Annotated in this window: 49 protein-coding genes and 4 pseudogenes (2 of these 53 cut by a window edge); 34 read left to right on the top strand and 19 right to left on the bottom strand. The window is 72.3% G+C overall.

Going from position 1 to position 57,671, the window contains the following annotated elements:
- The 7 genes in view from RKD20_RS05790 to RKD20_RS05760 are tightly spaced (at most 7 nt apart) and all read left to right on the top strand, a layout consistent with a single transcriptional unit that may run on beyond the window.
- Positions 1-317, top strand: partial view of an NAD-dependent epimerase/dehydratase family protein gene (locus tag RKD20_RS05790; RefSeq protein ID WP_424876722.1) — the final stretch only. 718 nt of this gene lie to the left of the window's left edge; only the last 317 of its 1,035 coding nucleotides appear in the window; its start codon lies beyond the left edge, outside the window; it ends in the stop codon at positions 315-317.
- Positions 305-1,588, top strand: a complete 1,284-nt coding sequence (locus tag RKD20_RS05785) for a DUF4910 domain-containing protein (RefSeq protein WP_424876721.1) — start codon at positions 305-307, stop codon at positions 1,586-1,588. Before RKD20_RS05790 ends, RKD20_RS05785 begins: the two co-directional genes overlap by 13 nt.
- A complete protein-coding gene (locus RKD20_RS05780; RefSeq protein WP_424876720.1) occupies positions 1,585-2,892 on the top strand; it encodes a hypothetical protein in 1,308 nt (435 codons plus the stop codon). The genes RKD20_RS05785 and RKD20_RS05780 overlap by 4 nt, the downstream gene beginning before the upstream one ends.
- On the top strand, positions 2,889-3,836 hold the full coding sequence (locus tag RKD20_RS05775) for a glycosyltransferase family 2 protein (RefSeq protein ID WP_424876719.1): 948 nt from the start codon (positions 2,889-2,891) through the stop codon (positions 3,834-3,836). Before RKD20_RS05780 ends, RKD20_RS05775 begins: the two co-directional genes overlap by 4 nt.
- Positions 3,833-5,065, top strand: coding sequence for a polysaccharide pyruvyl transferase family protein (locus RKD20_RS05770; protein WP_424876718.1), 1,233 nt, complete (start codon positions 3,833-3,835; stop codon positions 5,063-5,065). Before RKD20_RS05775 ends, RKD20_RS05770 begins: the two co-directional genes overlap by 4 nt.
- A complete protein-coding gene (gene rfbC / locus RKD20_RS05765) occupies positions 5,062-5,613 on the top strand; it encodes a dTDP-4-dehydrorhamnose 3,5-epimerase (protein WP_424876717.1) in 552 nt (183 codons plus the stop codon). Before RKD20_RS05770 ends, rfbC begins: the two co-directional genes overlap by 4 nt.
- A gap of 7 nt (positions 5,614-5,620) precedes the next feature.
- Entirely contained in the window at positions 5,621-6,946 is a 1,326-nt protein-coding gene (locus RKD20_RS05760) for a glutamate-1-semialdehyde 2,1-aminomutase (RefSeq protein WP_424876716.1), read from the top strand.
- 7 nt (positions 6,947-6,953) lie between these two features.
- Here the strand turns inward: RKD20_RS05760 and RKD20_RS05755 are convergent, their stop codons facing one another.
- The 4 genes and pseudogenes from RKD20_RS05755 to RKD20_RS05740 form a co-directional block, all read right to left on the bottom strand.
- Positions 6,954-7,628 (bottom strand): phosphatase PAP2 family protein, encoded by a 675-nt coding sequence (locus tag RKD20_RS05755; RefSeq protein ID WP_424876715.1) that lies wholly within the window; start codon positions 7,626-7,628, stop codon positions 6,954-6,956.
- Positions 7,629-7,753: 125 nt separating this feature from the next.
- Positions 7,754-8,353: an acyltransferase gene (locus RKD20_RS05750; protein ID WP_424876714.1), complete on the bottom strand. Its 600-nt coding sequence runs from the start codon at positions 8,351-8,353 to the stop codon at positions 7,754-7,756.
- An 87-nt stretch (positions 8,354-8,440) separates the two neighbouring features.
- Positions 8,441-9,458 (bottom strand): annotated as a pseudogene (locus RKD20_RS05745) (zinc-dependent alcohol dehydrogenase).
- Positions 9,459-9,484: 26 nt separating this feature from the next.
- Positions 9,485-10,300, bottom strand: a complete 816-nt coding sequence (locus RKD20_RS05740; RefSeq protein ID WP_424876713.1) for an IclR family transcriptional regulator — start codon at positions 10,298-10,300, stop codon at positions 9,485-9,487.
- Positions 10,301-10,351: 51 nt separating this feature from the next.
- On the opposite strand from RKD20_RS05740, the gene RKD20_RS05735 reads away from it, so the two are divergent.
- The 10 genes from RKD20_RS05735 (at position 10,352) to RKD20_RS05690 (ending at position 20,151) form a co-directional block, all read left to right on the top strand.
- Entirely contained in the window at positions 10,352-12,064 is a 1,713-nt protein-coding gene (locus RKD20_RS05735) for an IlvD/Edd family dehydratase (RefSeq protein ID WP_424876712.1), read from the top strand.
- Positions 12,065-12,177: 113 nt separating this feature from the next.
- The gene (locus RKD20_RS05730; RefSeq protein ID WP_424876711.1) at positions 12,178-12,300 is read left to right on the top strand and encodes a putative leader peptide; all 123 of its coding nucleotides are present in this window, start codon (positions 12,178-12,180) and stop codon (positions 12,298-12,300) included.
- 100 nt (positions 12,301-12,400) lie between these two features.
- The gene (locus tag RKD20_RS05725) at positions 12,401-13,267 is read left to right on the top strand and encodes a glutathione S-transferase C-terminal domain-containing protein (protein WP_424876710.1); all 867 of its coding nucleotides are present in this window, start codon (positions 12,401-12,403) and stop codon (positions 13,265-13,267) included.
- A gap of 441 nt (positions 13,268-13,708) precedes the next feature.
- Complete coding sequence (locus tag RKD20_RS05720; protein ID WP_424876709.1) at positions 13,709-14,692, top strand: amino acid ABC transporter permease; 984 nt, start codon at positions 13,709-13,711, stop codon at positions 14,690-14,692.
- On the top strand, positions 14,689-15,453 hold the full coding sequence (locus RKD20_RS05715) for an amino acid ABC transporter ATP-binding protein (RefSeq protein WP_424876708.1): 765 nt from the start codon (positions 14,689-14,691) through the stop codon (positions 15,451-15,453). The genes RKD20_RS05720 and RKD20_RS05715 overlap by 4 nt, the downstream gene beginning before the upstream one ends.
- 38 nt (positions 15,454-15,491) lie before the next feature.
- On the top strand, positions 15,492-16,514 hold the full coding sequence (locus RKD20_RS05710; RefSeq protein WP_424876707.1) for a transporter substrate-binding domain-containing protein: 1,023 nt from the start codon (positions 15,492-15,494) through the stop codon (positions 16,512-16,514).
- Positions 16,515-16,572: 58 nt separating this feature from the next.
- Entirely contained in the window at positions 16,573-17,328 is a 756-nt protein-coding gene (locus tag RKD20_RS05705) for a GNAT family N-acetyltransferase (protein ID WP_424876706.1), read from the top strand.
- Positions 17,325-17,471 (top strand): putative leader peptide, encoded by a 147-nt coding sequence (locus tag RKD20_RS05700; RefSeq protein ID WP_020116748.1) that lies wholly within the window; start codon positions 17,325-17,327, stop codon positions 17,469-17,471. The genes RKD20_RS05705 and RKD20_RS05700 overlap by 4 nt, the downstream gene beginning before the upstream one ends.
- A gap of 81 nt (positions 17,472-17,552) precedes the next feature.
- A complete protein-coding gene (locus RKD20_RS05695) occupies positions 17,553-18,749 on the top strand; it encodes an LLM class flavin-dependent oxidoreductase (protein WP_424876705.1) in 1,197 nt (398 codons plus the stop codon).
- A 22-nt stretch (positions 18,750-18,771) separates the two neighbouring features.
- Positions 18,772-20,151, top strand: coding sequence for an NtaA/DmoA family FMN-dependent monooxygenase (locus RKD20_RS05690; protein ID WP_424876704.1), 1,380 nt, complete (start codon positions 18,772-18,774; stop codon positions 20,149-20,151).
- A 7-nt stretch (positions 20,152-20,158) separates the two neighbouring features.
- Here RKD20_RS05690 and RKD20_RS05685 read toward each other — a convergent pair whose 3' ends face one another.
- Positions 20,159-20,527, bottom strand: coding sequence for a hypothetical protein (locus RKD20_RS05685; RefSeq protein ID WP_424876703.1), 369 nt, complete (start codon positions 20,525-20,527; stop codon positions 20,159-20,161).
- A gap of 96 nt (positions 20,528-20,623) precedes the next feature.
- Here RKD20_RS05685 and RKD20_RS05680 point away from each other — a divergent pair, with 96 nt between their 5' ends.
- Together RKD20_RS05680 and RKD20_RS05675 are read left to right on the top strand one after the other, a co-directional pair.
- Positions 20,624-21,604: a helix-turn-helix transcriptional regulator gene (locus RKD20_RS05680; protein WP_424876702.1), complete on the top strand. Its 981-nt coding sequence runs from the start codon at positions 20,624-20,626 to the stop codon at positions 21,602-21,604.
- Positions 21,601-21,777 carry a hypothetical protein gene (locus RKD20_RS05675; RefSeq protein ID WP_424876701.1) on the top strand — a complete coding sequence of 59 codons (177 nt, stop codon included), beginning with the start codon at positions 21,601-21,603 and terminating at the stop codon, positions 21,775-21,777. The genes RKD20_RS05680 and RKD20_RS05675 overlap by 4 nt, the downstream gene beginning before the upstream one ends.
- A gap of 66 nt (positions 21,778-21,843) precedes the next feature.
- Here the strand turns inward: RKD20_RS05675 and RKD20_RS05670 are convergent, their stop codons facing one another.
- Positions 21,844-22,929 carry a M12 family metallopeptidase gene (locus RKD20_RS05670; protein ID WP_424876700.1) on the bottom strand — a complete coding sequence of 362 codons (1,086 nt, stop codon included), beginning with the start codon at positions 22,927-22,929 and terminating at the stop codon, positions 21,844-21,846.
- 95 nt (positions 22,930-23,024) lie between these two features.
- On the opposite strand from RKD20_RS05670, the gene RKD20_RS05665 reads away from it, so the two are divergent.
- Entirely contained in the window at positions 23,025-24,911 is a 1,887-nt protein-coding gene (locus tag RKD20_RS05665) for a LuxR C-terminal-related transcriptional regulator (RefSeq protein ID WP_424876699.1), read from the top strand.
- A 93-nt stretch (positions 24,912-25,004) separates the two neighbouring features.
- Here RKD20_RS05665 and RKD20_RS05660 read toward each other — a convergent pair whose 3' ends face one another.
- Positions 25,005-27,572 (bottom strand): CHAT domain-containing protein, encoded by a 2,568-nt coding sequence (locus RKD20_RS05660; RefSeq protein ID WP_424883152.1) that lies wholly within the window; start codon positions 27,570-27,572, stop codon positions 25,005-25,007.
- Between the two features lie 148 nt (positions 27,573-27,720).
- Here RKD20_RS05660 and RKD20_RS05655 point away from each other — a divergent pair, with 148 nt between their 5' ends.
- Genes RKD20_RS05655 through RKD20_RS05645 form a run of 3 tightly spaced genes read left to right on the top strand, consistent with a single transcriptional unit; the run spans position 27,721 to position 30,274 of the window.
- Positions 27,721-29,148, top strand: a complete 1,428-nt coding sequence (locus RKD20_RS05655) for a S8/S53 family peptidase (RefSeq protein WP_424876698.1) — start codon at positions 27,721-27,723, stop codon at positions 29,146-29,148.
- A 59-nt stretch (positions 29,149-29,207) separates the two neighbouring features.
- Complete coding sequence (locus RKD20_RS05650; protein ID WP_424876697.1) at positions 29,208-29,783, top strand: RNA polymerase sigma factor; 576 nt, start codon at positions 29,208-29,210, stop codon at positions 29,781-29,783.
- Positions 29,784-29,788: 5 nt separating this feature from the next.
- A complete protein-coding gene (locus RKD20_RS05645) occupies positions 29,789-30,274 on the top strand; it encodes a hypothetical protein (protein WP_424883151.1) in 486 nt (161 codons plus the stop codon).
- An 18-nt stretch (positions 30,275-30,292) separates the two neighbouring features.
- On the opposite strand, the gene RKD20_RS05640 is transcribed toward RKD20_RS05645, so the two are convergent.
- The gene (locus tag RKD20_RS05640; protein WP_424876696.1) at positions 30,293-31,066 is read right to left on the bottom strand and encodes an N-formylglutamate amidohydrolase; all 774 of its coding nucleotides are present in this window, start codon (positions 31,064-31,066) and stop codon (positions 30,293-30,295) included.
- A gap of 796 nt (positions 31,067-31,862) precedes the next feature.
- A complete protein-coding gene (locus tag RKD20_RS05635; protein WP_424876695.1) occupies positions 31,863-34,082 on the bottom strand; it encodes an NADP-dependent isocitrate dehydrogenase in 2,220 nt (739 codons plus the stop codon).
- A 206-nt stretch (positions 34,083-34,288) separates the two neighbouring features.
- Between RKD20_RS05635 and RKD20_RS05630 the strand changes: the two genes are divergently transcribed.
- Positions 34,289-35,842, top strand: coding sequence for a M1 family metallopeptidase (locus RKD20_RS05630; protein ID WP_424876694.1), 1,554 nt, complete (start codon positions 34,289-34,291; stop codon positions 35,840-35,842).
- Between the two features lie 175 nt (positions 35,843-36,017).
- On the opposite strand, the gene RKD20_RS05625 is transcribed toward RKD20_RS05630, so the two are convergent.
- The 3 genes from RKD20_RS05625 to RKD20_RS05615 form a co-directional block, all read right to left on the bottom strand.
- Complete coding sequence (locus RKD20_RS05625; RefSeq protein WP_424883150.1) at positions 36,018-37,103, bottom strand: mechanosensitive ion channel family protein; 1,086 nt, start codon at positions 37,101-37,103, stop codon at positions 36,018-36,020.
- 161 nt (positions 37,104-37,264) lie between these two features.
- Positions 37,265-38,788, bottom strand: coding sequence for an amino acid permease (locus RKD20_RS05620; RefSeq protein ID WP_424876693.1), 1,524 nt, complete (start codon positions 38,786-38,788; stop codon positions 37,265-37,267).
- A 39-nt stretch (positions 38,789-38,827) separates the two neighbouring features.
- The gene (locus RKD20_RS05615; protein WP_424876692.1) at positions 38,828-39,823 is read right to left on the bottom strand and encodes a hypothetical protein; all 996 of its coding nucleotides are present in this window, start codon (positions 39,821-39,823) and stop codon (positions 38,828-38,830) included.
- A 287-nt stretch (positions 39,824-40,110) separates the two neighbouring features.
- Here RKD20_RS05615 and RKD20_RS05610 point away from each other — a divergent pair, with 287 nt between their 5' ends.
- The 3 genes from RKD20_RS05610 (at position 40,111) to RKD20_RS05600 (ending at position 44,926) form a co-directional block, all read left to right on the top strand.
- Positions 40,111-41,550 (top strand): FGGY family carbohydrate kinase, encoded by a 1,440-nt coding sequence (locus tag RKD20_RS05610; RefSeq protein ID WP_424876691.1) that lies wholly within the window; start codon positions 40,111-40,113, stop codon positions 41,548-41,550.
- 115 nt (positions 41,551-41,665) lie between these two features.
- A complete protein-coding gene (locus RKD20_RS05605) occupies positions 41,666-43,087 on the top strand; it encodes an FAD-dependent oxidoreductase (RefSeq protein ID WP_424876690.1) in 1,422 nt (473 codons plus the stop codon).
- A 594-nt stretch (positions 43,088-43,681) separates the two neighbouring features.
- Entirely contained in the window at positions 43,682-44,926 is a 1,245-nt protein-coding gene (locus tag RKD20_RS05600; RefSeq protein WP_424876689.1) for an NAD(P)/FAD-dependent oxidoreductase, read from the top strand.
- A 16-nt stretch (positions 44,927-44,942) separates the two neighbouring features.
- On the opposite strand, the gene RKD20_RS05595 is transcribed toward RKD20_RS05600, so the two are convergent.
- On the bottom strand, positions 44,943-45,917 hold the full coding sequence (locus RKD20_RS05595; protein ID WP_424876688.1) for a lysylphosphatidylglycerol synthase transmembrane domain-containing protein: 975 nt from the start codon (positions 45,915-45,917) through the stop codon (positions 44,943-44,945).
- Positions 45,918-46,067: 150 nt separating this feature from the next.
- Here RKD20_RS05595 and RKD20_RS05590 point away from each other — a divergent pair, with 150 nt between their 5' ends.
- Positions 46,068-47,972: an ABC transporter ATP-binding protein gene (locus RKD20_RS05590; RefSeq protein WP_424883149.1), complete on the top strand. Its 1,905-nt coding sequence runs from the start codon at positions 46,068-46,070 to the stop codon at positions 47,970-47,972.
- Positions 47,973-47,997: 25 nt separating this feature from the next.
- Here the strand turns inward: RKD20_RS05590 and RKD20_RS05585 are convergent, their stop codons facing one another.
- The 5 genes and pseudogenes from RKD20_RS05585 to RKD20_RS05565 all read right to left on the bottom strand — a co-directional run.
- Positions 47,998-48,429 (bottom strand): PP2C family protein-serine/threonine phosphatase, encoded by a 432-nt coding sequence (locus RKD20_RS05585; protein WP_424876687.1) that lies wholly within the window; start codon positions 48,427-48,429, stop codon positions 47,998-48,000.
- A 144-nt stretch (positions 48,430-48,573) separates the two neighbouring features.
- Positions 48,574-49,146: a hypothetical protein gene (locus tag RKD20_RS05580; RefSeq protein ID WP_424876686.1), complete on the bottom strand. Its 573-nt coding sequence runs from the start codon at positions 49,144-49,146 to the stop codon at positions 48,574-48,576.
- A 310-nt stretch (positions 49,147-49,456) separates the two neighbouring features.
- Positions 49,457-50,095: a hypothetical protein gene (locus RKD20_RS05575; RefSeq protein WP_424876685.1), complete on the bottom strand. Its 639-nt coding sequence runs from the start codon at positions 50,093-50,095 to the stop codon at positions 49,457-49,459.
- Positions 50,092-50,802, bottom strand: a complete 711-nt coding sequence (locus tag RKD20_RS05570; RefSeq protein ID WP_424876684.1) for a YqjF family protein — start codon at positions 50,800-50,802, stop codon at positions 50,092-50,094. Before RKD20_RS05570 ends, RKD20_RS05575 begins: the two co-directional genes overlap by 4 nt.
- Before the next feature lie 370 nt (positions 50,803-51,172).
- Positions 51,173-51,337, bottom strand: a pseudogene (locus tag RKD20_RS05565) (MFS transporter); the annotation flags it as partial.
- 2 nt (positions 51,338-51,339) lie between these two features.
- On the opposite strand from RKD20_RS05565, the pseudogene RKD20_RS05560 reads away from it, so the two are divergent.
- A pseudogene (locus RKD20_RS05560) lies at positions 51,340-52,689 on the top strand (aldehyde dehydrogenase family protein); the annotation flags it as partial.
- A gap of 124 nt (positions 52,690-52,813) precedes the next feature.
- Positions 52,814-53,344: a hypothetical protein gene (locus RKD20_RS05555; protein WP_424876683.1), complete on the top strand. Its 531-nt coding sequence runs from the start codon at positions 52,814-52,816 to the stop codon at positions 53,342-53,344.
- A gap of 296 nt (positions 53,345-53,640) precedes the next feature.
- Here the strand turns inward: RKD20_RS05555 and RKD20_RS05550 are convergent, their stop codons facing one another.
- The gene (locus tag RKD20_RS05550) at positions 53,641-54,309 is read right to left on the bottom strand and encodes a TetR/AcrR family transcriptional regulator (protein ID WP_424876682.1); all 669 of its coding nucleotides are present in this window, start codon (positions 54,307-54,309) and stop codon (positions 53,641-53,643) included.
- A 475-nt stretch (positions 54,310-54,784) separates the two neighbouring features.
- Between RKD20_RS05550 and RKD20_RS05545 the strand changes: the two are divergent.
- The 4 genes and pseudogenes from RKD20_RS05545 to RKD20_RS05530 all read left to right on the top strand — a co-directional run.
- Positions 54,785-55,903, top strand: a pseudogene (locus RKD20_RS05545) (ATP-binding SpoIIE family protein phosphatase); the annotation flags it as partial.
- Between the two features lie 304 nt (positions 55,904-56,207).
- Entirely contained in the window at positions 56,208-57,392 is a 1,185-nt protein-coding gene (locus tag RKD20_RS05540) for a cytochrome P450 (RefSeq protein ID WP_424876681.1), read from the top strand.
- A gap of 41 nt (positions 57,393-57,433) precedes the next feature.
- Positions 57,434-57,631 carry a ferredoxin gene (locus tag RKD20_RS05535; RefSeq protein WP_020116872.1) on the top strand — a complete coding sequence of 66 codons (198 nt, stop codon included), beginning with the start codon at positions 57,434-57,436 and terminating at the stop codon, positions 57,629-57,631.
- Positions 57,628-57,671 carry the start of an NAD(P)/FAD-dependent oxidoreductase gene (locus tag RKD20_RS05530; protein WP_424876680.1) on the top strand. It continues 1,114 nt past the right edge of the window, so only the first 44 of its 1,158 coding nucleotides appear in the window; it begins with the start codon at positions 57,628-57,630; its stop codon lies beyond the right edge, outside the window. The genes RKD20_RS05535 and RKD20_RS05530 overlap by 4 nt, the downstream gene beginning before the upstream one ends.

Raw genomic sequence — 57,671 nt, 5'->3', positions numbered from 1 at the left:
GCGAGATCAACAACGTCACGGTCGCCGAGATCGCCGAGCAGGTCGCCGAGGCGGTGCCCGGCTCCAAGGTGAGGATCACCGGGGAGAACGGGGCCGACCCGCGCTCGTACCGGGTGGACTTCTCCCGGTTCCGCGCCGCGATCCCCGGCTTCGACATCGAGTGGACGGTCAAGCGCGGCGCCCTCGAACTCGCCGACGCCTACCAGAAGTTCGGGCTGACCAAGGAGGAGTTCGACCAGCGCTTCACCCGCCTGGCCGTGCTGCGCGCGGCGTCCGACGCCGGCACCGTCGACGACACCCTGCGGTGGCGCCGATGACCGATATCGGCGAGGAAATGCATGCCCTGGTGGAGCGGCTGTACCCGCTGTGCCGGAGCATCACCGGCGACGGTGTCCGGGCCACCCTGGACATCGTCGGCGAGTACATCCCGCTCCAGGTGCACGAGGTGCCGACCGGGACGCAGGTCCTCGACTGGACGGTGCCGCAGGAGTGGAACATCCGCGACGCGTACATCGCGGACGGCACCGGCCGGCGGGTCGTCGACTTCGCCGCGTCCAGCCTGCACGTGCTCGGCTACAGCGTGCCCGTGTCGGCGACGATGCCGCTGTCCGAGCTGCGCGACCACCTGCACACCCTGCCGGACCAGCCGAGCTGGGTGCCGTACCGCACCAGTTACTACAAGCCCGAGTGGGGCTTCTGCCTGGCGCAGGAGACCCTGGACGCAATGCCGGACGGCGACTACGAGGTCCGCATCGACTCCACGCTTGCCGACGGCCACCTCACCTACGCCGAGCACGTGGTCCCAGGACAGGTCGCGGACGAGGTGATCGTCTCCTGCCATGTCTGCCACCCGGCACTGGCCAACGACAACATGGCCGGTGTCGCGGTGGCGACGTACCTGGCCCGGGAGCTGGCGCGGCAGACGCCGTACTACACCTACCGGTTCATCTTCGCGCCCGGCACCATCGGGGCGATCACCTGGCTGGCCCGCAACGCGGAGCGGGTGGAGCGGGTCAAGCACGGTCTCGTACTGGCCTGCGCCGGCGACCGGGGCCAACTGACGTACAAGCAGAGCAGGCGCGGCGACGCGGAAATCGACCGGGTGATCCAGCACGTGCTGGCCGCCTCCGAACGCCCGCACCAGATCAACGAGTTCACCCCGTACGGCTACGACGAGCGGCAGTACTGCTCGCCCGGGTTCAACCTCGGCGTCGGCTCACTCACCCGGACCCCGTACGCGGGCTATCCCGAGTACCACACCTCGGCGGACAACCTGGACTTCGTCTCCCCGGAGGCGATGGCGGACACCCTCGCCGTCTGCCGCGAGGCGTTCGCCGTCCTGGACCGCAACCGGCGGTACCTCAACCTCAGCCCCTACGGCGAACCGCAGTTGGGCCGCCGTGGGCTGTACGACGCGCTCGGCGGCCGCAGCGACACCAAGCAGGCCCAGATGGCCATGCTCTGGGTGCTCAACCTCTCCGACGGCGAGCACAGTCTGCTGGACGTCGCCGAGCGGTCCGGGCTGCCCTTCGACACCGTCGCCGACGCGGCCGGCGCACTGTACGAGGCTGGACTGATCAAGACATGACGTCGATGCCCGTCGAGGGGGAGAACCCGCCGACAGCGGCGCCACGGGCCGGATCCGCCAAGCGGGCCCTCCTCGGCCGGCTGTCCTGGGGACTGGCCGACCAGGCGGCCTCCAGCATCAGCAACTTCGCGGTGGGCATCTACGTGGCCCGCTCGCTGGGGGTGACCGCGTTCGGTGTGTTCAGCCTGGCCTGGGTCACCTACGGCGTGGTGCTGAACGTCTCGCGAGGTCTGTCCACCGACCCCCTCGTGGTGCGCTTCAGCGGGGTGCCGGAAGCGTCCTGGCGGGGGGCGGTGGCACGGTCGACGGGTACCGCGCTCGGCGTCGGTACCTCCCTGGGCGCGCTGTCCCTGGTGGTCGGGCTGGCTCTCGGCGGTCGGCTGGGGGCCGCCTTCGCCTGCCTGGGAGTCATGCTGCCGGGACTGCTGCTGCAGGACGCCTGGCGCTTCGCGTTCTTCGCCGCGGGCAACGGACGGAAGGCCTTCGTCAACGACGTCGTGTGGTGCGTGGCGCTCGTTCCGGCGATGGTGGCGGCGGCACATGCGGCCACCGTGGGCGCCTTCGTGCTGGCCTGGGGTGCGTCCGCCGCGGTGGCCGCCGCCTACGGCTGCCTCCAGTCCGGCATCCGGCCCCGCATGACCGAGGCCCGCGGATGGCTGCGCGAGCAGCGCGACCTCGGCTACCGGTATTTGGTTGAGAACGTCAGCCTCAGCGGCGCCAGCCAACTGAGGGCCTACGGGCTCGGTGCGATCGTCGGGCTCGGCGCGGTGGGCGCGGTACGGGGCGCCGAGCTCCTGATGGGCCCCTTCCTCGCCGTGCTGATGGGACTGTCGCTGGTCACCGTCCCGGAGGCGGCACGGGTGCTGCGGCAGTCCCCGCACCGCCTGGCCAAGTTCTGTCTTCTGCTGGGCGGCGGACAGGCCGTCGCCGCCCTGCTGTGGGGCGGCTCCTTGCTGCTGCTGCCGAACCGGCTCGGCGACCTCCTGCTCGGCAACGTCTGGCACTCCTCCTCGCATCTCATCGTGCCGATCACCTTCAGCGTCGCGGGTGCCGGCCTCGGCACCGGCGCGGCGGCCGGGCTGCGCGCCCTCGGCGCCGCCCGGCGCAGCCTGCGCTGCCAGCTGTTCGCCTCCGCCTTCTATGTCAGCGGCGGGCTCGGCGGGGCGGCCCTGGCCGGCACGGTCGGCTCGGCCTGGGGCGTCGCCGCCGCGACCGTCAGCGGCTCGGCCCTGTGGTGGCTGCAGCTGCGGTCCGCCCTGCACGAGCGCCTCCACGACTCCGTTCCCGAAGTGAGGACCTCATGACCGACCGACCCAGACTGAGCATCGGCCTGCCCGTGTACAACGGCGAGGAGTACCTGGCCGAGTCGCTCGACGCCCTGCTCGGCCAGACCTACGAGGACTTCGAGCTGGTCATCTCCGACAACGCCTCGACCGACGGCACCGAGGACATCTGCCGCAAGTACCTCGCGCAGGACTCGCGCATCCGGTACCTCCGGCTGCCCCGGAACATCGGCGCCACCCCGAACCACAACCGGGTGCTCGACGAAGCCCGCGGCGAGCTGTTCAAGTGGGCCTCCCACGACGACCTCTACGGCCGCGACCTGCTGCGGCGCTGCGTCGAGGCACTGGACGAGCGGCCGGACGTGATCCTCGCGCACACCGACCAGGCGGTCATCGACGGCGACGGTCAGGTGAAGGTCCCCTACGAGTACACGCTCGCCACCGACTCGCAGCACGCACCGGACCGCTTCCGCAGTCTGCTGTTCGAGCCCGGTGGCGACGACTTCTACGGGGTCATGCGGACCGACGTGCTGCGCCGGGTGGAACCGATGGACAGCTACCACCACGCGGACCGCACGTACGTCGCCGAGATCACCCTGCACGGGCGCTTCCACCAGGTGCCGGAACTCCTGTACTTCCGCCGCGACCACCCCACCCGCGCCGAGCGGGCGAACCCGTCCAAACGCTCCCGGTGCGTCAACCTGGACCCACGCCGGGCGGGCCTGCTGCACCCGACGCCCCGGCTGCTCGCCGAGTACGTCTGGGGCTTCGCCTCGGCGATCCGGCGGGCCCCGTTGTCCGCGGCCGACCGGCGTGAGTGCTACCGCCATCTGGCCGCGTGGATGACCAGCCGGGTCCGGCCGGGCGCCGGTGAGCGGGTCGAGGACCGCGCCCCGGTCGACCCGGCCCAACTGACCGTCTCCGTCGACGCCCTCGTCGCCGGCCGTGAGGGGAAGCGGGCATGACACCGACGGACGAGACCCCGGCGCGCGTCGGGGTGTTCGGCCTGCTCGGCTCCGGCAACCTCGGCAACGACGGGTCGCTCGAAGCTGTCCTCCAATATCTCCGGGCCGAGCATCCGGAGGCGGTCGTCGACGCCCTGTGCGGCGGGCCCGAGGCCGTCACGGCCCGGTTCGGGATCCCCGCGACACGGCTGCACTGGTACCGCGGGGAGTACCGGACCGCGTCCCGCGCGGCGGCGATCGCGAGCAAGGGCGTGGGCAAACTCGTCGACGTCTTCCGCACCGCCGCCTGGGTGCGCCGGCACGACGTGGTCATCGTGCCGGGCATGGGCGTCCTTGAGGCCACCCTGCCGCTGCGACCGTGGGGCTTCCCGTACTCGCTGTTCCTGCTCTGCGCGAGCGGACGGCTGCTGGGCACCAGGGTCGCGCTGGTCAGCGTCGGCGCCGCCGGGATCAGCAGCCGGCCGACCCGGGCCCTGGTGCGCTGGTCGGCACGGCTCGCCGCGTACCGGTCCTACCGGGACGAGCAGTCCCGCGACGCGATGCGCGCGATGGGCGTGGACACCTCGCGCGACGAGATCTACCCCGACCTCGCGTTCGCCCTGCCGGCGCCGCAGACCGGCGCGCCCGCCGGCACACCGGGTCCCGTCTGCCTCGGCGTCATGGACTTCCACGGCGGCAACGACGACCGCGCCCGGGCCGAGGAGATATACCGGCGCTACCTCGACGGGACGATCACCTTCGTCCGCGCGCTCGTCGAGGAGGGCAGACCGGTCCGGCTCCTCACCGGCGACCAGTGCGATCTGTCGGTGGTCGCCGCGATCCTCGACGCCGTGGACTCACCGCTGGTCACCGCGGCCGAACCGGCCTCACTGGCCGACCTGATGAACGAGATGGCGGCCGCCGACACCGTGGTGGCCGTCCGCTACCACAACCTGATCTGCGCGCTGAAGACCGGAACACCCGTGCTCGCCCTGTGCTACGCGGCGAAGAGCAACGCGCTCATGGACCGGATGGGCCTCGGCGCGTACTGCCACCCGGCACGCGAGGTCGACGCCGACCGGCTGCTCGAACAGTTCCGGGACCTGGAGAAGCACGCGGTGGAGGTACGGCGGACCCTCACCGAACGGAATCGGGTCGCCGCAGAGCAACTCGCCCAGCAGTTCACCGCCTTGACGACGACCCTGTTCCCGGCGCACTCCCACGCCCACGCCCCGCGGAAGGCTCCATGAAAGCGACCGAAGTCCCCGAGATCGCCGGCGCGTTCCTCTTCGAGCCGACGCCGTACGCCGACGAACGCGGCTTCTTCTGCCGCACCTTCGACGTCGACGTGGTCCGCTCCGTGGGCCTCGACCCGCACGCCTTCGTCCAGGACAGCGTCTCCCGCTCGGTCCGGGGCGTGCTGCGCGGCCTGCACCTGCGCTCCGGCGCCGGCGAGGCCAAGCTGGTGCGGTGCTCGTACGGGCAGATCTTCGACGTCGTCGTGGACCTGAGGCCGGACTCGCCGACGTACCGGAACCGGGCCTTCTTCGAGCTGTCAGGTGAGACGCAGAAGACCGTATACATCCCGGCGGGATGCGCCCACGGCTTCCAGGCTCTTACCGAAATCGCAGACACCTCTTACCGTATCGACCGAGAGCACGATCCTTCCGAGGACGTGACGATCGCCTTCGACGACCCGGAACTCGCCATTCCCTGGCCGCTGCCGGTCACATCGATGTCCCAGCGGGACCGGGAGGCACCGAGCCTCGCCGAGGTCCTCAAGCACACGGAAAGGTGAAGTCGGCTTGCACAGCGAAGACTTCCAACTGCCCCGGTCGCGTGCGGCCAACGAACGGCTCCACGCCCTGATCCCCGGCGGCGCCCACACCTACGCGAAGGGCGACGACCAGTACCCCGAGGACCTGGCCCCGGTCATCAGCCACGGCCGCGGTGCCCACGTGTGGGACGTCGACGGCAACCGGTACATCGAGTACGGGTCCGGCCTGCGGTCGGTGAGCCTCGGCCACGCGCACCCACGCGTGAACGAGGCGGTGCGACGGGAAATCGACCGTGGCGGCAACTTCGTCCGGCCGTCCATCGTGGAGGCCGAAGCCGCGGAACGATTCCTCGCCACGGTGCCGACCGCCGAGATGGTGAAGTTCGCGAAGAACGGTTCCGACGCCACCACCGCCGCGGTACGCCTCGCCCGCGCCGCCACCGGGCGCCCGCGGGTGGCCCTCTGCGCCGACCATCCGTTCTTCTCCACCGACGACTGGTTCATCGGCACCACACCGATGTCCGCCGGCATTCCGTCGGCGACCAACGAGCTCACCGTGGCGTTCCCCTACGGGGATCTGGCCGCCACGGAGGAACTGCTCGCCCGGTACCAGGACGAGGTCGCCTGTCTGATCCTCGAACCCGCCACTCACACCGAGCCGCCGCCCGGGTACCTCGCCGGCCTGCGCGAGCTGGCCGACCGGCACGGCTGCGTCCTGATCTTCGACGAGATGATCACCGGCTTCCGCTGGTCCGAGGCGGGCGCCCAGGGGCTGTACGGCGTGGTCCCCGACCTCTCCACGTTCGGCAAGGCGCTGGGCAACGGATTCGCCGTCTCCGCACTGGCCGGGCGGCGCGAGCTGATGGAGCGGGGCGGGCTGCGCCACTCCGGCGAACGGGTGTTCCTGCTGTCCACCACGCACGGCGCCGAGACGCATTCCCTGGCCGCCGCGATGGCCGTGCAGACCGTCTACACCGAGGAGGGCGTCACCGCGCGGCTGCACGCCCTCGGCGAGCGGCTGGCCGCCGGTGTCCGCGACGCGGCGGCCGGCATGGGCGTGGGCGAGCACGTCGTCGTCCGGGGCCGGGCCAGCAACCTGGTCTTCGCCACCCTCGACGAGAACGGGCAGTCGTCGCAGGAGTACCGCACCCTGTTCCTGCGCCGGCTCCTCGCGGGCGGGGTGCTGGCCCCGTCGTTCGTGGTGAGCAGCGCGCTCAGCGACGCCGACATCGATCACACCGTCGACGTGGTGGCCCAGGCCTGTGCGGTGTACCGGAAGGCACTGGACGCCGCCGACCCCACGCCCTGGGTGGGCGGACGACCGGTGAAGCCCGTGTTCCGTCGCCTGGCGTGAGGAGACGTCAGTCGCGCGCCCGCGGACCGGCGTCGGCCAACCGGTCGGCGATCCGGTCGACCAGCCAGGACGTCGCCGGTGTCACCGCCAGCGCGGTGCACCAGCCGCCGAGGACGTCGGTCGGATAGTGCGCGCCCAGGGCGACCTGCGCCCATCCCATCGTGGCGCCGGCGACCAGCGCCGCGGCGAGCACGAGTGACGTGCCGGCCGTGCCGCCGAGGCCGAGCCGGTCGGTCGCGAGCAGCGCCGCGGCGAAGGCGAGCGCCGTGAAGAAGGCGGTGTGGCCGCTCGGGTAGGACAGGTTGTCGGGGCCGTGGATGGTGCGTCCCACCAGGTGCTTGAGCAGCGTCGCCGTTCCCACGGCGAGGCCGGCGCCGGCCACCATGAGGACGCCCGCGCGAGGACGCCCCAGCAGGAGGCAGACCGTCACGGCCGCCAGGACCACCATGGCCGATCCCGCGGGTTCCCCGAGGAAGTCCAGGGTCTCAGCGACGTACCGCAACGGCGGCCGTACGCTGTCCGCCGTCGGCGGGACGATCCAGCTGTCCACCGCACCGGGTCGGCTGTGGCCGGCGTACAGGACAGCGAGCCCGGCGACCACCAGCGCGGCGAGGACCGCGACCAGCCCGAGCCGCGCGCGCAGTGGCGAGGGCAGCACCGGGGTCGTCGGCCGGCCGGTCACCCTCCCACCGCGTTCGGTCGATTTGCGATGCCCTTCCTGTCCGCCGTGATCACGGACGACACGTTATCGGAAGGTGCGGGCAGCCGTGGCCGGTCCGTGACATCGGCAACATCACCACATGGGCGTCATGCGCGCTCGACGAGGTGACCGTCCCTCTCGTCGTACAGCGCACCCGACTCCGGGCACTGCCAGCCGCCGGGCTCGCCGTCCCGCCGGACCAGCCGCACGCCGACCCGGCCGACCCAGCCGATCCGCCGCGCGGGAACACCGGCCACCAACGCGAAGTCCGGGACGTCCTCGGTCACCACGGCGCCCGCCGCGACCAGTGCCCAGCGGCCGATCCGCACCGGGGCCACACACACCGAACGGGCGCCGAGGGACGCCCCTTCGGCCACCTCCACCGCCACGGCCTCCCAGCCGCCGCCGCGCTTGAGCCTGCCCTCCGGGTCGACCGAGCGGGGGAAGCAGTCGTTGGTGAGGACCGCGGCCGGGCCGACGAACACCCCGTCGCCGAGCACGGCGGGCTCGTAGACCAGCGCGTAGTTCTGGAGCTTCACGTTGTCGCCGATCCGCACTCCCGGGCCGACGTAGGCGCCCCGACCGACGACGCACCCGCTGCCCAGCCGGGCGTCCTCGCGGATCTGGGCCAGATCCCAGACCGTCGTCCCCGCGCCGATCGCCGCCGTCTCGTCGACCTGGGCGGTCGGCTGCACCTTGAAGTCCACCGGGCTGAACCCCTCGTTTCGTCGAGCATGTCTGATCGTCGAACGTGTCCGCGGTGTCGCTGACGGACCGAGTCCGACCACCGCGTCTCAGACCAGGCGGGGGTCGACGTGGATCTTCGGCCCCGGACCGGCGCCGGGCGGACGTTCCCCCGCGAGTACGGGTCCGATCGCGTCCAGCGCGACGGTCGCGGCCACGAGCGGCCTCGGGTCGACGACCTGCTCGGCGTACGCCCTGATGGTGGCGTCGAGCCCGGGGGAGGCCGACAGGACGCCGACCGCCGTCACGTCCTTCAGGACGAGCGCGCGGGTGTCGATCCCGCTGGGCTCGCCGGCCAGCCCGATGTACACGAGCCGACCGCCCGGTTCGACCAACTCCTGGGCGAGCGCGGGCAGATGGACCGCGTTGGTGGCGTCGACGACCGCGTCGAACGGCAGGTCAGGCAGCGTGTCCTCGCGCCAGGCGTGCGGGAAGCCCAGGGAGCGCGCGAAGGCGAGGGAGTCCTCGGTGGCGCCCATCAGGTGGACCTCCGCCCCGGCGGACCGGACGAACAGCGCGACCAGCAGGCCGATGGTGCCCGGCCCCAGCACCAGGACCCGGTCGCTGGGCCCCGCTCCGGTGGCCCGCGCGGCCCGCAGGGCGTTGCCGCCCGGCTCGACGAGGGCGCCGAGCACCGCGTCCACCGAGTCGGGGAGCACGTGCAACGAGCGTGCCGGGACGGCGAGTTGTTCGGCCAGGGCGCCCGCGCGGCCGCCCCGGATGCCCACCTCCTCCCGCTTCTCGCACACATGCTGCAGTCCGCGCCGGCAGCGTCGGCAGGTCCCGCAGCCGAGCATCGTGTCGCCCATGACCCGGCGCCCGACCCAGCCGGGTGCGACCCCGGCACCCACCGCACGCCACCCGGCCCGCCCACTCGTGGCCCAGCCGCATCGGATAGCCGGCGTGTCCCTGGTGCAGATAGGTCATGGCACCGGTGAAGAACTCCAGATCGGTGCCGCACACGCCGACCCGCTCGACGTCGACGACGACCTCACCGGGAGCGGCGACCGGCGCGGGCACCTCCCGGACCGCGAACGCGCCGGGGGAGGTCAGGACGAAGGCGCGGATCTGCCGCCCCGCTGCCGAGGGGGCGTTCACCGAAGGGGCTCCTTCAGGGGTCCGAGGGCGTCACGGATCTCCTCCACGGCGTCGACCAGCGTCCGCAGGGGAGTCCGGTACGCCAGGGCGCTGACGCTCACCGCCCCGGACGGAGCCGTGGGTGACGCTCCGTACACGGGCAGGGCGAGGCAGTTGACGCCGGGCTCGTTCTCCTGGTCGTCCAGGGCGTAACCCCGCTCGCGCGTGTCCCGCAGCTCGCGGTGCAACTCCTCGGCCGTGCACAGGGTTCGGGGCGTCGGGCGGGCCGGGGGCACCTCGCCGATCCAGCGCCGTACGGCGTCGAGGGTGCCCAACTCGTGGGCGAGCAGCACTTTTCCGACACCGGTCGCGTGGGCGGGGTTGCGGCCGCCGACCGTGGAGGTCAGCCGCACGGCACCGGTGGGAGGGTCGACCTTGGCGCGGTAGACGACCTCGCGGCCGTCCAGGACCGCGTAGTGGGCTGTCTCGCCGAACCGGGCGGCCAGCGTCTCCAGCAGCGGCCGCACCCGCACATGTTCGGGGCGGGCCTCGTGATGGGCGAAGGCCATCCGCAGGAACTCGTCGCCGAGCAGATAGCGTCCGCCCGGGTCCTGATCGGCCAGACCGGCCCGGCGCAGTGCGGCCAGGGCCCGGTGCACGGTCGGCTTGGGGCTGCCGATGGCCCGGGTGAGCTCGTCGAGCGCCACGCCGTCCGGATGCCGGGCCAGCTCCTTGAGCACGGCGAGCACCCGGTCCGACCCCACCAGACGATCGCCCTCCGCGCGGTCCGTGACGGGGGCTGTCGAAGCGGGGAGTCGCTGCGTATGCTGCATCGCGTTCCGGATAGTAGACCGCCGTACCGAGTACCGGAAAGAGCCCCAGCGATGAACCTTCGCAGCGCGCAATGGTACGCGGGACAGGACCGCAACGCCTACATCCACCGGGCCTGGATGCGCCGGGGCGCCCCCGCCGACGCCTTCACCGGCAGGCCCCAGATCGCCATCGCCAACACCGCCTCCGACCTCACCCCGTGCAACGCCCACCTGGACGAGGTGGCCAGGTCCGTGCGCGACGGCGTCCACGAGGCGGGCGGCATCCCTCTCGACCTGCCCGTGGTGTCGCTGGGCGAGACCAACGTGCGGCCCACGGCCATGCTCTGGCGCAATATGGCGGCGATGGCCACGGAGGAGATGCTGCGCGCCAACCCCCTCGACGGCGTGGTCCTGCTGGGCGGCTGCGACAAGACGATCCCCTCGCTGCTGATGGCCGCCGCCTCGGTGGACCTGCCCGCCGTGGTCGTGCCCGGCGGGCCCATGCTGACCGGCACCTTCCGCGGCACCCCGCTGGGCTGCGGCACGGACGTGTGGCGGCTGTCGGAGGAGGTCCGCGCCGGGACGCTGTCCCAGGAGCAGTTCACCCGCTCCGAGTCGTCGATGATCCGCAGCCGCGGGCACTGCAACACCATGGGGACCGCCTCCACCATGGCGCTGGTCGCCGAGGCGCTGGGCACGGTCGTCCCCGGGGTGGCCGGTACCCCGGCACCGGACAGCAGGCTCCTGGAGGCCGCGCACGGCACCGGGCGGCTCGCGGTGGAGCTGGTGGCCGCCGACCGCCGCCCGAGCACCTTCCTGACCAAGGGGTCCTTCCACAACGCGATCGTGGCGCTGGCCGCGATCGGCGGCTCCACCAACGCGGTCGTCCATCTCCTCGCCATCGCGGGCCGGTTGGGCATCGAGCTGACCCTTGACGACTTCGACCGCATCGGCTCCCGGGTGCCGGTCCTGGTGGACCTCCAGCCCGCCGGACGCTTCCTCATGGAGGACTTCCACCGGGCCGGCGGCCTGCTCGCCGTGCTGCGCGAGGTCGCCGACCTCCTGGACCCCGACGCGCTCGCCGTGACCGGGAGGCCCCTGGTGGACCACCTCGCCGACGCCCCGATCTGGGACGCCGAGGTGATCAGGACCCGGGCCCGGCCGCTCGTCGAGGAGGGCGGCATCGCCGTCCTGCGCGGCAGCCTCGCCCCCGACGGGGCCCTGATCAAACCCGCGGCCGCCTCGGCGCATCTGCTGCGCCACCGGGGCCGGGCGGTCGTCTTCGACAGCATCGAGGACTTCCACGCCCGCGTCGACGACCCGGACCTGGACGTCGACGCCGACTCCGTCCTGGTCCTGCGCGGCTGCGGCCCCCAGGGCTATCCGGGCATGCCCGAGGTCGCCAACATGCCGCTGCCCACCAAGCTGCTGGAGCAGGGCGTGCGGGACATGGTCCGCGTCTGCGACGGCCGGATGAGCGGCACCGCGTACGGCACGGTCGTCCTGCACGTGGCACCGGAGGCGGCGGCGGGCGGCCCGCTCGCGCTCGTGCGGACCGGTGATGTCATCAGCCTCGACGTCGAGGCCCGCCGCATCGACCTGGAGGTGCCCGCCGACGAACTCGCCGCCCGCACCCCGAACGCGGCCACCGTCGAGGGTTTCGCCAACCCGAGGCGGGGCTGGGAGCGGCTGTACGTGGACCACGTCCAACAGGCCGACAAGGGCGCGGACCTGGACTTCCTCGTCGGTTCCAGCGGCTCCGAGGTCAGCCGCGAGTCGCACTGACCAGGGCGGCGGTGTCCCGCCCTGGCCCTGCCCATCCCGTGGACGCCCTCTTGACGTGCGCCCGGACGCGATCGACACTCCAGATGGGAATCCTAGTGAACAGGTAGGGAAACATGGGGCGCGTGGAACCGGCCGTCGGCCGAGAGAGCCGTACACCGTGGCCTTCGCCTCTGCTGACCTCCCGCCGGCACATCGATCTGCAGCGCGTCTGCAGCGCGATCAGGCCCCTGGGCTGAGCCCGGCCACGGCCGCCCCCTCCCTGTCCCGCCCCTCGCTTCCGGCCCGACGACGCTTCCGCCGCGCGTACGTCTGCGCACCGACACCCCGGGGAGACCCATGTCCGTCACATCGCTCGCCCATGTCCCCGCCACCCACCCCGCCCCCGCGTTCCGGGGCCGCATCGGACAGGACGAGCGCAGCGGGCACTACGCCGTGCCGCGCCGCTACCGGCTCCACCTCACGGCCGCCTGTGCGGACGGTCTGCGCATCGCCGTCGCGCACAGTCTGCTCGGCCTCGACGACGTCTGTCCCGTGACCTTCCTGGACCCGGTCCCCGACTGTCCCGACGGCGGACATTCCGCGCTGCGCCCGCTGTACGAGGCCAGCGCGCACCGGTACTCCGGCCCGGCCGTCGCACCGGTGCTCAGCGACGACTGGTCGGGGCGGATCGTCAGCACCCACGCCGCCGACATCACCCGCGACCTCGCCCGGCACTTCGGCGGCGGCCAGCCGGCGCTGTACCCCTGCGGAGCGGAGTCGGAGACCGAGGCCGTCGAGCGGATGGGCCGGGCCATCGCGCAGTCCGCGCAGCAGGCCGGGTCGGCGGGCGGCGACGACGCGGACCGGGCCGCCGCCCTGGAGCGACTGCTGGACACCCTGGGCTCGCTGGAGCGCTGGCTGGTGGGACGCGCCTATCTGATCAGGGATCACCTCACCGCCGCCGACGTCGAGTTGTGGGTCGCGCTGGTCCAACTCGACACCGTGCACCGCGACCACCTCGACGCCGCCGCGGTGCAGCGCATCGCCGACCACCCCACCCTGTGGGCCTACGCCCGCCGCCTGACCGCCCACCCGGCCTTCGGCACCCACCTCGACCTCGACGGCATCGCCCGCCGGCACCACGCCCACTGCCGCGGTCTGGAAGCCGCCGGGGCCGCCGTACAGATTCTGGACTGGGCCGCGCACACCGCCAGCACGTCCTGAACGTTCCATCTGGTGGACCGGCATTGACACCGGTTCGGACGACTGCCTTAACTACGGGTCCCACCAGGGCCTGTTGAAGCCACAGGTCCACAAGGGTCCCGCGAGACCCCCGAGAACAGCGACGGTGACCGACATGTACGCAGCTCCCAGGACGGCCGCCCGCCGTTCTCCGGGCTGCGTACGGCCGTACGGCGACTCGCTCGTCGCCGACCGGGCCGTCGACCTGCTCCGCGTGAACAGCGCACTGTGTACCGCACCGGGCCGTGCCCGCTGTCGAGGCTGACGTACCGCCTCCGCAGCCCCCGCGTTCCTGACGAACACCGCGCTCGCGGTGTGCCGTCGCCCGCCCCGCCCCCGGTGCCCGTCCGTCACGTCCCGCGTCTGTAGCACGCCGTGTCCGCCGCGTCCCAGGGGCATCCCGACTCCCGCCGGAGCCCCCTCATGAGTGAACCCCCAGGCGCCGCCGTGTCCGTCACCGAGGCACCGCCACGAGCCGACGTACCGTCAGTACCACCCGCCCCGCAGCGAGTTCTGCCGCTGCGGCGGCCCGGCCGCTGGATCGCCACCGCCGTCGTCCTGGTCGTGGCGGCCCAGTTCGTCCACGGTCTGGCGACCAACCCGTTCTACCAGTGGGACCGCTTCGGCTACTGGTTCCTGCGGCCGACCGTCCTCGACGGACTCCTCGTCACCCTCGAAGTCACCGCCTACAGCGCGGTGTTGGGGCTTCTGGGCGGCGTCCTGCTCGCCCTGGCCAGACTCTCGAAGAGCCCGGTGCTCCGGGCGGTGAGCTGGACCTACGTCTGGGCCCTGCGCTCCATACCGCTGATCGTCGTCCTGCTCTTCCTCTACAACTTCTCGGCCCTGTACAAGACGTTGAGCGTCGGTGTGCCCTTCGGGCCCGCCTTCTTCAGCTTCGACGAGTCCCGGCTCGCCACCGACATGGCCATCGCCGTCATCGGCCTCAGCCTCAACGAGGCCGCCTACGCTGCCGAGGTCGTCCGCGGCGGCATTCTCTCCGTCGACCAGGGCCAGCACGAGGCGGCCGCCGCCCTCGGTCTGCCGAAGAGCTACCAGTTCCGCAGAATCGTCTTCCCACAGGCGCTGCGCTCCATCACCCCGAACTACGTCAACCAGCTCATCGGCCTCGTCAAGAGCACCTCGCTGGTCTTCTACGTCTCACTGCTCGACCTGTTCGGCACCGTGCAGTCCATGGGCGCCACCTACCCCGGCGACATCGTGCCCCTGCTCCTGGTCGCCACCGTCTGGTACCTGACCCTGACCAGCGCCGTCTCGGTCGTCCAGTTCTACGTCGAGCGGTACTACGCCCGGGGCGCCACCCGCTCCCTGCCGCCGACCCCGCTCCAGAGACTTCGGGCCGGTCTCACCGACCTGCGCGCCCGCATCCGCAGGGAGGCCGCCGTATGACCGCGGCAGCCGTCGAGGTGCACGGCGTGCACAAGTGCTACGGCCCCCATCGCGTCCTGGACGGCGTCGACCTGACCGTGCGACCCGGCGAGGTCACCGTGATCCTCGGCCCGTCGGGGTCCGGGAAGTCCACCCTGCTCAGGGTCGTCAACCACCTGGAGAAACCGGAGATCGGCCACGTCAGCGTCAACGGCGAGCTGATCGGCGTCCGCCGGCAGGGCGGCCGGCTGAAGGAGCTCAGCGAGCGTGCCATCCTGGCCCAGCGCGGCCGGATCGGGTTCGTCTTCCAGAACTTCAACCTCTTCCCGCACCTCACCGTCCTCGACAACGTGGCCGCCGCGCCGGTGGCGACCGGCAAGCTCGGCAAGGCGGCCGCCCAGGAGCTGGCCCGTGAACTCCTCGGCAGGGTCGGACTTGGCGACAAGACCGGTGCCTACCCACGGCAGTTGTCGGGCGGCCAGCAGCAGCGCGTGGCCATCGCCCGCGCGCTCGCCCTGCGTCCGGGCGTCATCCTCTTCGACGAGCCGACCTCCGCTCTCGACCCGGAACTCGTCGGCGAAGTCCTCGCGGTGATCAAGGACTTGGCGACCAGCGGCACCACGCTCGTCATCGTCACCCACGAGATCGGGTTCGCCCGTGAGATCGCCGACCGGGTCGTCTTCCTCGACGGCGGACGCGTCGTCGAGCAGGGCCCGCCCTCCGAGGTCCTGGACCGGCCGCGGCACGAGCGGACCCGGGACTTCCTCAGCAAGGCCCTCTGAACCCCCTTTTTTGACCCTCCCGATCGACAAGGACAGTCATGCGCACCCACCTCTCCCGACGCAGCCTGATACGCGGCATCACCGCGGCGACCACCGTCACCGCCCTCGCCGGCGGGCTCGCCGCCTGCGGTGGTGACAGCGACGCCGCCACGACGACGACCGACAGCGCCGGTACCGTCACCGTGGGCCGGCTCTCCAACGGCGCGGCCAAGGAGACCACCCTCAAGGTCGCCGAGGTGAAGGCCATCAGCGCCGAACTGCCCGACGCCGTCAAGAAGAGCGGCAAGCTGGTCATTGGATCCGGCACCCTGCCCTCCGGTTCCCCGCCGCTGGGCTTCGTGGGCAGCGACCAGAAGACCCTCACCGGCTCCGAGACCGACCTGGCCCGCCTCGTCGCCGCCGTCCTCGGACTCGAGCCCGAGGTCAAGCGGTTCACCTGGGAGAACCTCTTCGTCGGCATCGACAGCGGCAAGGTGAACGTCGGCTTCTCCAACATCACCGACACCGAGGAGCGCAAGCAGAAGTACGAGTTCGCCTCCTACCGCAAGGACGACCTCGCCTTCGAGACGCTCAAGACGTCGAAGTGGACCTTCGACGGCGACTACGAGGCCCTGGCGGGCAAGACCGTCTCGGTGGGCGCCGGCACCAACCAGGAGCGGATCCTGCTGGAGTGGCAGGCCAAGCTGGAGAAGGAGGGCAAGAAGCTGACCATCAAGTACTTCCAGGACAGCCCCAGCATCTACCTGGCCCTGGGCAGCGGCAAGATCGACGCCTATCTGGGCCCCAGCCCCAACTCCTCCTACCACGTCACCCAGACGACGGGCACACCCAACGCGACCCGCATCGCGGGCCAGTACTCCGGTGCCGGCGAGACGCTCCAGGGCCTGATCGCCGCGACCGCGAAGAAGGACAGCGGCCTCGCGAAGCCGCTCGCCGACGCGATCAACCACCTGATCGACAACGGGCAGTACGCCAAGTGGCTCGCCGCGTGGAACCTCTCCAACGACGCCGTCTCCAAGTCGGAGGTCAACCCGCCCGGGCTGCCGCTCGACAACTCCTGATCACTGATCAGAAAGCCTGACACGCACCTCCGTTGACTAGGGAAAGGACTCCGCCTCCGTGGCCCAGCAGACCGAACTCCGCGGAGGCGGAGCCTCCCTGAGACCCAGCGCACCCGACATCTCCGTCCTCGACAACGCCGTATGGGCCGCCCTCGACGGCCCGCACGCCCACCTCGCCGAACGCGTCGGCCGCGCCGCCCGCTACCCGGACGACGTCTACGCCTTCGCCGCCCTCGCCGATCCCGGCGACCCGGCGGCCTGGGACGACCTGCACACCCTCGTCGGCCCCGGAACCACCGTACGGATCAAGCCCGTCGAGCACGTCCCGGACGGGTGGGAGATCGTCGGCGGGGGAGTCGGCGTCCAACTCGTCGACACCGCTCTACGGGCCGAACCCGCCCCCGAGACGGTACGGCTCGGCCCCGACGACGTGCCCGAGATCCTGGACCTGGTCGCCCGCACCAGGCCGGGCCCCTTCCTCAAGCGGACCATAGACCTCGGCACCTACCTCGGCATCCGGGACAGGGGACGCCTGATAGCCCTCGCCGGCGAGCGGCTGCGCCCGCCCGGCTGGACCGAGATCAGCGCGGTCTGCACCGACCCGGCCCACCGGGGCCGAGGCCTGGCCACCCGGCTGGTCCGCGCGGTCGCCACCGGGATCCGGGAGCGCGGCGACACCCCGTTCCTGCACGCGGCAGCGGACAACACGCAGGCGATCCGGCTCTACGAGTCGATCGGCTTCACCCTGCGCCGCCGCTCGCCCATCCTGCTGGTCCGCAGTCCAGGAACAACCCGCGAAGCCACCGCGTTGTGACTCACGACGAGATCTGCCGGGTGCCCTCGCGCACCCAGAAGGAGGAGGTGACGGGCGTGATCCGCACACTCCGCTCCGCCCACCTCCACTCCCGGGCGCACATCGATCTCCAGCGCGTGTCCACCGCGCTCTGTTGTTCCTGACCCGTCTGCCGCCCCAGCCGCCGCGTCCCGCGCCTTTGCGGGCCGGCCCTCTCGTACGGATCTCCAGGAAGGCACTTACTCGTGTCCCCCTCGTCTTCGCTGCATCTCGCCGTCGCCCTCGACGGCACCGGCTGGCACCCCGCCTCCTGGCGCGAGCCGGTAGCCAGGCCCCGTGAGCTGTTCACCGCCGGATACTGGGCCGACCTGGTCGCCGAGGCGGAGCGCGGCCTGCTCGACTTCGTCACCATCGAGGACGGACTCGGCCCGCAGTCCAACCACTTCCTGGACCCGGACGAGCGCACCGACCAGGTCCGCGGCCGGCTCGACGCCGTTCTCATCGCCTCGCGCATCGCGCCGCTCACCCGGCACATAGGCCTGGTTCCGACCGTGGTGGCCACCCACACGGAGCCGTTCCACATCTCCAAGGCCATCGCGACCCTCGACTATGTCAGCACCGGCCGGGCGGGCCTGCGCGTCCAGATCACCGCACGCCCCAACGAGGCCGCGCACTTCGGCCGCCGCACCATCTCCCCGATCGAGGCCTACGACGGCCCCGGGGCCCAGGAACTCGTCACCGACCTCTTCGACGAGGCCGCCGACCACGTGGAGGCCGTCCGCCGGCTCTGGGACAGCTGGGAGGACGACGCCGAGATCCGCGACGCCGCCACCGGCCGCTTCATCGACCGGGGCAAACTGCACTACATCGACTTCGAGGGACGGCACTTCAGCGTCAAGGGCCCCTCCATCACACCCCGCCCGCCGCAGGGCCAGCCCCTCGTCACCGCACTCGGCCACCAGACCGTCCCCTACCGGCTCATCGCCCGCCAGGCGGACGTCGGCTACGTCACCCCGCACGACATCGGCCAGGCCCGCGCGATCGTCGCCGAGATCCGCGCCGAACAGGAGAAGGCCGGGCGGGCCGACGCCCTCCTCCATGCCTTCGGCGACCTGGTCGTCTTCCTCGACGACGACCCCGCGGCGGCCGCCGCCCGCCGGGACCGTCTCGACGCGCTCGCGGGCGAGCCGTACACGAGCGACGCCCGCGTCTTCACCGGCTCTCCGACCCAACTCGCCGACCTGCTGGGCGAGTTCCGGGCGTCCGGGATCACCGGCTTCCGGCTGCGGCCCGCCGTCCTCGGCCACGACCTCCCGGCGATCACCCGCGGCCTGGTCCCCGAACTCCAGCGCCGGGGCGCCTTCCGCACCGCCTACGAGGCCGACACCCTGCGCGGCCTGCTGGGTCTGGCCCGCCCCGCCAACCGCTACGCCGCCGTCTGAAGCCGGAAGGACCCGCACCGACATGAGCAGCAAGCCGCTGAAGCAGATCCACCTGGCCGCGCATTTCCCGGGCGTCAACAACACCACCGTGTGGAGCGACCCCGAGGCCGGCAGCCATATCGAGTTCAGCTCCTTCGCACACTTCGCGCGGACCGCCGAACGCGCCAGGTTCGACTTCCTCTTCCTCGCCGAAGGACTCAGGCTCCGCGAACAGGGCGGAAAAATCTATGACCTGGACGTCGTCGGCCGCCCCGACACCTTCACGATCCTCGCCGCGCTCGCCGCCGTCACCGAACACCTCGGCCTGACCGGCACCATCAACTCCACGTTCAACGAGCCGTACGAGGTGGCCCGCCAGTTCGCCAGCCTCGACCACCTCTCCGGGGGCCGCTCCGCATGGAACGTGGTCACCTCCTGGGACGCCTTCACCGGCGAGAACTTCCGCCGCGGCGGCTTCCTGCCCCAGTCGGAGCGGTACTCCCGCGCCAAGGAGTTCCTCGCCACCACCCAGGAGCTCTTCGACTCCTGGCACGGCGACGAGATCCTCGCCGACCAGGCCTCGGGTGCGTTCCTGCGGGACGCGAAGGCCGGCTCCTTCGTGCACACCGGTCAACACTTCGACATCCACGGCCGGTTCAACGTCCCGCGCTCCCCGCAGGGCCGCCCGGTGATCTTCCAGGCGGGCGACTCCGAGGAGGGCCGCGAGTTCGCCGCCTCCTCCGCCGACGCCATCTTCAGCCGGTACGCCACCCTCACCGAGGGGCAGGCCTTCTACACCGACGTCAAGAACCGCCTCGCCAAGTACGGCCGCAGACATGACCAGTTGCTGATCCTGCCCGCCGCCTCCTTCGCCCTCGCGGACACCGACGCCGAGGCCGAGGAACTGGCGCGGATCGTCCGACGCCGGCAGGTCAGCGGGGCCACCGCCCTCAAGCACCTGGAGTTCGTCTGGAACCGGGACCTGTCCTCGTACGACCCCGAAGGACCGCTCCCGGACATCGACCCGGACGTCAGCGACGACCACATCTCCAAGGGGCGCGCCCAGGTCCGCATGTACCGGGACCCGCTGGCCACCGCCCGCGAATGGCGCGAGCTGGCCGCCGCCAACAACTGGTCCATCCGCGACCTGGTCATCCACACGGGCAACCGGCAGAACTTCATCGGCTCACCGGAGACGATCGCCCGCACCATCAACGCCTACGTGCAGGCCGACGCCGCCGACGGCTTCATCCTGGTCCCGCACATCACCCCGACCGGCCTCGACGCCTTCGCCGACAAGGTCGTCCCGCTCCTCCAGGAGCAGGGCGTCTTCCGCACCGACTACGAGGGCCCGACCCTCCGCCACCACCTGGGCCTCGCCCACCCCGACGATGTCCGGGACGAGCAGCGGGTGGCGTCGTGAAGCGAGGTCACTCCTCCCAGTCGAGCTGATGCCCGGGCGTCCCCACGGACCGCCCGTACGCCACCGCTTCGGCGCGGCCCGCCTGGTCGCCGCGCCGACAGCGGAACACCTTCCCCGCGAAGACGACCACCCGCTCGTCCCCGGCCGTGAAGTCGGCGTACCAGCCGTTCTCCGGCTCCAGCGCCGCGGAGAGCGCGTCCGCGAGCGCGCCGACGTCCTCGCCGTCGGTCTCCCACTCGACGAGCGTCCACACCGGCGGCTGCGCGTCACTCGCCCCGTCGATCTCGACCCTGCTGACCTTCCGCAACCGCAGTCCGCGCGGCGCGAACACCGCGCCGGACCGAAGGCTCTCGCCGATGACGTATCCGGTGATCACGTACTGTCTCCCTGCTGGTCGGGGGCTTCACGGGTGACGCTACGACCGTATGGCTGACATCCTTTGTCAGTCATACGTCGACGAGGTGAGCGCCCGATGCGAGCGGACCGACTGCTGTCCCTGCTGCTGAGCCTTCAGTCCCGCGGACAAATGACGGCCCGTCAACTCGCCGCGGAACTGGAGGTGTCGGTCCGCACCGTCTACCGGGACCTGGAGGCGCTGAGCGCGGCGGGCGTACCGGTGGTGGCGAGCGGCGGTCCGGGCGGCGGCTGCCGGCTGATGGAGGGCTGGCGCAGTCCGCTGCTCGGCATCAGCGCGGAGGAGGCGACGGCGCTGCTGGCGGCCGCCTCCAGGGGTGGGCCCCTGGAACGGATCGCGCTGGGGGACGCGCTGGCGCAGGCGCGCCTGAAACTGCTGGCCGCACTGCCGGCGGCGGGCCGCGAGCAGGCCGACACCACGGCGAGCCGCTTCCACATCGACACCCAGGCATGGTTCAAGCCACCGGAGCCGGTCCCGCACCTCCCCGTGCTCGTGGACGCCGTACGTCAGGACAGGCGCCTGCGTCTGACCCACGCGAACCGCCCGGGCGCGGCGCGAGCGGTGGACCCCTTGGGCCTCGTCGCGAAGGCGGGCGTCTGGTACCTGGTCGTCCGGTCCGACCGGGGCATCCGCACACACCGCGCGTCGAGGATCACGGAGGCGGAACTCCTGCCCGAGGCCTTCACCCGCCCCGCCGACTTCGACCTGGCGGCCCACTGGGCCCGCTGGACCGCCGAGTTCGAGACGAGCCTGGACCAACTCCCGGTCACGGTACGCCTGTCGACGGCGGGCCTCGCCGCGCTGGCGCAGGTACTCGGCGACACGGAGTCGGCGGCACGGGCGGTCCCCGATGCCCACGCACCCGGCTGGCACCGCCTGGTCCTCCACTTCGACGACCGACAGGCCGCCTGCCGCCGGCTCCTCGGCTTCGGGCCGGACGCCGAGGTCCTCGAACCGGCGGACGTCCGCCGGGAGTTGGCGCAGGCGGCGCGTCGCACGGCCGCCCGCTACGGGGACGCGCCCGACTCCATGCCGTGATCGACGCCATGGCCGTCCGCATCGGCCTCGCCGAGGTCGAAGACCTCCACCAGGTCCTGGAGGACCACGCCCGCTACCGGGGCGGGCGCGAGGTCAGCATGCCCCCACTCCCGCACTCGGAACTCCCGCCGAACGCCGCGTGGCCGACGCTCGTCTCCCTCCCCCGAAGGTGACGAGCGCCGGCCATTCCCCCGGCGCCGGACAGTGGTCCAGCCTCGCCCGTGCGGCCTGTCGTGCTGTCACCAGCACATGACCGCGGTTTCCCCCGAACCCCACGCGGAGTACAGGCGTACACGGACGAAGTAGCGGCGGCCCTTCACGAGACGGGCCCTGAGTGTGGCGTTGTGCGGAGTGCCTCCGTCGTCCCGGCCGGAGAGATAGCGGGGTTCCCCGTCCCGCTCCTCGAAGACCACCACCACGGTGTCGCCGTCGCCGAAGGTGCCCACGGTGTACTCGCGGGTCTCCGGCGGTTCCACGGTGAAGTCGGCCTGCTCACCCGGGCCGAGCCCGAGCGGCGCGGACCGGAAGGGCACCAGCGCCGGCGGCCGGCTCGGCTGGGTCGGCGGGTACCGGCGCAGGACGTACTCCTTGTCGGCGGCCGACAGCGAGCCGGGCGGGTTGAGGCCCGCACGGTACTGCTCCGGCTCCAGGATGAGCCCCGCCTCGAAGGGATACTCCATGATCGACTGCGGGTCCCAGACGGAGCCGTTGACCTCGTCCGGGTCCAGCTTGCGCAGGATGTTGAAGCTGGTCCGTTCCCGGCTCCAGAAGTTCGGCGGGCCCGCCAGATCGGCGTAGACGGCCTCGTCGTCCCAGTGGATGCCCGCGAACGGACTCTGGTGCTCGTGCAGCATGCCCAGCGCGTGCCCGATCTCGTGCAGCGCCGTCCCGCGCTCGCCGGGCGCGGTCAGGTCCCAGCCGAAGTTCATGGTGCGTTCGTGCAGACCGACCAGGAGCGCGTCCTTGCCCACGGTCGACCAGGAGCCGTCCCCGGTCTGGAACCCGATGCGCAGCTCGGCCTCCGAACGGTCGCCGACCTCGGCGAACCTCACCCCGATCCCGAGGTCCTGCCACTCCTGGAAACACTCGCGCACCACGTCCCGCTGCTTCTCGTCCCCCACCCACGACACCCGGCGGGACTGGCCGGTCCCCGGAACCGGAATGACCGAGCCGTCGGCATCGCCGTCGAAGAAGCAGTAGTGCAGGACCGTGCTGTTGACCCACATCCGGCTGCCGCCGATGAGCGCACTCAGCCGCTCGGCGGCCAGTCCCGGCGCGAACGCCGGAGCCGACTGCTGCGCGAGGGAGCAGTAGCGTGCGGTCATGGGGTTCAGCGTGCCGTCGGGCGTCCCGGACCGCCTGAGTCGGGGGCTACTCAAGTCCCCCTGTATCAGGACTGAGTAGCACCGCTCTAGCTTCCGTGACGATTTTCGAACGGGACGCGAAGACCCTGGAGCTGCCCTGGCCGTTCACCGGGCGCGAGGACGAACTGGAGCTGGTCCGCAGGTCCGTTGCCGGGGGACGGCAGGGCATGGTGGTGACCGGGCCCGCGGGCCGGGGCAAGACCCGGCTCGTCACGGAGGCCGTACGCGGCACCGAGTGCGCCCGGATCACGGGCACGCCGGAGACCCACGGTCTCCCGTTCGCCGCCTTCGCGCATCTCCTCCCGGAGACGGTGTCCCTGCACCGGGCGGTCCAACTCCTGTCATCCGTACGGCTGCTGCTCGTCGACGACGCCCATCTGCTGGACGACGTCTCGGCGGCCCTGGTCCACCAGCTCGCGGTGCACGGCCGCACCCGACTCCTCGTCGTCGCCACCGACGGCGCGCGCGTACCGGGCGCGATCTCCCGTCTGTGGACCGGAGAGCTCCTGCCGCGCCTCGCCCTCGAACCGCTGCCCCGCGAGGAGACCGCGCGGCTGCTCGCGGCCGGCGCCGGCGGTCCGGAAGCCCTCACCGTCAACCGGCTGTACCGCCTGTGCCGGGGCGATCTGCGCCTGCTGCGCGAGCTGGTGGACGCGGTGCGCGAGCGGGGACTGCCGCACCGGGTCCCGGACTCGGCCGAGTGGGCGTGGCGCGGCCCGGTACCGATCACCACGACCGTACGCGAAGACGCCGCGCACCTCCTCGACCGCGCCGGTCCCGGCGAGCGGGAGACCCTGGACCGCCTGGCTTTCGGCGAGCCGCTCCCGATGGACGCCGACACCCTCGACCTCGACGCCCTCGAAGCTCTGGAGACCGATGGGCTGGTCCACGTCGACGAGCAAGGCGCCGCCCGCCTCGCCCACCCTCTCCACGGCCCGGTGCTGCGCGCCGCCGCCGGACGCCTGCGGGCCCGGCGCCTGGCCCGCACCCCGGACAGCTGCGCGGCCGCCCTGGAGACGGAGACGGCCACCCTGACCCGGGCGATCGCCGAGACGGACGTACGAGCCGTGCCGGCCCCGGTGGGGGAGTGGCTCGTGGACGAGTGCTCCGGCATCCCGGCCCGGCACGCCGCCGTACGAGCCCGGTTCGCCCGTCTGCGAGGCGCACTGCGAGAGGCCGCTGCCTGGGCCGCGGAGGGACTGCGAACCACCCCCGACGACCCGGCCTGCCACCTCGAACTCGGCCTGGCGGCGGCACAGTCGGGCGCCACGGAGCATGCGGTGAGCCCGCCCGGCCCGGCCACCGACGGCTCCGCCCAGCTCCCGGCACCGGGACCCGCGCCGTCCGGAGGGCGGTCCACCACCGACTCACCGCATGTCGCGGAGGGTTCGGCCGCCACCTGGTGGGCCGCCGCCCGCGGTGATCTCGACTCGGCACTCGGCACGGTGGGGGAGGAGCCGTACGACGCCGTCCGCCTCGGCGCGCCGGACCGGGCCGCCGGCCGGCTGACCGGTGTCTTCGCCGCCCACGCCGAGGCGCTCGCGCACGGCGACGGTCCCGCCCTCGACCGCGCGGCGCAGACGCTGGAGGAGCGCGGCTTCCTGCTCTTCGCGGCGGAGGCGTACGCCCAGGCCGTGGGGGCGCACCGCGACCCGAGCGCCGCCCGCACCTCACGCACCCGCGCCGTCGCCCTGGCCCGCCGTTGTCAGGGCGCCCGCACCCCGGCCCTGTCCGGACTGGTCCTCGGCGAACTCACCGCCCGCCAGCGGCAGATCGTCACCCTCGCGGCCGCCGGACTGAGCAACCGCCAGATCGCGGAGAAACTCACCCTGTCCGTCCGTACCGTCGGCAACCACCTCTACAGCGCGTACGCCCGCCTCGGCGCGAGCGACCGCGACGCACTGCCGTGCCTGGTGGAGCTGCCGGAGGCACAGCCGGCCTGAGCCGTACCCCGGACCGGGGCGGTCTGACCCCCAGTATTCGGGGGAGGGGTCAGGCCGCCCCACACACCCCGGACTCCTCGGCGCTCGCGTCGCTCACGCCGCCCCGAACGCCGAGAACGCCCACCCCGTCGCCTGATGCACCGAGTCCCCCGGCAGCGAGGCCCGCGCGTCGCGCAGCGCCTCCGCCATGGACGCCCCCGCACCCAGCCCCTTGTGCAGCGCGAGCATCAGCGGCACCACCGCCTCGTCGTTGACCGGCGCGCTGCACGCCACCACACCCGCTGTGCCCAGCGGCAGCAGCGCGGTGACCAGGCCGAGCAGCTCGTCCGCGCCGACCGAGGCGAGCCGGGCCGTGTCGCAGCAGGACAGGATGATCCGGTACGGGCTGCGGTCCAGGCGCTCGAAGTCGTGGACGATGAGCGGCCCGTCGGCCATCCGCAACGACGAGAACAGCGGACTGTCCGCACGGAACGTGCCGTGCGCGGCGATGTGCGCCAGCGCCGCCCCGTCCAGTTCCTCCAACACCCGCGGCACGCGCGCGTCGTCGTACTCCAGGACCGTCGCGGAGCCGTGCCGCCCGGCCAGTTCGGGCACCTCGGCGCCCCCGGTCGCGAGCCCCGGTCCGCGGACGAGCACCTGGCGTCCGCTCGGCGGCGGCGCGGTCTCCCTCGCCCGCAGCCAGCTGCTCGCCGACGGTGACACACTGAACACCCGCTCCCGCAGCGAGGGCAGCAGGGCCCACGGCACCTGGTGCAGCCGCCCCGGCGGCACCACCACGACCGGGCCGGACCCGAGTTGCGCCGCGGCCGGCCCGAGCAGCAGCTCCTCCAGCCGCCGCCCGGCCGCCTCCACCACCGGGAGCCGGGCCTCCGCCCCCGGGTGGGCCAGTCGCCTGAGCCCCGCCTGGACGTGCTCCGCCTCCCGCTCGGCGTCGGCGAGCAGTCCGCCCTCGAACCGCCGCACCCGGCCCTGCGCGCACAGCAGCACCTGGACCCGCCCGTCGAGCACGGCGAGTTCGACCAACCGGACGTCGTCACCGAGCCGTTCCAGCAGCCTGCCGGGGTCGAACCGGTAGCCGTCGCCGGGAGCGTCACCGCGCATATGGAGGGTCCGGGAGCGGATCTCCCGTTCCAGGCGCCGCTGTTCACGCTCCAGCGTCGGCACCGGCCGGCCCTCCATCCGGGAGCCCTCCGCGCGTGCCGCTATCTCCCGGAAGGCGGTGAGGTCGCTGAGCAGCGCCGGGTCGGCCGGCGGGCGGGTCGGCGGCGCGGACAGCACGGTGGCCCGCCAGCGTTCGCTCCACACCAGCAGCCGTCGCGGGCCGCCCGACGCGAGCGAGGCCCGCGCGGCGAGCCCGGCGAGCTCGGCGCCCTGCGCGGTGGCCCGCGCCCGCAGCTCCGAGGCGCCCAGGGTCGTACGGTGAGCGTCGAGCACGTCCAGGCCGCGGCGACAGGCTTCCAGCACCCGCCGGTCGGAGCCCACGGCCCGCGCCCACAGCGCCTGCGCGGCCCATCCCGTCATCCGCGCCAGCGGCGGCCCGCTGTGCCGGCTGCGGGCGGCCACCTCCAGGTGCCGTCGGGCATCCTCCCGCCACCCCAGGCCGAGCGCGATCCGGCCCGCCAGCAGTGAGGCCTCCGGGGCGGCGGGCGCGCCGAAGGAGGCCAGCCGGCCGGCGACCGCCGCCGCATCGGCGACCAGCCGGCCCGAGCCGCGCCCGGCGGCGACCCGGGCCTCGATCAGCACCAGCCGGGCGTGCGTCTCCCACCAGGTGCGCCGCTGCCCGGCGAACAGCCGTACCGCCATGTCGGCCCGCGCGATCGCGGTGTGCGCGTCCCCTGCGTGCCGGGCCGCCCGCGCGGCGGCGAGCAGCAGTTCCGCCTTGAGGGTGGACTGTCCGCCGATGCCGTCGAGGACCTTGATCGCCGCGTCCGCCTCCGCGAGCGCCTCCGGGGCGAGCCCGGCGGCCATCAGCACCTCGCAGCGCCGCACGGTGAGCATGAACGTCGGCGTGCCGAGCTTGGCGTACCGCTCCTGTGCCTCGTCGAGCAGCCGCAGCGCGGCGGGAATGTCCCCCGACCGGTAGGCGGCGAGCCCCCGGCTCTCCACCGCGTCGGCCTTGTCGTGCTCCTGGCCCGTGGTGTCCCACAGCGCCTCCGCCGCGGTGAAGTCGGCGTCCGCCCGCTCCACCGCCCCGAGCGCCAGATGCACGGTGGCCCGCAGGGTCAGTGCCCGCGCCGTCCAGATCACGTCGTCCGCCTGCCGCAGCACCGGAACCGCCCGCCGTACGTCCTCCAGCGCCGTCCGGTGATGCCCGAGCACCCAGGAGGCGTACGCCCGCCGGAACAGGACGCGCGCGCGGGTGTGCCCGCTGCTGACCTCGACACCGCGCTCCAGCGCCGCGAGCCCCTGCCGGGTGCGCCCCGCGTGCACCAGTGCCACCCCGAGCGCGGCCAGTACGTCCGCCTCCCGGTCCGCGGACTCCGAGCGGGCCGCGAGGTCGCGGGCCCGGCGCAGATGGTCCAGGGCGAGCCGCATGTCCCCCCAGTCGCGCTGCCAGATGCCGATCACCTGGTGGGCGACGGAGGCGTGCAGCGGTGAGGGATCCGAGCCGAGTACTTCCTCTGCCCTCGCCAGCGCCTGGTTGGGGGCGGCGAACACCATCGGCAGAAGTTCGAGAACCGAGTCGCTTCCCGCTGTCACTCCATGGATGGTAGTGGCCCAGGTGGCAGGCCACACCGGTTTGGCGCTGTATCAATCACCGGACCCGCGGCTCTGACTGACGACCGCCGCCTCAGTGGGAGGACACGCCATGGCACCTCAGCGATTCCACGAGCAGTTCGACCAGATCCAGCGCTCCATGCCCGACGTCCCGCTGGCACTGGGGCCCGACGACGCCTCGGAGTTCATCTACGAGAAGGGGGTCGTCCTCGCCCGCGACGGGCGCGACGCGGCGCTCGTCGAGGAGACCGTGCGCACCCACTTCACCGAGGCCACCGGTCTGACCGGCGACTACGTACAGCGGGACAGCCCCGAGACCAACCGCTCGGGCATCACCCGCATCAAGGTGGGCGACCCGGGCCACGGCGACCGGCGCGGCGACCGTGCCGTCACCCACGCCCTGCGCGCCATGAGCGAGCGCGAGGGACGCGCCGGACACCGCCTGGTCAGCCGCAACCACGTGGTGTCGATCGCGGTCAACTCCTGCCCCGGCGACGAGCCCGTGCCCGCCGCGCTCAGTCAGGGCACCAACCCGGCCCCCGCGGAAGCGGGTTACGACCCCGACACCTCCGTGGGAGTCCTGGTCGTCGACAACGGCCTCACCCACGACCACGCGCTCGTCCCCCTGCTCGCCCATGTCGAGGGCGACCTGCACGGCACCGAGACCGACGCGGCCGGCAACCTCCTCCAGTACGTCGGCCACGGCACGTTCATCGCCGGTGTCCTCGCGGCCGTCGCGCCCAACACCGACATCACCGTCCGCAACACCCTCAACGACGCGGGCGCCATCCTGGAGTCCGAGCTCGGCGAGAAGCTCTTCGAGGCGGTCGCCGACGGCTGGCCCGACATCATCAGCCTCTCCGCGGGCACCTCCAACGGCCGCCCCGACGGACTGCTCGGCCTGGACGCGTTCATGCAGGAACTGCGCGCCCACGGCACCCTGTTGGTCGCCGCGGCCGGCAACAACGCCAGCGCCACCCCCTTCTGGCCCGCCGCCTACGCCGACCTGCCCGAGTACCAGGGCGTCGTCCTGTCGGTCGGCGCGCTGCGCGGCGACGGCGAGTTCGGCGCCTGCTTCAGCAACCACGGCTCCTGGGTGAACGTCTACGCCCCCGGCGAGCGCCTCACCAGCGCCCTCACCGGCTTCGACGCACCGGTGCCCTACCTCTACCAGCACTCCACGTACGAGGCCTGCCGGTACGGCTTCACCTACGTGTGCACCTGTCAGTCCCCGTCCCACGTCGGCGTGTTGAGCGAGGACGGCAGCACCGCCAAGCCGGACCAGGTGATGTTCGAGGGGTACGCGCACTGGAGCGGCACCTCCTTCGCCACGCCGGTCGTGGCAGGTCTGGTCGCCGCCCACATGACCGCGAACAAGGAGACCGACCCCCGCGCCGCCCGGCAGCAACTGCTCTCCACGAACACGCAGTTCGCCGAAGTGCGCGGGGCGCACGTACCGGCGCTGAAGCCGGCCGGCTGGCGCCCGGTGCCGGTCGTGCAGCGCCCGGTCGGCGCATGAGGTCCGGAGTGCCCGCTTCCACGGCGTACGATGACTTGCCGTACACGAGGGGTGGGACCGTGGACCGAGCAGATGTCGGTGCGCTGGTCCAGTCCGCCGTCGACGGTGACGCGGCGGCCTGGAAGGCGCTCGTGGAAGGGCTGAGCCCACTGGTGTGGGCGGTGGTGCGCGCGCACCGGCTCTCCGACGCCGACGCGCACGAGGTGTACCAGACCGTGTGGTTCCGCTTCGCCCAGCACCTCGGGCGCATCCGCGAACCGGACAAGGCCAAGTCCTGGCTGGCGAGCACGGCACGCCACGAGTGTCTGAAGGTGCTCAAGGGCCTGAGGCGGCTGACCGTCACGGACGATCCGCGGCTCCTGGACCGGATCAGCGAGGACCGGACGCCCGAGCAGTCGTTCATCGACTCCGAGGAGGCCGCCGCCCAGAGCGAGCGCGTCCGGTACCTGTGGCAGGAGCTCGAGGAACTCGGCGAGCGCTGCCGGCAGTTGCTGCGCATCCTGATGGCCTCGCCCAAGCCCGGCTACCAGGAGGTGTCCGCCGCTCTGGGCATCGCGGTGGGCAGTATCGGACCACTGCGCCAGCGCTGCCTCAGGCGGCTGCGGGCGCGGCTCGAAGCCCGGGGGGCGGTATGAGCGACATGAACGACGACCTCGACGCCGTCTTCGACGAACAGGCGCTGCCGGACGAGGAGTTGGCCCTCGAACTGCTGGAGGAGGAGCTCCGGCAGGCGACGGCCATCCTGGACCCCGTACCGCCCGCCCTGCGGCAGATCGCCGTGGAGGCGTTCGCGCTGCACGACCTGGACTGCCGGATCGCCGAACTCGCCTTCGACTCGGTGGTGGACGCCCTGCCGGTGAGGGGAGCGACGGGGGCGCCGCGGATGCTGACCTTCCACGCGGGCGAGGTGACGGTCGACGTCGAGCTCACCCCGCAGGGCCTCATGGGACAGGTGCTGCCTCCCCAGTCGGCCCGGATCGAGGTGCTCAGCGGTCCGCAGGCGGGCTCGTCGCTCACGACCGACGACATGGGCCGCTTCACCTGCGAGGCGTCCCCCGCCGGTCCCTTCGCGCTACGGCTGAGGACCGGCGAAGGAGTCGTCGTCACCGACTGGCTGACCGTCTGAAGGATGCTCCGGGCGGGGTCAGACCAGGGCGTCCACGAGAGCGGCGAGTGCCTGCGCGAGCTTGTGGAGCCCCGGCCCGGCGGGGCCGCCCGGTTCCGTCATGTACGTGTCCCGCCGGATCTCCACCATCAGGGCGCTCACCCGGGGTTCGCGGCCGTAGAACTCCAGCGGCACATACGTCCCGCTGAACGGACTGTCCAGCCCGACCTCCCCGAACGCCTCCCGTGCCGCGGCGAGGAGTTCGGGTGGCGTGTGGAAGGAATCGGTACCGAGACAGACCGGCGGCCGCGGCCCCGCGCCGTGCAGCTCGTAGGGCAGCGGCGCGCTGGGGTAGGAGTGCACGTCGATGACGACGGCCCGCCCGGCGACGGCCAGCCGCTCGGCCACGGCGTCGGTCATCGCCCGGGCGTACGGCCGGAAGCAGCGGGCGATCAGCGGCTCGGGGTCGGTGTCCGCGGGCCGCAGCTCCTCCCGCCCCGTGGTCCTCGTGTACACGGCCCCCATCCCGACGGCGAGCATCTCCTCCCGCTCGTCCGGGAACCGCTCGGGATCGACGACCAGCCGCGAAAGCCGGTTCACGAACCGCCACGGGGTCAGCCGGGCCAGCCGGGCCGCCTCCTCGGCGAGTTCCGCGGTGTGCGCGTCGACGATGTGGTCGAGCTCCCGCTCCAACGCGGCGTCGTCCAGCACGATCCCGGCCCGTACGTCGTCCGGTATCTCCCGGGAGGAGTGCGGCACATGAAGGATCACGGGTGATTTCCCGGCGCCGGGCACGAGGTCGAACGAGGGCATACGGCTGCTCCCGGGGCGTTGTCAGTGGCGTGCTGCACCATCTCAGCATGAACATCAGGGACCGGCGGACGTCCTGCGGCGGCTGAGCGAGCAGACCGAGGCGGACCGACCCGCCGGCCTTGCCGCGCGGTACGTACCGACCCGGGCCGCCACCGAGGACGCGGACGTGGGGGAGCTGATCGGCGCGCGGGACCAGTGAGCCGCAGCCGCACGGCCGACACCTTGGGCAGCCCCACACGGCTCGGCCGCCGGACGCCGCTGGGGCCGGGGCACGCCGACCCGGCCCCGGCGGCATCAAGGCCTTACGCCTCAGCGGCAACCGGCCAGTAGCCTGCAGCCCGTGGCCCGGACCTCGCAGCCCGTGGGAGGTACCCCGTGGCCTGCAGCTCGTAGCCCGCAGCCCGCGACCTGGAGCCCGCACCCCGCTTGGGCAGCCCCGCACGGCTCGGCCGCCGGACTCCCGGCCGGGGCCCGCCGACCCGGCCCCGGCGGCATCAAGGCCTTACGCCTCAGCGGCAACCGGCCACCGGCCAGTAGCCTGCAGCCCGTGGCCCGGGCCCCGCAGCCCGTGGGAGGTACCCCGTGGCCTGCTCGTAGCCCGCAGCCCGCGACCTGGAGCCCGCACCCCGCCGCGGCCCGGGGCTCGTAGCCCGGGGCTCAGGCTGCCCTCCCGCCCCGCGCGACTCTCCCGGGCGCCCCCCGATCCCCCTCCGGACACGCCTCCGCCCCCTCCGGACACACCTCCGCCCCGGCCGGGCAGAAGCCGACCGGGGCGGAGTCGTACTGCGGGCGGGCGTCAGCTCAGGGACGCCAGGGTCTCGTTCCACGTCGTCGACGGGCGCATGACCTTCGCGGCCAGCGCCGGGTCGGGCTGGTAGTAGCCGCCGATCTCGGCCGGCTTGCCCTGGACGGCGTTGAGCTCCTCGACGATCTTCTGCTCGTTCGCGGCGAGCGTCTCGGCGAGCGGGGCGAAGGCCTTCGCCAGGTCCGCGTCGTCGGTCTGCGCGGCCAGCTCCTGGGCCCAGTACAGGGACAGGTAGAAGTGGCTGCCGCGGTTGTCGATGCCGCCGACGCGACGGGTCGGGGACTTGTCCTCGTTGAGGAAGGTCGCCGTGGCGCGGTCCAGCGTGTCGGCCAGGACCTTCGCGCGGGAGTTGCCCGTGAAGTCGGCGTACTGCTCCAGGGAGGGGACCAGCGCGAAGAACTCACCGAGGGAGTCCCAGCGCAGGTAGTTCTCCTTGACCAGCTGCTGGACGTGCTTCGGCGCGGAACCGCCGGCGCCCGTCTCGAACAGACCGCCACCCGCCATCAGCGGGACGACCGACAGCATCTTGGCGCTGGTGCCCAGCTCCAGGATGGGGAAGAGGTCGGTGAGGTAGTCACGCAGGACGTTGCCCGTCACGGAGATCGTGTCCTCGCCGCGGCGGATGCGCTCCACCGACAGCTTGGTCGCCTCGACCGGGTTCAGGATCCGGATGTCCAGGCCCTCGGTGTCGTGCTCCGCGAGGTAGGTGTTGACCTTGGCGATCAGGTTGGCGTCGTGCGCGCGGGTCTCGTCCAGCCAGAACACGGCCGGGTTGCCGGTGGCGCGGGCGCGGGTGACGGCCAGCTTCACCCAGTCGCGGATCGGGGCGTCCTTGGTCTGGCAGGCGCGGAAGATGTCGCCGGCGGAGACCGTCTGCTCGATGACGGCGTTGCCGTCCTGGTCGACCAGGCGGACGGTGCCGGTGGTCTGGATCTCGAAGGTCTTGTCGTGGGAGCCGTACTCCTCGGCCTTCTGCGCCATCAGGCCGACGTTCGGGACCGAGCCCATGGTCGAGGGGTCGTAGGCGCCGTTGGCACGGCAGTCCTCGATCACGGCCTGGTAGACACCGGCGTACGACGAGTCAGGCAGGACCGCGAGGGTGTCGGCCTCCTGGCCGTCCGGGCCCCACATGTGACCCGAGGTGCGGATCATGGCCGGCATCGAGGCGTCCACGATCACGTCGGACGGCACGTGCAGGTTGGTGATGCCCTTGTCGGAGTCGACCATCGCGAGAGCCGGGCCCTCGGCGAGCTCGGCGTCGAAGGACGCCTTGATCTCGGCGCCCTCGGGCAGGGACTCCAGGCCCTTGTAGATGCCGCCCAGACCGTCGTTCGGGGTCAGGCCGGCCGCGGCGAGCGTCGGTCCGTACTGCGCGAAGGTCTTCGGGAAGAACGCGCGCACCACGTGACCGAAGATGATCGGGTCCGAGACCTTCATCATCGTGGCCTTGAGGTGCACGGAGAACAGCACGTCCTCGGCCTTGGCGCGGGCGATCTGCGCGGTGAGGAACTCGCGCAGCGGGGCCACGTGCAGCACCGAGGCGTCGACGACCTCGCCCTCGAGGACCGGTACCGACTCGCGCAGGACCGTGGTGGAGCCGTCGTCGCCGACCAGCTCGATCCGCAGCGAGCCGGCCTCGGAGATCACGGCGGACTTCTCGGTGGAGCGGAAGTCGTCCACGCCCATGGTCGCCACGTTGGTCTTGGAGTCCGACGACCAGGCGCCCATGCGGTGCGGGTGGTTCTTGGCGTAGTTCTTGACCGAGGCGGGGGCGCGGCGGTCGGAGTTGCCCTCACGCAGGACCGGGTTCACGGCGGAGCCCTTGACCTTGTCGTAGCGGGCCTGGATGTCCCGCTCCTCGTCGGTCTTGGGGTCGTCCGGGTAGTCCGGCAGCGCGTAGCCCTGGGCCTGCAGCTCGGCGACGGCGGCCTTGAGCTGCGGGATCGACGCCGAGATGTTCGGCAGCTTGATGATGTTGGCCTCGGGCGTCTTCGCCAGCTCGCCCAGCTCGTGCAGGGCGTCCGGGATCCGCTGGTCCTCGGTCAGGTACTCCGGGAACACGGCGATGATCCGCCCGGCCAGCGAGATGTCCCGCGTCTCCACGGAGACACCCGCCTGCGAGGCGTACGCCTGGACCACCGGCAGGAAGGAATACGTCGCCAGGGCCGGGGCCTCGTCAGTGTGCGTATAGATGATGGTCGAGTCAGTCACCGGGTGCTCCGCTCCACGTCTGCAACATTGCTCGACATCAAGATATCTCGTGACGGCCCCGGTCTCGACAGCGGTCCCCGACTGCCGGCGAAGATCCCGTACATCCCCTCGGGCAACCGAAGCGTCTGATCTTGTGGTCATGCACGTTGATCGCAGTCATCCGACGGCCGGACCCGACCACCCGGCCGCCCGAGGGAAAGCAGACCATGAGATATCGCACCAGAGTGACGGCACCGGCAGCTCTGCTCGGCACCGTGGCGGCCCTGTCCGTGGCCGCCCCGGCGCACGCGGACCCGGAGACCGCCACCCCTGGCCCGGAGACCGGTACCCCTGGCCCGGAGACCCTCGGGGATCCCGTCTTCCCGGGCCTCGGCAACGACGGCTACCGCGTCTCCTCGTACGACCTCGACTTCGCGTACGACGCCTCGACCCGGCTCGTCGACGCGACGGTGACCCTGACGCTCACCACCACCCAGGAGCTGAGCCGCCTCTCCCTGGACGCGCTGGGCCTCGACGTGCACGAGGTGCTGCTCGACGGTGTCCAGGCCGCCCGGGAGCAGGCCGGCCAGAAGCTGCGGATCACCCCCGCCGCCCCGCTGGCCGCGCAGACCACGGCGACCGTGACCGTGACGTACACGGTGGACCCGCGCGCCGCCCTCGCCCCCACCGCCTGGGTGCCCACCCCGGACGGTTTCGCGGTCTGCCCCCAGCCCAACGCGGCGCACACCGTCTTCCCGTGCAACGACCACCCCTCGGACAAGGCCGACTTCACGTTCCGCGTCACGGTCCCGGCGGGTCTCAAGGGGGTCGCGAGCGGCCGGCTGGTGAGCACCGAGGACCTCGGCGACGGCCGGACCGCGTACTGCTACCGGTCCCGGGAGCCGATCGCCACGGAGCTCGTGCAGATCACGGTCGGCGACTACGTGATCAAGGACCGCCAGGGGCCGCACGGACTCCCGCTCAGGGACGTCGTCCCGACCGCCCGGGCCACCGCACTGGAGCCCGCGCTCGCCCTCACCCCGAACCTCGTGAGCTGGATCGAGCAGCGGCTCGGCGCCTTCCCCTTCGAGACGTACGGCCTGCTGCCCTGCAACAACGACGCCTCGAACGCCTTCGACTTCACGGGCCTGGAGACCCAGACCCTCACCCTGTACAAGCCGAACTTCCTGCTCCAGGCGGAGAAGAGCATCGGCTCGCACATGATGCACGAGCTGGTCCACTCCTACTTCGGCAACAGCGTGAGCCCGGCGACCTGGTCCGACCTGTGGCTCAACGAGGGCCACGCCGACTTCTACGGGCTGCTGTACCGCTACGAGCGCGGCTGGGCCGACTCCCTCGGCCTGACCACCATGGAAGCCCGTATGAAGGACACCTACGCGCGCGGCGACCAGTGGCGCAGGACCTCCGGCCCGGTCGCCGCCCCGAACGAGGCCAACCTCTTCGACAGCCAGCGCTACCTCGGCGGCGTCCTCGTCCTGTACGCGCTGCGCCAACAGGTCGGCGAAAACGTCTTCGCCGCGATCGAGTCCACCTTCCTGGGGCGCTTCCGCAACGCCTCGGCGTCGACCGCCGACTACATCGCCGTCGCCTCCGAGGTCTCCGGCGCCGACCAGTCCGGATTCCTGCGGGACTGGCTCTACGGGACGAAGACCCCGAGGATGCCCGGCCATCCGGACTGGACCGTGACGCCGGTGAGTTCGGCTCTGCGGCAGCCGCAGAGCCGCCCGAGCGCCCCGCACGACAACTCGGCCACCCTGTAGCCGACCACGGCGGGGCCGGTGCTCCCGATCAGTCCGAACGCCCGCGCGGCCACGGCGTCGCGGTGGCCCGGGCGCGGCCCGGCCCCGACTGTGCGGGGGCACCCGATCGTCGCCCCCGCAGGACCCGGCCCGGGTGCGCCGTTCCTCAAGGTCGGTCCGCTACGAACGGCACGACCTAGTCGAGCCGCGCGGCGGAGATCTCGCCCGGCTCGATCACCGTCTCCCCGCCGCGCTGGTGCGGAATCGACACCGAGCCCTGCTGCAGGGCCACGGTCCGCGTCGGCGCCGGGATCCGGATGCCCTCCTCGCGGTAGCGCTTGTGCAGCTGCTTGATGAACTCGTGCTTGATGCGGAACTGGTCGCTGAACTCGCCGACGCCCAGGATGACCGTGAAGCCGATCCGCGAGTCGCCGAAGGTGTGGAAGCGGACCAGCGGCTCGTGCTCCGGGACCGCGCCCTCGATCCGCGTCATGACGTCGGTGACGACCTCGCAGGTGACCCGCTCGACATGGTCCAGATCGCTGTCGTACGCCACCCCGACCTGGACCAGGATCGTCAACTGCTGCTCGGGACGCATGAAGTTGGTCATGTTCGTCTTGGCGAGCTCGCCATTGGGGACGACGATCAGGTTGTTGGAGAGCGCTCGGACCGTCGTCTGACGCCAGTTGATGTCCTCGACGTACCCCTCCTCGCCGCTGGCCAGCCGGATGTAGTCACCGGGCTGGACCGTCTTGGAGGCGAGGATGTGGATGCCCGCGAAGAGGTTGGCGAGCGTGTCCTGGAGGGCCAGCGCGACCGCGAGACCGCCGACGCCCAGGGCGGTGAGCATGGGCGCTATGGAGATGCCGAGGGTCTGGAGCACGACCAGGAAACCGATCGCCATGACCAGCACCCGGGTGATGTTGACGAAGATCGTGGCCGATCCGGCGACCCCGGAACGGGACGTGGTGACCGTCCGCACGAGCCCCGCGACCAGCCGGGCCGCCGCCACCGTGACGACGAAGATCAGCAGCACGGTCAGCACCTGGTTGACCGTGCGCTGGACCCCCTTGGTCAGCGGCAGCGCCGCCGCGGCGACGGCGATGCCGCCCGCGATCGCCGCCGAGGGGACCACCGTCCGCAGCGCGGCCACGAGGACGTCGTCGCCGCCCCACTTGGTGCGGTCCGCGTGCTTGCCCAGCCACTTGAGCAGCATGCGCAGCAGGAAGGCCGCCACCAGACCGGCGACCACGGCGATGCCGGCGCCGACCATGTCGTCCATGGTGAGATCCCGTTGAAATGCCGTCACGTTGCCACCTGTTCGAAAATTGCGGGAAGTGCGATCGCGTCGGCCGTGTGAAGGTTCCGTGGCCGACGCGACCGCTCATCCTGCCGTATCCGACACGGGAGTTCGTACCGGGCAGGGGGCCGGATCGCCGGGTTTCAGACGATGCCCTCGGCGAGTTCGGCCTGCTCCCGGTCCGAGTACGCGGCCGTCGTGGGCGTTCCGTACGAACGCCGGGCCACGAACCACCACACCGTGGCGAGAAGCAGGACGACGGCCAGGGCCACGGAGGCGTAGTTCATCGTGTCCACCGTCACCGGCGAGGACTGCGGCAGGCAGAACAGCACCGTCACACAGGCCACCCACACCACGGCCGTCCATCCGATGGGCTTGCTCCACCTGCCCAGGCTCCACGGACCCGGCTGAAAACGACTCCCCGCGCGCAGCCGCAGGAACACGGGAATGGCGTACGCGGGTGTGATGCCGATGACGTTGATCGCGGTCACCGCGCCGTACGCGGTCGCGGAGTAGAGCGAGGGCACGGCGAGCACCCCGGCGACGACGACCGCCAGCCACACGGCGGCGACCGGCGTCTGGGTGCGGGCGCTGACCTTCCGCCAGAGCGCGGACCCCGGCAGGGCCTTGTCGCGGCTGAAGGCGAACACCATCCGGCTGGCCGCGGCCACCTCGGCGTTGCCGCAGAACAGCTGCGCCACGATCACCACGACGAGCAGCGCGCTGGCGCCGTCGGTGCCGAGCCCGTCGAGCAGGATCTGGGCCGGCGGCACCCCGGTCGCGCTGGCCCGCGTGGCGTCGTAGTCCTGGATCGCGAAGGTGAGCCCCGCGAGCAGCACGAACCCGGCGATCCACGACACCCAGATCGCCCGCACGATGCCCTTGGCCGCGGACACCGAGGCGTTGGAGGTCTCCTCGGACAGGTGGGCGGAGGCGTCGTAGCCGGAGAAGGTGTACTGCGCGAGCAGCAGGCCGATCGCCGCCACGTAGACCGGGTTGTGCCAGCCGGTGTCGTTGACGAACTCCGTGAACACGAACGACGGCGACCGGTGGCTGTCCGGGACGATCCACAGGGCGCCGACGATCACCGCCACACCGGCCAGGTGCCACCACACGCTGATCGAGTTGAGCACGGAGACCAGCCGGACGCCGAACAGGTTCAGCACGGCGTGCAGTAAGAGGATCGCCACGAAGATCAGCATGGTCTTCCCCGGTGTCGGCTCGAAGCCCCACTGGAGGTTGGCGAACGCGCCCGCGAACAGGGCGGCGCCGTAGTCGATGCCGGCGATCGCGCCGAGCAGCCCGAGCAGGTTCAGCCACCCCGTGTACCAGCCCCAGCGGCGCCCGCCGAGCCGGTCCGCCATGTAGTACAGGGCGCCGGACGTCGGATACGCGCTGGTGACCTCGGCCAGCGCGAGTCCCACGCACAGCACGAAGAGGCCGACGCCGGCCCAGCCCCACAGCATCACCGCGGGGCCGCCCGCGGCCATGCCGAAGCCGTACAGGGTCATGCAGCCGGACAGGATCGAGATCACCGAGAAGCTGATCGCGAAGTTCCCGAAGCCGCCCATGCGCCGGGCGAGCACGGGCCGGTAGCCGAGTTCGCGCAGTCGCTGTTCCTCGTCGGGCTGCGGGACTTCCGGGGATATCGACGGTTCGGACGACATACGGAGACCTCCGTGGAATGGACGGGAACCGTGCGGATGTCAGACTTCGGGGCCGCGCGCCGCGAACCGGCTGCGCGCCCGCGCCTGGAGGAAGACCGGTACGCCCTGGCCCCGCTCGCCGCCCGCGTCGGTGCGGTAGGACCACGGCAGGGGCGTGTAGTACGGGCCGAGGGCGTCGAACACCTCGGTCGCCTCCTCGAACCGCAGCGCGCCCCACAGGGCGTGGGCGAGATGGTTGAGGTCGAGCGGGGTGCGCTCCTCGGCGGGAGCCCGCGCGAACCAGGCGTCGTGCGCCCGGTCCGCCTCCCGGATGGCGTCCTCGGCCACCCAGTGCAGGTCGAGCGCGGCACTGTGCCCGGCACCGCGCCGGTAGCGCTCGACCCGTACGTACAGCGGCAGGACGTGCAGTGCGGACCCCGGCGGGGCGGACGCGGCAGCCCAGTGCGCGAAGCCGACCGCCTCCGCCAGCCGCCCCGAGGACGCCCGCGCGTACAGGAACTGGAGCATCCGGTGGTGGGCCTCGCGGTTGTACGGGTCCCGCTTGCCGGCCTCGGCCAGCAGCCCCCACGGGCCCGGCGGCAGCATCGGCCCGGGCGGCTCGGCCCGGTGCTCCTCCCACAGCAGCCGGTGGTCCAGCTGGGCCAGCGCCAGCAGGCACACCCAGGGCACCGGATCGTGAGCCGCGACCCGGGCGGCGGTCCGGCTGACGTCCCAGGCCTCGATCCACAGTTCGTGCGTACGGCGGTGCCGCTCGCGCCGGGCCCGCAGCGCGCGTTCCACGGCGACCCGGGCCCGCATCACCGTGGCCGGCACGCTGCCTGGCTCCTCGGTGAGCCAGGTCCGCACGACGTCGGTCCCCGCGGCCGCCGCGGCCAGGACCTGGGTGCGCTGGGTCCACTGCCACCAGCACGGGGTCCGCTCCAGCAGGGTGCGCATCGACATCCAGCGCCCGGCGCGGACCTCCTGGAGGGCCGCGCGCAGCTCCGGGTCGTGGCCGGCGGGATCGTATACGGGGCGTGCTCCTTCTCTGGCCATCACCTTCCCGCCCCGGACGCGGGACCGGGCGGAACGGCAGGGTGGAGTAACAACAGCCCTCCTCGGGGCGGCGGTTGAGGAGATCGCGTTGGTCGGCGGTCACTATAGGGGCGAGGATTCGCCCCGCACACCACTTCCCGATCATTCCGAACTTCTTTTCAGAACAAGGGAGTTGACTGGTGATCGGCCAGTCAACGCGGTCGAGTAACCGCTGGTGGGGGGTGCCTTGACGCGGTGCGGGCGGCGGCGGCAGGCTGTCGGACCGTGATCACTCAGGGAGGGGCGTGATGACCGGTCCGGTGCTCGCCGTCGATCAGGGCACGTCCGGTACCAAGGCCCTGGTGATCTGTCCCGAACGCGGGGTCATCGGCGCCGGATTCGCCGAGGTGCGTCCCCGCCACCTGCCCGCCGGACGCGTCGAGGCCGACCCCGCGCAGCTGTACGACTCGGTGATCGAGGCCGGTTCGCGGGCGCTGGCCGAGGCGGGTGAGGCGGTGGTCGCGCTGGGCCTCGCCAACCAGGGCGAGACCGTGCTCGCCTGGGACCCGGCAACGGGCCGGCCCCTCACCGACGCACTCGTGTGGCAGGACCGGCGGGCGGAGTCCATGTGCTCCGAACTCGCCGGGCGCGCCGACGAGTTGCGTGCGCTGACCGGACTTCCGCTCGACCCGTACTTCGCCGCACCCAAGATGGCCTGGATACGACGGCACCTCACCCGGGAGGGCGTCGTCACCACCACTGACGCCTGGCTCGTCCACCGGCTCACCGGCGCCTTCGTCACGGACGCCGCCACCGCCGGCCGCACCCAGCTTCTCGACCTGGACCGTGCGCAGTGGTCCCGGCGCGCCCTCGACCTGTACGGCCTCGCGGACGAACGGCTCCCCGAGGTCGTCGACAACGCCCGACAGGTTGGCGTGACAAGGGCGTTCGGCCCGGAGATCCCGCTCACCGGTCTGGCCGTGGACCAGCAGGCCGCGCTGCTCGCCCAGCGCATCACGGCACCCGGTGGCGCCAAGTGCACCTACGGAACAGGGGCGTTCCTGCTCGCGCACACCGGGTCCGTGCCCCGGCGCGGTGACGCGGGACTGGTGAGCTGTGTGGCCTGGCAGCTCGGCGGGCGGACCGATTACTGCCTCGACGGCCAGGTCTACACGGCCGCGTCCGCGGTCCGCTGGCTCACCGACCTGGGCGTCATCAAGGGCGCCGCCGACCTCGACGCGGTGGGCGGTGCGGTGCCCGACAGCGGAGGGGTCACCTTCGTCCCGGCCCTCGCCGGACTCGCGGCCCCGTGGTGGCGGGGCGACCTGCGGGGCTCCCTCACCGGCCTCGGCCTCGACACCGGCCCCGGGCAGCTGGTGCGAGCACTGTGCGAAGGGCTGGCGGCACAGGTCGCCCTGCTCGCCGAGGCCGCCGCCACGGAGCTCGGCGCGCCGTTGGACGCCCTGCGCGTCGACGGCGGTCTCACCCGCTCCACTCTCCTCATGCAGACCCAGGCGGACCTGCTGCAACGCCCCGTGGAGGTGTCGGCGCTGCCGGACGCGACGGCGCTGGGCGTGGGCACCCTGGCCCGCCTCGGCGTTGAACCGGGCCTGGAGATGACGGACGCCCTGCCCGACGGGAAGCCGGCCGCGGTGTACGAACCGCGGGTGTCGTCCGAGGAGGCGGCGGAGCGGCTGGCCGCGTTCCGGGCCGCGGTGAACGCGCTGCTCGAAGGGGCGGACGGATGAAGGGAGTGCGATACGCGCCCGGCCGTCCGCGGCGGGGTGGCCGCCGTGGCTGGTCACGCCGTACCCCGCGCCCCTTCACTGCGCTGCCGTGCTCCTTCCCGGGCGGCACCCCCGCATGACGGCCCCTGCGCACGGCGCGGTCACCCGGCGCGGGCCGTTGCCCTCGGCGCCCTACGACATCGCGGTCGTCGGCGCCGGGGTCGTCGGCAGCGCGATCGCCCGGGGCCTCGCCCACCACCCGCACCTGCGCATCGCGCTCGTCGAGGCGGAGGACGACGTGGGACAGGGCTCCTCGAAGGCCAACACCGCCATCCTGCACACCGGTTTCGACGCCACCCCCGGCTTCCTGGAGGCCCGCCTGGTCCGCGAGGGCGCGCGGCTGCTCGCCGCGTACGCGGCAGCGACCGGCATCCCCGTTGAGCCTGTCGGCGCCCTCCTCGTGGCCTGGGACGAGGAGCAACTCGCCGCGCTGCCCCGGCTGGCGGAGAAGGCAGAGCGCAACGACTGCACGGACACCCGCCTGATCGGCCCCGCCGAGCTCTACGACCGCGAGCCGCACCTCGGCCCCGGCGCGCTGGGCGCCCTGCACGTGCCCGGCGAGAGCATCATCTGCCCCTGGACCACGAACCTGGCGTACGCCACCCAGGCCGTCCGGCACGGAGTCGACCTGCACCTCAACACCCGGGTGGAGCGGGCGAGTCATCAGGACGGCACGCACCACCTGACGACCTCCCGCGGCACCCTGCGAACCCGTTGGCTCGTCAACGCCGCCGGTCTGCACGCCGACACCCTCGACCGCGCCCTCGGCCACGACGACTTCACCGTCACCCCGCGCCGCGGCCAGCTCCTCGTCTTCGACAAGTTCGCCCGCGACCTCGTACGGCACATTCTCCTGCCGGTGCCCACCGCACTCGGCAAGGGCGTCCTGGTCGCCCCCACCGTGTACGGCAACGTCCTCCTCGGCCCCACCGCCGAGGACCTGGACGACAAGCGGGCCACCGTCTCCACCGCCGAGGGTCTTGAGGGGCTCCGCGACAAGGGCCGCCGTATCCTGCCCGGCCTGCTCGACGAGGAGGTCACCGCCGTCTACGCGGGCCTGCGTGCCGCCACCGAGCACGAGGACTACCGCATCTCGGCCCATCCCGAGCAGGCGTACGTCACCGTCGGCGGCATCCGATCGACCGGACTGACCGCGTCGCTCGCCATCGCCGCGCACGTGACGGACCTGCTCGCCGAGGCCGGCCTCGCCCTCGGCCCCGCCACGGAACTGGACCCGGTCCGCATGCCCAACCTCGGCGAGGCCTTCCCACGCCCCTACCAGCGCCCCGAACTCATCGCCGCCGACCCGGAGTACGGCACCCTCGTCTGCCACTGCGAGCGCGTGACCCGCGGCGAAATCCGCGACGCCCTCACCGCCACGATCCCCCCGGCCGGCCTCGACGGCCTACGCCGCCGGACCCGGGCCCGGGCGGGTCGGTGCCAGGGGTTCTACTGCGGGGCCGCGGTGCGGGAGTTGTTCGAGGGGGCGCGGAAGTGAGTGGGGGGCGGGCGGTGTTCGCCGGGGCGGCGACGGGGGAGCGCTGGCTTTCGGCGGTGCGCGGGGATGGCCGCTCTCGGACGGCGGCGCGTGGGCAGGTCCGGTCGTGGGCAGGGCGCGGGCAGGCCTGGCCCCGGCGCCCCGCAGGCAGGTCCCGCCTTGGGCGGCGCACGGGGATGTTCGGTCTTGGGCGGGGCCCGGGCAGGCCTGGCTTTGCGTGGCGCGCGGGGAATTCCGGTTTGGACAGGGCGCGGGTGGGCCTGTCCTATGGTGCCGCGCGGGCAGGTACGGCCCCCTGGCGCCCCGCAGGCAGGCCCGGCCTTGGGCGCCGTGCGGCGATATCCGCCCTTGGGCTGGGCGTGGGCGGCCCCGGCCTACGGCTCCGCGCGGGCGGGTTCGGCCCCTGTGTGTCTCGCGTCCGGGCCCTGCTTCCGGTGCCGTGCGGGCAGGCCCGGCCCCTCTGTGCCTCGCGACCAGGCCCAGCCCCTCTGCGCCCCGCGGACAACCCCAGCCTCCGGCGCCGCGCGAAGGGGCCCAGCCCTCGGTGCCGCGCGGACAACCCCGGCCCCCGGCGCCCCCCGAGAGGACCCGCCCATGACCGCCGTACGCCACGTCGACGTCCTGATCGTCGGTGCCGGGCCCGCCGGGCTCGCGGCTGCCGCTCGGTTGGCTGACGCGCAGGTGGGCCGGGTCGAGGTCCTGGACCGGGAACAGCAGGCCGGGGGAGTGCCGCGGCACTGTGCTCACGGCGGTTACGGCAGCTGGTCGCGGCCCCTGACCGGGCCCGCCTACGCCCGACTCCTCGTCACGGCCGCCGAGCGCGCCGGGGCCGTCGTGCGCACCGGAGTCACCGCCCTCGACTGGGCGGGCCCGCTGTCGCTGCACACCGTCGGCCCGGGCGGACCGGAGACGATCCGGGCGCGGGCGGTCGTCCTGGCCACGGGCGCCCGCGAACGCCCGCGTTCCGCACGGCTCGTCCCCGGTACCCGCCCCGCCGGAGTCCTCACCACGGGCGAACTCCAGCAGGCCGTGCACCTCCACGGACAGCGCATCGGGGAGCGCGCGGTCGTGGTCGGCGCCGAGGACGTCTCCTACGCGGCCGCCGCCACCGTACGGGCCGCCGGAGCGGTGGTCGTCGCCATGCTCACCGACCTGCCCCGCGCCCGGACCACACCCAGCCGCGCCGCCGACGCCCGCCTCCGGCAAGGGATCCCGCTCCTCACCGGCACCATCGTCACCGAACTCCTCGGACACGCACGGCTGTCGGGCGTCCGCGTACGGCACCGTGACGGCAGGACGGCCGTACTGCCCTGCGACACCGTCGTGTTCACCGGCGACTTCGTGCCCGATCACGAACTCGCCCGGCGCGGCGACCTGACCCTGGACCCCGGCACCCGGGGCCCGGCCGTCGACGGGTCGCTGCGCACCTCACGGCCCGGCGTGTTCGCGGCCGGCAGTGTGCTGCACCCCGCGGAGAGCGCGGCGACCGCGGCCCGCGAGGGGGCACACGCGGCCGGTGCCGTGCTGGAGACGCTGGCCGGAGCCGAACACCCGGACGGCGTCCCCCTGGCGGTGGCACCGCCGCTGCGCTGGGTCGTCCCGAACCGGGTCACCCCGGCCCCGGCCGAGAGCGGGCTGCCGTACGGTCTGCCGTACATCCTGCGCACGACGGCCCGCTTGACCCGCCCGCTCCTCCAGGTCACCCAGGACGGCCGCACGCTGCACCGCCAATGCCTGGTCAGGGCACTTCCCTACCGGCCCCTCGTCCTGAGCGCACGGTGGGCCCACCTGGCCGATCCCGAGGGCGGCCCTGTGCGGGTGACGCTGAGCAGTCGGTGAACGACCCGGCCGCCGGTCAGATCACCTTCAACCGCACCAGCGCACCCAGCGTCAGCGCCCCCGGCACCAGCGGCACCCAGACCGTGATGATCCGGTAGGCGAGCACCACCGCCGTGGCCACGGCCACCGGGCCGCCGGCCGCCACCAGCGCCACCACCAGGGCCGCCTCCACCGAGCCGACCCCGCCCGGTGTGGGCACCAGGGCCACCGCGCAGGTCGCGGCCAGATACGCGACGGCCATGTGCACGGGCGCCACCGGCAGCCCCAGCGCCTGTCCCACCGCGGCGAAACCGGCCGCCTGGAGGGCCGGGAAGGCGAGCGAACCGCCCCACAGGGCGAACGCCCGGGACGGCATGGCGTGCACCGAGCGGGCCTCGCACAGGGCGGTCCGCAGGAAGGAGCCCACCGCCGTCCGCACCCGGCGGACACCGGCGAGGACACCCACGGCCGTCACCAGTACGGCGCCCAGGCCCAGCAGCAGCGGACCGGCCGCCGTGCCGGGCAGCAGCGCGCCGAACCGCAGCGCGTCCGGGAAGGCCAGGAAGAGCACGGTCAGCAGGGCGAGCCGGCCGACCGACTCCGCCAGCACGTACAGGGCCAGTGCGGCCGAGGAACGGGCGAGCGGAACCCCGCACACGGTCATGAACCGCAGGTTGACCGCGCCCGCGCCGAGGCCCGTAGGCAGCAGATGGTTGGCCGCGCCCGCCGCGAACTGTGTGGCCAGCAGTCGCCGCCGGGGCAGTCTCGCCACCACGGCGCCCTGCCGGGTGAAGGAGGCGGCCACCCAGGTCAGACAGGTGGTGCCGGTCGCGGCCGCGAGCCATGGCCACTCGGCGTTGCGCAGGTGACCGAAGCCCTCGACGAGCACGGAACGGTGCCGGACCGCCACGACGGTGACCAGCAGGAGCGGGACCAGACACAGGATCTGGCGGATACGGCGGACGGGGAGGCGCTGGAGAGGGCGTCCCTGGGGGAGTTCTACCGCTGTCACACCGGGAGAGGTTTTCCCCACCGCGCCAACGGCGGGTTGCGGAAGCGGGGCCAGGGTCTTACGTGCGGTCATCGAGTCCTTCGGTCGGGCTGTTGAGGTTCGGGCGTTGACCTCGATAACGCTTGAGGTTCTAAGTTCTCTCCCATGAGCATGGAGACCACAGCGTGGACACAGCTGCACAGTGTCATGAACGCCGAGCAGGAACGCCGCCCGTTCGCCCGCGCGACACTGCGCCGCATCGGAGCCTTCGCCCGCCCGCACCGTACCCGAATCGCCCGTTTCGTCGTGCTCGGGGTGGCGACCGCGCTGCTGGCCGTGGCCACGCCCGTACTGGCCGGGAACGTCGTGGACGCGATCGTGTCGGGTGACGACGAGAGCAAGGTCGTGCGCCTGGCCCTGCTCATCGCCCTGATCGCGGTCGCCGAGGCGGCGCTCGGCATCCTCGCCCGGCGCCTGTCGGCCTCGCTCGGGGAGGGGCTCATCCTCGATCTGCGCACGGCTGTGTTCGATCATGTGCAGCGCATGCCGGTCGCGTTCTTCACACGCACTCGTACGGGAGCGCTCGTCTCCCGTCTCAACAACGACGTCATCGGCGCCCAGCGCGCCTTCAGCAACACCCTGTCCGGCGTGGTCAGCAACCTGGTCACCCTGCTGCTGACCCTTGTGGTGATGCTCACCCTGTCCTGGCAGATCACCCTGCTCGCGCTCGCGCTGCTCCCGCTGTTCGTGATCCCGGCCCGCCGCATGGGCAGCAGGATGGCCCGGATGCAACGGGAGGCGGCCACCCTGAACGCGGCCATGGGCACCCGGATGACCGAGCGCTTCTCCGCACCCGGCGCCACCCTCGTCAAGCTCTTCGGCCGCCCCGAGCAGGAGTCCGTGGAGTTCGCGGCCCGCGCCCGTCAGGTGGCCGACATCGGCGTGCGCACGGCCACCGCCCAGTCGGTGTTCATCACCGCCCTGACCCTGGTCTCGGCCCTGGCCCTCGCCCTGGTCTACGGCCTCGGCGGCTGGTTCGCCCTGCGTGGCAGCCTGGAACCCGGTGCCGTGGTCTCCCTCGCCCTGCTCCTGACCCGCATGTACGCCCCGCTCACCGCCCTGGCCGGTGCCCGTGTCGAGGTGATGAGCGCGCTGGTCAGCTTCGAACGGGTCTTCGAGGTGCTCGACCTGAAGCCGCTGATCGCGGAGAAGCCGGACGCCCGTGAGGTTCCCGAAGGACCGGTCGCCGTCGAGTTCGATGACGTCCGCTTCGGCTACCCCTCTGCCGACAAGGTCTCCCTCGCCTCCCTGGAGGAAGTCGCCTCCCTCGACACCCGCGGCGGCGCCGAGGTCCTGCACGGCCTCTCCTTCCGCGCCGAACCGGGCCAGACCGTCGCCCTCGTCGGCTCCTCCGGCGCCGGAAAGTCGACCGTCGCGCAACTGCTGCCGCGGCTCTACGACGTCGACGAGGGCGCCGTACGCATCGGCGGCGTCGACGTCCGCGACCTGACCGCCGGCTCCCTGCGCGCCACTCTCGGCATGGTCACCCAGGACGGCCACCTCTTCCACGACACCGTCCGCGCGAACCTGCTCCTGGCCCGCCCGGAGGCGAGCGAGACGGAACTGTGGGACGCCCTGCGCCGCTCCCGCCTCGACACTCTCGTACGGTCCCTGCCCGACGGCCTCGACACCGTGGTCGGCGAGCGCGGCTACCGGCTCTCCGGCGGCGAACGCCAGCGCATGACCATCGCCCGGCTGCTGCTGGCCCGCCAGCGGGTCGTCATCCTCGACGAGGCCACCGCCCACCTGGACAACACCTCGGAGGCCGCCGTCCAGGAGGCGCTCACCGAGGCGCTGGAGGGCAGGACGGCCATCGTGATCGCCCACCGTTTGTCCACGATCCGCACGGCCGACCTGATCCTGGTGGTCGAGGACGGGCAGATCGTGGAGCGGGGCACCCACGAGGAACTCCTCGCCCTCGACGGCCGGTACGCGGAGCTCTACCGGACCCAGTTCACCCCACAGGACGGCGGCGGGATGCCGGAGATCGCGGCGGCGGACGAGGCCGTGGCCTAGGCGTACGGCCGCCTCAGCCCCCGGGTCAGGGCGTGAGCCGGTGCTGGTGGCCCGCACGCCATTCGGTCAGCAGGACGGTGGCGTCGTCGTCCAGACGGCCGGAGTGGTGGTCGAGGACCGCGTGTATCAGCCGGCGCAGGGTCTCGTGCAGTGTCTGGCGGCCGGAGTGGTGGCGGACGATGAAGTCGGTGAACCGTTCATGGCCGAACCGCCGCCCCTCGGCATCACGGGCTTCGACGATGCCGTCCGTGTAGAGCAGCAGCCGGTCGCCGGGCTCCAGCTGATGGCGGCTGACGACGATCGGCAGCCCCAGGCTCGCGCCCATCGGCCCGGCGGGCGGGCAGGCCAGCTCGACGGTCCAGCGGTTGTCGCGGACGACGAGGGGCAGCGGGTGACCGCGGTTGATCCAGGTCAGGTGACCTGTGTCGAGATCGAGTTCGGCGAGGACGCCGGTCACACGAACTGCTTCTTCTCCTCGAAGGTCAGCACGTTCGGAAGCTCCGGGGCGAGCATCTCCTGCGGCTCACGGCCGTCGTGACGGCGCATCAGAACCGGACGGTGAAGGATGTGGAGAAACAGAATCGGCCAGACGTGCGAGAGTTCACGTTGTCGGGCCGGCCCCTGCCGCGGGCGCCGACGCGGAGTCCGGACGCGTCGCCGGAAACAGCAGCGCCGTGGCGGCCCGCGCGTGCAGCGCGTCCAACGTCTTGATCTGCCGCACGGCCCTGCGCAGCAGCTCCTCCAGCCGGTCGGCGTCCAGACGCGAGTCCCGTGCCGACGCGGCGAGCAGCCCGCGCCACAGCGAGGCCTTGCCCTGTGCTCCCAGCCGCAGGGCTTCGAGCTCGACCAGGAGGGCCAGGCCGGAGCGGCGCAGCAGGCGGCCGTTGGGCTTCATCCGCGCGACCTTCTCGCCCAGCCACGCCCCGTATGTCTTGTAGCGCCGCACCGGGACGTCGAGGTCGGCGAGGAGGCGTACCAGGGCCTGCCGGTCCTGGGTGATCTCCTTCCTGAGGCTCTCCAGAGGCTCGCCGTAGGGCGAGCCACGGTGCTCCCGAGCCATACGGCCGGCGAGTTCGACGCCCGCGGTCGCGCCGGCCAGGTGGTCGTTGAGATAGATCACCAGCCGTTTCTGCCGCGTCGGACCGTCGGGCGAGGGCGGTGCCGTCGTGTTCATGATTCCCTCCGGCTGCCGGAGTCCTGTGACGGTCTCCGAGTGCCCCGGCCGGGCCGGTCAACCATTTTGTCCTGAACGTCGGCCGGATCCGTCCCGTCGGCACCTGGACCAGGTCGCGGCCGGCAAGGTCAGGGCGCCGAGGCCGATCCGGCGGGCCGGGCAGCGCCTACGGAGACGAGCGGTCCGCCACCACGCTGAAGAGACCGTGCGTGACACGGGGGCGGCGCCCGCGCCCCGGCCGACCGAGTGTTCGTCCTGCTCATGGGTCCGCGCCTCGCGCGGACGTCCGGGTGCTCCTGCCCGGATGCCGTCACTCCGGGGTCAGGCCCACGGTTGTGGTGACGCGGGTGAGGGAAGGCTGCCTCGGTACGGACCCGAACCCGAAGCGCACGGGCGGGACGACCGGTGCCGCCGGACCGAGGTCGACGCCTTCGAAGCGCCCCGACACCGCGTGGACGGGCCGCAGGTCCCGCGCCCCGTACCACTCACGGCGGCCCGCCCGCGCACTGCCACGGGTACGCACGCCTGGCAGCAGCACGGAGGCGGGAAGGGCCGTGAGCGCGCACCAGGCCGGCTGCCGGGCGAGCACGCCGGGCACCGCGCACAGCAGCAGCCCCAGAAGCCGTCGGCGGCCCGCGGTGAAACGCAGGTCGAGCGGTCCAGCCGTGACCCTCCAGGTGTCACCGGTGACGCGCACGCCGACCGGGAGGACGCGCACGGTGTCGAAGACATAGGTGCCGCTGACGAAATCCGCAGTCTCCCGGGTGGGAGCGAGCAGCAGCCGTTCCCCGCCCGGCCGCTCCAGCATCACGTCGCTGAACGGCCCGAACGGCGACCGGGGCCAGTGCCCCAGCACGACCCGGGTCCCGGAGGCCGTGCCCAGGCCGGCGATCCAGCCGTCGAAGCGCAGCCGCCCGCCGTGGGACCGCGTGCCCGGCGGCCCGCTCATGGGGAAGAGGTCCGGGAGACCCCCAGCCGGACGTGCTCGACCCCGGGGGAGAAGTGCACGACGGGCCCGTCGAGCGGGGTCGGCAGGCCCGCCGCGGTGGTCAGCGTCTCCTCCAGCCCGTCGACGGCCGCACCGGCCAGCGGCCAGGGTTCATGTTCCACCGGTGTCTCCCAGAGACGCCCGAGGCGTCGCGTGTACGCGCGCCAGCGCGAGGTCAGCCACACGTCCCGCTCGGTCGGCTGAAGGGGGTCGCCGGGACGGACGCGCAGCCGGTACGACACACCGCGCGCCCCTCGCGCTCCGGCGTACGAGACGGTGGCGCCGTCGGTGGCCACCCGCAGGTGCCCCAGGTGGTACGGCGCCCCGATGGCACGAGCCGCCAGCATCAGCGGGCAGGCCACCTCGATGGACAGGAACCAGATCCCGTCCCGCCCGTCCTCGCGTCGCGCGTAGGTCCGCAGGTTGGTCTCCGCGAACGACGGGAGCCCGGGCACCGAGGCGGGGAGCCCCGCAGTGCGCACGTCCGCCATGACGAACGGGGTGAATCCCACCCAGGCCGCCCCGTCGTACTCGTCCACGGTCAGCTCCGGAGGCAGGAGGGACTGCACGGCCTCCGGCCGGAAGGGCCAGTGCACGAATGTCTGCCGCAGCCAGCGCGCCCGCACAGCCGGCACCCGCACGCGCTGCTCCGCTCCGTACGCCACCACGACCGCCGAGTCCCCACCCGGGCACCACGGAAACGCCCAGGCAGGGGGAGGGTGCTGACCGGACCGGGGGTTCGGCGAGCTTCGGTTTCCAGGCGTCCTGCAGAGGGACCACGGGTGCAACCAGAGTGGCGCCGGAATCGGCCAGCGGCCCAGCGCCGCCGTGCCCGATGACGAGGGCAAGGGCTTCGACCGCATGTGCGGCCCGAGCTACGGCGGCAACGCCCGCGACGGCACCAACCGCAGAACGCCTGCCCGCCACCACGGAGGCGCGGGTAGGTTTCACTTCGTGCGCTGTCCGGTGACCGGTCTTCGGCGTGACTGCCCGGGGCCGGATGGACACCCGGCCGCCCGAGCAGCCGTTGCTCGGGTGTCAGAGGTGTACGACGGGTGCCGCGTCGGGGTCCTGCTCCGGTACACCGCGCCGGTAGAGGATGACGCTGATGGCCAGGCCGGCGGTGAAGAAGACGGCCGACCACCAGTAGGCGGTGGTGTAGGCCTCCAGACCTGCCTGGGCCTGCACGGCGGGATCCCTGGGGCGCAGCCGGCCCCGAGGACGTACGCGCCGCAGTGGACGCGGCGGAGGCCGCCTTCGCCGAATGGACGGCTCTGGAGCCCTTTGCCCGCCGGAAGATCTTCCTGCGCGCGGCGGACCTCATGGAGGAACGCGGTGAGCAGGTCGTGGAGTTGACGGCCGGCGAGGTGGGCGGGACCCGGGGCTGGGCGTTGTTCAACGTCGAGGTGGCCGCCGGCATGCTGCGCGAGGCCGCCGCGGCGGTCACCGCACCACGCGGAGACGTGCTCACCACCCAGGAACGGGGCGGACTGAGCCTCGCCGTGCTCGAACCCCTCGGTGTCGTGGCGGCGTTCGCGCCGTGGAACGCCCCGGTCATCCTCGGCACCCGAGCGGTGGCCGCACCGCTCGCGGCGGGCAACACCGTTGTGGTCAAGGCGAGCGAGGACGCCCCGATCGCGTGCGGCCTGTTCATCGCCGACGTGCTGCGGGACGCGGGAATGCCCGACGGCGTCCTCAACGTCATCACCAACGACAAGGCGGACGCCGCGGGCCTCGCGCGGGCACTCATCGAGGATCCGCGGGTCCGCGCGGTCAACTTCACCGGCTCCACCGGCGTCGGGCGGATCATCGGCACCCTCGCTGCCGAGCACCTCAAGCCGGCCGTACTGGAACTCGGCGGCAAGAACTCCGTGATCGTGCTGGAGGACGCCGACCTCGACCACGCTGTGAACGCAGCCGCGTTCGCCGCGTTCATGAACTCCGGCCAGATCTGCATGTGCGCCGACCGCGTCCTGGTGCACCTCTCACTCGTCGGCGAGTTCACCCGGCGGTTCGCCGCCAAGGTCGCCGATCTGCCCAGTGGCGATCCCGGTCTGCCCGGCACCGTCATCGGCCCGCTGGTGGACGAAGCCGCCGCCTGGCGGGTGGCAGCCCTGGTCACGGACGCGGTCGGCAGGGGCGCGCGCGTCCTGACCGGCGGTGGCAGGCCGCAGGGGGCTCTGTATCCGGCGACCGTGCTGACCGGCCTGCCCGAGGACGCGGAACTGCACCACAGCGAGGCCTTCGGGCCCGTCGTCGCCGTCAGGGCTTTCTCGCACGACGACGAGGCGGTGGCTCTGGCCGACGACACCGAGCACGGCCTCAGTTGCGGCATCCTCACCGAGAACGGCGCCCACGGCCTGAAGGTGGCACGCCGTGTCCGCACCGGCATCGTGCACGTGAACGACCAGTCGGTGGGGGACGAACCGCAGGCCCCCTTCGGCGGGTTCGCGGCGTCCGGTTACGGCCGCTTCGGCGGACGCTGGGGCATCGAGTCCTTCTCGAACACCCGCTGGGTCGCCCTCTCCACCGAGCACTCCCGCTCCCCCTTCTGATCCTGCCGCGCACAGTGCCTGCCCGAAGCGGTCATCACCACACCCCAGGAGCCTCCATGGCAAATTCCGTTTCGACACCCGGGTCGACCAGGACCCCGACAACGTCTGGACCGTCCTCACCGACGTGAGCAAGGTTCCCCAGTGGTTCCCGGCCATAAAGGAGGCAAGCTTCGACGGCACGCACCGCCATCTGCGCGGACCCGAGGGGGCAACGATGAAGTCCCTCGTGGTGACGAAGGACGACGAACTGCGGCGCTTCCAGTACCGGTTCGTCGAGGGCATGCCCCAGCCGATCGAGTTCCACCTCGGCACGTTCGACGTGCTTCCCGAGGCACGGGCTCACGCGTGGTCTACAGCCAGGAGATCCTCCCGGAGGCCCTCGCACGGATTGTCGAGCGAGCCGTGGGCGAAGGAATCGCGGGCATCGCCCGGTACTTCGCCGCACACTCCTGAGGTGGCAATGGGCGGATCTGCGAGTTGCGGGAGCCGACCATCGGTCCGCCGAGCCGAACACAGCCACCACGATCGGGCGCTCCGCGGGGTAAGCCATACAGATCTGCCCCGGCACCTTGCAGAGCGTGGCGGGCGGGCGCCGCGCTCCGGCCTACCAGCCGTAAGAGTCGGGACTTCGGCCCGGGCGTGGCGACGCCCTTGAGGGAATGGTGTCTGTGGGGGAGCGTCTGGCTGACGACGACGGCTAGGGGGCCGAAGCCGCTGACGACCACGGTGCCGTCGGCTGGAGTGCCCGCATTTCCCGGCGGCGGCCGCACACCGCATCGCCTTCAAGGACGTCCGCGGCTCAGGGCTGGCTGCTGCCTTGGCCGGAGGCGCTGCTGGAAGAGTCGACAAACCTTCGCAGGGTCCTGACGCCGCGGAACGCTGCAGGGGGCTGCGCCTACCAGCCCACACCGCTGGGCGGGAGGCGATCGGGCGCCTTCCCCGGCCGGTCGGTCAGCTTCCGGCGGGCCGCGCGGGGGTGGCCGGTGAGGTGGGTGCGGGGAGGGGGCGCCGGGCGACCTCATGGGCGTCGTCCGGTGGGACGCCCAGCATGCGCAGGACCATCTCGGCGAGGTTCACCGCGGCCTTGTCACCGTCCAGGTCGGGGCGGGCGAATCTCATCTCCACCAGAGCCAGCAGGGTTCCGCCCAGTGCGGTCAGGGCGACCACTGGATCGAGAGGGGTGAAGCGGCCGGACGTGAGGCCTGCCTCGATGTCGCGCAGGGCTCGCCGGACCAGGCCGTTGTCCGAGTGGATGTGGCCGAGGCCGCGGCGGCGCAGGACCTGCATCAGCTCGGGGTGCGAGTCGGCCATGAGGGCGCTGAGCCGGAAGCCCGCCGCGACGAGTTCCGCAGGGTCGTCGATGCCCGCGAGGCGCTCGTCGAAGTTCTGGCCGTACTCTTCCATGGCGTCCACCACCGCCGCCTCGAACAGCTCCGTCTTGGAGTCGAAGTGGTTGTAGAAGGAGCCGAATCCCACATCGGCGCGCTCGGCGATCGCCTGGATGCTGGCGCTGGTGTCCCCGGTTTCGGCGAGTATCTGCCGGGCCGCTCGCACGAGAGCCCTGCGGGTCTCGGCGCGGCGCCGCTCGAACCGGTTGCTGGGCGGGGCTGACGTAGACATGCGCCGATTGTAACCGCCGAGCGATGGGGATCGCAGTCCTGATGAATCCATCATTTCCCCGCCGCGAGCACCCGTGTCAGGGGGGCCGACGTCATCACGGCCCACCAGGCCCTCACAGCGAGCAGGGTGCCCTGCGCGGCACTTTCGCCGGCTCGCCCCGCATGGTGATCCGCAAGCCGGACGGCGCACCCGCGGCGCCGGCCGGGCGGAGACTGTCCTGCTGCGTCGCGACCGTGTCGTCCTGGACGCCATCCCTGGCGTGCAGGAGGGACGCCCAGGCAGCGGTGTCGGTGAAGTTACGGCCTCCGACGGCCTGATCGGGCGCCGATTAGTCACGAGGTGACCGCCAGTCGGCAGCGCGCCGAAGTCGCCTCCGTCGCCGCGACCTTGCGCGACCTGGGCGTCGGCCAGGGCGACCGGGTCGTCGGCTGTCTGGCCAACACCCCGCACGCGATCATCGCGTTCCCGGCCGCCGCGGTTCTGCCGGCAGAGCAACCCGGTCGCTTTCGACGACGAGGACCTGATCCTCGCCCAGGAGATCGCGGCCCGGGCGGCCGTGGCCGTCGACAACGCCCGCCGCTACACACAGGCCCGTGCGACAGCCCTCACTCTCCAGCGCAGTCTGCTGCCACAGCGCACGGCGGAGCAGTCCGCTGTCGATGTCGCCTGCCGCTATCTGCCCGCCGGTGCCGAGGCCGGTGTGGGTGGCGACTGGTACGAGATCATCCCGCTGTCCGGAGCCCGGGTCGCCCTGGTCGTGGGTGACGTGGTCGGCCACGGCATCAACGCCGCCGCCATGATGGGGCGCCTGCGCACCGCGGTCCGTACCCTCGCGGACATCGACCTGCCTCCCGACGAGTTGCTGACATACCTGGACGACGTCGTCATCCGGCTGTCCGCCGAGGCCTCTGCCGACCCGGACACCGAAGCGGCCGGAGACATCGGCGCCACATGCTTGTACGCCGTCTACGACCCCGTCGACGGCCGCTGCTCGCTGGCCCGCGCGGGGCACGTGCTGCCCGCCGTGGTGGGCGGCGACGGGTCCGTCGCCTTCCTGGACCTGCCGTCCGGCCCGCCGCTGGGCCTGGGCGGCCTGCCGTTCGAGGCGGCGGAGGTCGACCTGCCCGAAGGCAGCCTCCTCGCCCTGTACACCGACGGCCTGGTCGAAGCCCGTGACCGCGATATCGAGGCGGGCCTCACCCTTCTGCGCCACGCCCTCTCACAACCCGCCACCTCCCTGGAGGCCGCCTGCGACACCGTACTCCAGGCCCTGCTGCCCGCAGGCCGGCCCCACGACGACGCCGCCCTGCTGCTCGCCCGCACCCGCGTTCTTGGCGACAGCCAAGTCGCCGCCTGGGACGTGGACGCCGTCCCGGAAGCTGTTGCCCGGGCCCGTTCGAGCGTGACCAGGCAACTGGTCGCCTGGGGACTTGAGGATCTCGACTTCATCACCGAATTGGTGGTCAGCGAACTGGTCACCAACGCCATCCGCTACGGCCGGCCCCCCATCCGCCTGCGACTCATTCGCGACCGTTCGCTCCTGTGCGAGGTGTCCGACGCCGGCAGTGCCACCCCCCACCTGCGCCGGGCCCGGACGGGCTGAGCTTGCGGATGAGACCGCGCGCCGGGTCGGCCGATCAGTGCTGCGGCATGGAGGGGGGTACCAGCAGTTCTGATGGTTTCATCGTTTTAATTCTGCCGTGACCCTTGACGCTCATTCCATCAAGCTTGAGTATTTCATCATTACGACGCTGTCGGGCTGACGCCGCCCGTTTGTGTGTAACGGATGAGGAGCGAGCACCACCCAGGCTGCGCTCCGCCAGCCGCCCATGGACCTGCCCGCCCCCACGCGCACCGTCATCCTCCGCTCTCTCACGGCTCCTTCAGGAGGGCTCCTCATGCCCATGCGTACGGAGATCCCCGTCTACCACCCCGACCTGTATTCGGCGTCGGCCATCCGCGACACCTATCCGCACTACGCCGCACTGCGTGAACTAGGCCCCGTGGTGTGGCTGAGTAGGCAAAAGGTGTACGCCCTGCCGTGCTATGCCGAGTGCAAGCAAGTGCTGCTGGACGACGACACCTTCGTCTCTTCCGGTGGCGTCGCCCTCAACCCCGTCGCCAACCGCGTGGGCCAGGGCACCACCCTGTTCAGCGACGGCGACGAGCACGCTCGCCGCCGCTCCCTCCTCGCGCACCGCCTGACTCCCCGGGCGCTGCGCACGATGAAGGACACCGTCGACCAGCAGTCCGCCGCCGTTGTCGAGGACGCCGTGGCCCGCCGGACGGTCGATGCCGTCGAGGTCGCCACGGCGCTGCCGATGTCCGTCGTCCCCGACCTGGTCGGCTGGCCCCGTCAGGGCCGTGAGCACCTGCTGCGCTGGGCAGGCGCCACCTTCGACGCCCTGGGCCCGCTCAACTGCCAGGCGGCGCGCACGCTTCCCGCGTCCCTCGGCATGCTGCGCTACGCGCGCGGTGTCGTGCGCGAGCGGTCCGCGTTGGACGGCAGCATGGGCCACGACCTGCTGCGCGCCGCCGACGAGGGCCAGATCATGCCCGCGGAGTGCGCCACGATGATGATCGACTACCTGGCGCCCTCCCTGGACACCACCATCAGCGCCATCTCAAGTGCCCTGTATTTGTTCGCCCTTCACCCCGAACAGTGGCGCCTGTTGAAGGCGAACCCGGACCTCGTTCCGAATGCGGTCAACGAGGTCGTCCGCTACGAATCCCCGATCCGGGCCTTCTCGCGGACCGCCGCCCACGACACGGAACTCGCCGGCATCGCTCTCCCCAAGGGCTCCCGGGTGCTCGTCCTCTACGGCTCCGCCAACCGCGACCCGCTCGAGTGGGACGACCCGGACACCTTCGACATCCGCCGCGACGCCGCCCGTCAACTCGGCTTCGGGCAGGGCACCCACGGCTGCGCCGGCCAGGGCCTGGCCCGCATGGAGACCTCCGCGATCCTGCGCGCCCTGGTCGAACGGGTCGACCGCATCGAGGTGACCGGCGCACCCGAGTGGGCCCTGAACAACGTCATCCACCGCCTTGAGCGCCTGCCGCTCGAACTCATCCCCGCCTGAACCCGCCGCTCGCCCGTTCGAGGACAGCTGAGGAAAGCACCATGAAGATCTCCGTCGACTATCCACGCTGCGAAGGCCACGGCCTGTGCGCCGACCAGGCCCCTGACATCTTCAGCCTGGACGACGACGCCGAACTCACCTACCGCTTCGAGGGCACCGACGTCCCCGGTGAGCGTCAGCCTGCCGCCCGCGCGGCCGTCAACGCCTGCCCGGTCGCCGCCCTGCGAGTCCTGTCGTGACCGCACCCCGCTCGGTGCTCATCGTCGGCGAGTCCCTCGC

The organism is Streptomyces sp. SLBN-8D4 (assembly GCF_049739545.1).
GTDB lineage: Bacteria > Actinomycetota > Actinomycetes > Streptomycetales > Streptomycetaceae > Streptomyces > Streptomyces canus_C.
Note: the sequence above shows the minus strand (reverse complement) of the source record. Positions and strands in the feature narration are given on the sequence as shown.

Coding starts and splice junctions, on each gene's coding strand:
- RKD20_RS05680 (WP_424876702.1), top strand. CDS start 20,624: ATGCGAGCGGACCGACTGCTGTCCCTGCTGCTGAGCCTTCAGTCCCGC.
- RKD20_RS05710 (WP_424876707.1), top strand. CDS start 15,492: ATGCGCACCCACCTCTCCCGACGCAGCCTGATACGCGGCATCACCGCG.
- RKD20_RS05605 (WP_424876690.1), top strand. CDS start 41,666: ATGACGGCCCCTGCGCACGGCGCGGTCACCCGGCGCGGGCCGTTGCCC.
- RKD20_RS05780 (WP_424876720.1), top strand. CDS start 1,585: ATGACGTCGATGCCCGTCGAGGGGGAGAACCCGCCGACAGCGGCGCCA.
- RKD20_RS05735 (WP_424876712.1), top strand. CDS start 10,352: ATGAACCTTCGCAGCGCGCAATGGTACGCGGGACAGGACCGCAACGCC.
- rfbC (WP_424876717.1), top strand. CDS start 5,062: ATGAAAGCGACCGAAGTCCCCGAGATCGCCGGCGCGTTCCTCTTCGAG.
- RKD20_RS05645 (WP_424883151.1), top strand. CDS start 29,789: ATGAACGACGACCTCGACGCCGTCTTCGACGAACAGGCGCTGCCGGAC.
- RKD20_RS05590 (WP_424883149.1), top strand. CDS start 46,068: ATGGAGACCACAGCGTGGACACAGCTGCACAGTGTCATGAACGCCGAG.
- RKD20_RS05630 (WP_424876694.1), top strand. CDS start 34,289: ATGAGATATCGCACCAGAGTGACGGCACCGGCAGCTCTGCTCGGCACC.
- RKD20_RS05775 (WP_424876719.1), top strand. CDS start 2,889: ATGACCGACCGACCCAGACTGAGCATCGGCCTGCCCGTGTACAACGGC.
- RKD20_RS05615 (WP_424876692.1), bottom strand. CDS start 39,823: ATGGCCAGAGAAGGAGCACGCCCCGTATACGATCCCGCCGGCCACGAC.
- RKD20_RS05580 (WP_424876686.1), bottom strand. CDS start 49,146: ATGAACACGACGGCACCGCCCTCGCCCGACGGTCCGACGCGGCAGAAA.
- RKD20_RS05600 (WP_424876689.1), top strand. CDS start 43,682: ATGACCGCCGTACGCCACGTCGACGTCCTGATCGTCGGTGCCGGGCCC.
- RKD20_RS05770 (WP_424876718.1), top strand. CDS start 3,833: ATGACACCGACGGACGAGACCCCGGCGCGCGTCGGGGTGTTCGGCCTG.
- RKD20_RS05620 (WP_424876693.1), bottom strand. CDS start 38,788: ATGTCGTCCGAACCGTCGATATCCCCGGAAGTCCCGCAGCCCGACGAG.
- RKD20_RS05540 (WP_424876681.1), top strand. CDS start 56,208: ATGCCCATGCGTACGGAGATCCCCGTCTACCACCCCGACCTGTATTCG.
- RKD20_RS05720 (WP_424876709.1), top strand. CDS start 13,709: ATGAGTGAACCCCCAGGCGCCGCCGTGTCCGTCACCGAGGCACCGCCA.
- RKD20_RS05640 (WP_424876696.1), bottom strand. CDS start 31,066: ATGCCCTCGTTCGACCTCGTGCCCGGCGCCGGGAAATCACCCGTGATC.
- RKD20_RS05575 (WP_424876685.1), bottom strand. CDS start 50,095: ATGAGCGGGCCGCCGGGCACGCGGTCCCACGGCGGGCGGCTGCGCTTC.
- RKD20_RS05550 (WP_424876682.1), bottom strand. CDS start 54,309: ATGTCTACGTCAGCCCCGCCCAGCAACCGGTTCGAGCGGCGCCGCGCC.
- RKD20_RS05725 (WP_424876710.1), top strand. CDS start 12,401: ATGTCCGTCACATCGCTCGCCCATGTCCCCGCCACCCACCCCGCCCCC.
- RKD20_RS05655 (WP_424876698.1), top strand. CDS start 27,721: ATGGCACCTCAGCGATTCCACGAGCAGTTCGACCAGATCCAGCGCTCC.
- RKD20_RS05670 (WP_424876700.1), bottom strand. CDS start 22,929: ATGACCGCACGCTACTGCTCCCTCGCGCAGCAGTCGGCTCCGGCGTTC.
- RKD20_RS05610 (WP_424876691.1), top strand. CDS start 40,111: ATGACCGGTCCGGTGCTCGCCGTCGATCAGGGCACGTCCGGTACCAAG.
- RKD20_RS05740 (WP_424876713.1), bottom strand. CDS start 10,300: ATGCAGCATACGCAGCGACTCCCCGCTTCGACAGCCCCCGTCACGGAC.
- RKD20_RS05625 (WP_424883150.1), bottom strand. CDS start 37,103: ATGGACGACATGGTCGGCGCCGGCATCGCCGTGGTCGCCGGTCTGGTG.
- RKD20_RS05690 (WP_424876704.1), top strand. CDS start 18,772: ATGAGCAGCAAGCCGCTGAAGCAGATCCACCTGGCCGCGCATTTCCCG.
- RKD20_RS05660 (WP_424883152.1), bottom strand. CDS start 27,572: ATGGTGTTCGCCGCCCCCAACCAGGCGCTGGCGAGGGCAGAGGAAGTA.
- RKD20_RS05535 (WP_020116872.1), top strand. CDS start 57,434: ATGAAGATCTCCGTCGACTATCCACGCTGCGAAGGCCACGGCCTGTGC.
- RKD20_RS05730 (WP_424876711.1), top strand. CDS start 12,178: ATGGGGCGCGTGGAACCGGCCGTCGGCCGAGAGAGCCGTACACCGTGG.
- RKD20_RS05715 (WP_424876708.1), top strand. CDS start 14,689: ATGACCGCGGCAGCCGTCGAGGTGCACGGCGTGCACAAGTGCTACGGC.